The following is a 57,671-nucleotide window of genomic DNA, read 5'->3' as shown; positions in this document are numbered from 1 at the left end:
TCGTCCCGCCGGAGGTCGAGGACGAGCCGCCGGAGGTCGAGCCGCCGGAGGTGGAGGCCGACCCGCCGGAGGTCGTCCCGCCGGAGGTGCCGGTAGAGCCGCCGGACGACGACGTGCCGCCGCTCCCGCCCCCGCCGGTCGTGGTGGACGAGCCCCCGCCACCCCCGCCCGTGACGGCTCCGCCCCCGTCGGCGGGCGGCGGCGGTGGGGGCGCCCCGGGGGGCGTCGAGCCCGCCGGGGCCGAGGGCTTCGTGGCGGACGGCTTGGCGGAGGACGGCGACGGCTTCGCCCCGGGCGCGGCCGAGGACGGCGGTTGTACGGAGGGGGAGAGCACGGCCGTCGGGGAGGCGGAGGGGCGTCCTTCCGCGCCCGCGCGGCCGAGCTCGTACGGGCCCAGGGTCAGCGTCAGCGTCGTGCCGGTGGTGATCACGACGGGCACGGCCATCATGACGATCCGGTTCCGCCGCCGGTGGCCGGGCCTGTCTGTCGGCCTCCCGTCGATGGCGTACGCGGTGTCGGCGGGCGGGGGGACCGGCGGCTGCGGGGTCAGCGGGGCCGTGGCGACGTCCTTCGACGGGTCGGCGGCCTCCAGCTCGGCCAGCGCCTCGGCGGTCGGCGCCCCGGCCGCGAAGGCGGTCCGCGCGGCGATCCGCGCGGTCACCGGCTCCGGCCAGTCCACCCCGGCGGCCCGCGCGTCCGCGTGCCCGACGAGCTCGGTCGCCGTCGGCCGGTCCTCGGGGTCCTTGGCCAGGCAGGTGCGGACGAGGTCGGCGAGGTCGGGGTCCGTCTCGGCGAGCCGCCCGAAGTCGGGCTCGCCGTGCACCACCCGGTAGAGCAGGTCGTGCCCGGACCCGTCGCCGAACGGAGGCCGTCCGTTCGCCGCGTACAGGACCAGACTGCCGAGCGCGAAGACGTCCGCCGCCCCGGTCAACTGCTTGTCGGCGACGGCCTGTTCGGGTGCCATGTAGGCGGGCGTCCCGATGATCATCCCGGTCTTGGTGAGCCGGCTCTGGTCGGCCGCCCGGGCCACGCCGAAGTCGATGAGCGAGAGCCCGCTCCCGGTGAGCATCACGTTGGACGGCTTGAGGTCCCGGTGCACCATCTCGGCCGCGTGCACCGTCCGCAGCGCCGCCGCCGCCTCCCGCAGCAGCCGCCACAGCGCGTCGGCCGGCAGCGGCCCGTTGTTGAGCCGCAGCGCGTCGTTGAGCGTCACGCCCGGGATGAACTCGGTCGCGAACCACGGCGGCTTGGCGAGCCGGTCGCTCGCGAGGAGCTTCGTACTGGCCCCGGCGGGCAGCCGCGCCAGGTTGTCCAGCTCGTGCCCGAAGTGGCTCAGGAAGTCCTTGTCCTCGGCGAGCGTCGGCAGCACCCGCTTGACCGCCGCGTACGTCCCCGGCACGGCGCCCAGGTAGACCCGCCCCATCCCGCCGGACCCGAGCACGCCGAGCAGGCGGAAGGCGCCGATCCGGCGCGGGTCGTCCGCGTCGAGCGGCATCGCGCCGCTGCCGCGCAAACTAGAGTCGTTTTCCAGTTCCCCCTGCATGGGCCACAGAGTAGCCCAGTGCGATCAGCATCTGAATCGACGTCAAGACGTTGTTACGGGGCCGTGTTTGAAGTGGCCGAAACGAGCCGGGCCCGGACGGCTGGAGTTCTTCCCTCCGCCACCGCGGGGCCCGACCCTGGCCGTATGCGACCCGCACCCGGCGACATCGTGTACGCGTACCGCAAGACGAAACCGCCCTCCCGGCGCCTCCTCAGCCTCCGCCTCGGCCTCCAGCACCCCGTCCTGCGCCTCAACCCCATGTCCGTCGTGGACGAGCACGGCAACGACTGGATCGAGGTCCTTCCGGTCCCGCACGGCGTCCTGGACACCGTCCTCGACCCGGACGCGGTCGTCCTGATCCCCGTCGCGGACGTGGCCGGCCACAAGGAGTCCCTGCCGCCCGAGGTCCTGGACGTCCTCCTCGACGTCCTGGACGACGGAGAGCCCCCCTGGCCGACGCTCAGGGAGGCCCTCGGAAGGGGCGACGGCCCTACGCCTGCGTGGTGACCTCGACGAAGGTCGCCCAGGAGGCGGGGGAGAGGGCGAGCTGGGGGCCGTGGGGGACCTTGGAGCCACGGACATGGACGAGGGTGGGGTGAGCGGCGACCTCGACGCACTCGCCGTCCTCGGAGCTGCGCGGAGGGCGGCGGGGCCACTCTCGACGGCATGAAGCCGGACATCACCCCTCAAGGAAGCGAGCGCGCACCGGAGTGCGCGCTGCGTCCGAGCCCCACGCCCCGGGGCGCGCGTCTGGCGCGTCTGCTCGCGGCGCACCAGCTGCGGGAGTGGGGCGCGACGGGTGACGCGGCGGAGGCGGCGGAACTGGTGGTGGCCGAGCCGGCGAACAGCGCGCTCCAGCACGGCCGGGTCCCGGGCCGGGACTTCGAGCTCCGCATGGAGCGCACGGGCGACCACGTGACGGTCGAACTCTCCGACCCGCGCGGCGAGCGCCGGCCGTTACCGGCCCGGGAGCCCGACGAGGGCGGCTACGGACTCCTCCTCGTAGCCACCCTCACCACCACCTGGGACGTCAAGGACCGTCAGGTCGGCAAGACGGTCTGGGCGACCGTCCCGCTGACCTCGGTCGTGCCTCAGTAGTAGACGCCGTGGGGAAGGTAGTAGTCGTACATGTGCTGGCGAGCCGCCAGGGGCTTCCTCCAGTCGCCGGTGCCGCGGTAGAGGGACGGGTGGGTCTGCCCGTCCACCGCCATGAGGTCGCCGCGGCCGTCGCGGTTCTGGTCGCCGACGCCGATGATCTGGGTGAATCCGCCCCAGCCGCCGCCGATGCGGGTGCGGGCGGCGAAGGTGCCGTCGCCCTTGCCGAGGTAGAGCCACAGGGCGCCGTCGCGGTCGCGGGCGACGAGGTCGCCGGCGGGGGCGCCGGCGAGGTTCCCGACCGCCGCGATCTTGTCGTAGGTGTTCCAGCCGCCGCCGACGCGCGTGCGCGGTGCGAACGGCTTGGCGGCGTCGCCGGTGCCCTTGTACAGCCACAGGACGCCGGCCTTGTCGGTGGCGACCAGATCGGTGCGGCCGTCGCCGGTGAGGTCGGCGGCCGAGGTGAGCTGGTCGTAGATCTGCCAGCCGCCGCCGACCTTGACGCGGTGGGCCAGGCCCGTGCCGGTGCCCTGGTGGAGCCAGAGCACGCCGGCGCGGTCGCGGGTCAGGATGTCGGCGTGGGCGTTCCCGCCGACGTTCGCGGTGGGGACGATCCGGTCGTACACGTGCCAGCCGGTGCCCAGGACGTTCGACGGGTGGTAGAGGGCCGTCCAGGCGGTGGTGGGGCCGGCGCCGACGACGGTGTTCCGCGTGAACGTGCCGTTCTCGGAGAGGCTCAGGACGTCGGGGAGGCCGTTGTCGTCGAAGTCGTGCGGGACGGCGGCGCGCTGGACGCGGAAGGAGCCGGTCACGTCGAGGGTCGGGCCGATGCCGTTGTTCGGCTTGGCGGTCAGCCGCCAGGTCCAGGCACCGTTGTAGCCGGGCACACGGTCGGCGACCTCGCCTCCCCACGTCAACTCCGTGATGCCGTGGTCGGAGTAGAGCCGGTGCTGGACGCTCTGCCCGGTCGCCACATGGGTGAGGGTGACGGCCGCGGCGACGTCGATGTCGGCGAGGTGCCAGGACAGGAGCGCGGGGTTCTGCTTGTCGAAGTCCAGGACGGCCGGGACGTCGCTGCTCAGCAGCGTCACCGCGGTGGACCGGCCGGTGCTCGCCACCTGCTGCGCCACCGGTATGCCGTCCGGTCCCGGGGCGATCCGGTACATGCCCTCGCCCGCGGCGAGGGTGCCGCCCTGCACGAGCACGGTGCTGTCCGGGCCCGCCGTGGCCGCCGTGTAGGTGTCGAGGAGCTTGAGCGACGTTGCGCCGGTCAGGGACCGGGCGGTGACGCCGTACAGCGGATTCGGGGTCGCGTACGACAGGTCGTGGCCGCCCTGGCCGTACAGCACCCAGCCGTCGATCAGCTGGACCTTCACGCCCGACGCCTTCGTCAGGGGGATGCGCAGGGCGGTGGCCGGGGTGGCGCCCCGGTCCATGACGACCACGGTGGCCGTGGAGCTCGTCGGCTGCTCGACCCAGGCGAGGTGGGTCGGGGACACGGCGACGGAGCCGGTCGGGTGGGCGGGGGCCACGTCCACCACCCGCTCGGCCCGGGCGGTGTCGACGAGGGCGATGCGGGAGGTGGCGGTCGCTTCGGCGGGGTCCGCGTACCTCACCAGGACGGTCCCGGGGGAGGGCGCGGACAAGGAGGTGATGTCCGCCCCGGCGGGAAGCCCGGTGACCGGCTTCGCGCGCAGTCCCTCCGCCGTCGCGGTGACGAGGCGCACCTCCTCGCGGCCCGACGGGTCGGACCACAGCGTCACCAGGGCGGCGGGCCCGACCGGGTACCCCGCCTGGTAGCCCGGGCCGAGGGTCCCGAGGTCCATGACGACGGGTTCGGCGTCCGTGCCCATGTCCAGGAAGGTATGGACCAGCCCGTCGACCTTGACGACCACGTCGGTGCCCCGGAGGGGCCTGTGGGGGCCGGTGCCGTGCGGCAGGGCCGTGGTGGAGCCGTCTGCGTACCGGGTCCAGACGGACGAGCTGACGCCGTCGGTGGAGTGCCACGTCAGGAACCCCGACGTGCCGGAGCCGTACAGGGTGCCCCCGTCCTGGATCACCGGGACCTCCTGCTGCGTACCGGTGCTCTCACCCGAACCCGCCGCGGCGACCGGCAGTCCTGCCGCGACCGCCGGGGCGGTCAGGACTCCGGCGGTGACGGCGAGCGCGACGGCGGCGGCCGTGGCGAGGCGGCGCGGAGTGAATCTCATGGATGCTCCAGAAGATGGGGAGGTGGTCAGTAGACGTCGGTGGGGCGGGCGTAGGGGAGCAGGGTCTGCGAGCCGGCGTCCCGGGGGTAGGTGAAGGGCGCGCGCCAGTCCCCGGTGCCGCCGTACAGGCGCCAGGACTCGCTCGTGTACATGCCGGCCAGGTCGCCGATGCCGTCGCGCGGGAACGCGTCGCCGATGCCGATCAGCACCGGGAAGCTGTTCCAGCTGGGGCCGATCTTCGTCCGGGGTGCCGAAGGGCTTGGTGGCGCTGCCGGTGCCGGGGTAGAGCCAGAGGACGCCGGTCTTGTCGGTGGCGAGGAGGTCGTTGCGTCCGTCGCCGGTCAGGTCGGGGCCCGCCGCGAGCTGGTCGTACACCTGCCAGCCGCCGCCGATCCGGACGCGGGGCGCCAGGCCCTTGCCGTTGCCCTGGTGGAGCCAGAGGACGCCGGTCGTGTCGCGGCCGAGGAGGTCGCCGTGGCGGGCGCCGCCGAGGTCGCCGGTGGCGGTGATCCGGTCGTACGCGTTCCAGCCGGTGCCGAGCGGGGTCGGCGGCAGGGACGGCGGGTCGGTCTCCCGCCGGCTCGCGAGGTACTGGCGGCCCTCGTACAGCGCCAGGCGGCCCTGGGCGTCACGGACGAGCAGGTCGGGGCTGCCGTTGTCGTCGAAGTCGTGCGGGCGGACCGCCCGGGTGACGGTGAAGGAGCCGGTGCGGACGAGCGCCGGGCCGATGCCGTTGGCCGGCTTCGCCGTCATCGTCCACGTGTAGGCGCCGTTGAACGCCGGGTACTTGCCGTCGAAGGAGCCGTTCCAGGTGAAGGCGAACGGCTGGGCGGACGGCCGGGGCGCCAGGGCCGGGGAGTTCCACGAGCGGCCCGTCGCGGTGTGCCGGACGGTCAGCCGGACCTCGGCGTTGTGCCGGTTCAGCGTCCATGAGGGCTTCAGCGTGCCGCCCGCGCGGTCCAGGTCGACCGTGCCGGCGGGCGCGTTCTCGGTGGTGAGGGTCAGGGCGGTGGAGATGCCGGTGGTCGCCTGAAGGGTGACGGCGGGCGGGGCGTCGTCGGTCGCGCCGGGCGCGATCCGGTACACGCCCTCGCCCTGGGCGAGGGTCCCGCCGGAGGCGAGCAGGGCGCCGTCCGGGGCGGAGACCAGGGCCGAGGCGTGCGCGAGGAGCGGCACTGTCGCGCCGGTCGTCAGCGAACGGGCCGTCACCTCGTGCAGGGCCTCGGTGCGCGGGGCGGTGCCGCCGCCGAGCGCGGCGTACACGACCCAGTCGCCGACGACCCGTACGGTCAGTCGGCCGGTTGTCTCCGCGTCCCCCGGAAGCGGCAGGTCGGTGCGGCTGATCTGGGGCTCGCCGCGCCGTGCGGTGGCCAGGACCGTCGGGTACGGGGCGGTCGCCGGCTCCAGCCAGGCCAGGTGGGCGGCGGAGGCGGCGGCGGGCAGGACGGTGTCCCGCCCGTAGACGTGGTCGTACGTCTCCACGACCGACGCCGAGGCCACGTCCACGACGGACAGCCGCTGGCTCCGCACGCCGCCGGTGTTGGCGTAGTAGCGGACGAGGAGCGTGTCCGGTCCGGCGCTCTCGATGCCGACCAGCTCGTCGGCGGGGACACCCGGCACGGCCCGGTCGACGTTCCGGCCCTCGGCGTCCTTGCCGACGATGTGCAGCTCCGGTCCCGCGGTCGAGGTCGGAAACGTGCGGGTGACGAGCCGGGTGCCCTGGTGCAGCAGGACGGCGGGGGTGCCGGTGAAAGAGGTCGTCTCGTACGAGACGACCTCCGTGCCCGTGCCCTCCGACAGGTCGAGGTAGGTGTGCTTCGCGCCGTCGACGCGCACGACGAGGTCGGTGCCCTGGTTTCCGGCGTACCGACCCGCCGGGAGGCGGACCTGGGTGCCGTCCGTCCGGATCCACGTGTGGACGGTGGCCGTGCCCTCCGGGCGGGATGTCAGGAAGCCGCTCGGACCGGCGGCGAGCACGGTCGTGCCGGACGGTACGGGGAGAGGGGTCGCCGGCACGTCGGACGTCGAGGCGGCGGGCACCGCCGCGACGGCCGGGGAGACGAGGACCGGTGCGGTCGCGGCGGTCACGGCGGCCATGGCGAGGGCGGTGGCGACGGCGGCGGAGAGCCGTCGCCGGGTGGTGCGTCCCTGGGGGATCACGGGCGGGGTCTGCTTTCGGGGAATGAGGTGGGAGGCGACGGCGCGGTGACGGTCAGAAGACGTCGCCGGACCAGTACGCGTTGCGGGGGACAGTGGTCTCGGCGGCGGCGAAGGGGGCCTGCCACCGGCCGGTGCCGCGGTAGATGTGCAGCTGGGGATAGGTGCCGGTGGGCTCCTGGTGCGCGAGGAGGTCGATCCGGCCGTCGCCGTCCACGTCACCGGCGCCGACGAGGGTCTTGAACGCCCCCCAGCCGCTGCCGATCTTCGTCCGGGGTGCGAAGGTGCCGTCGCCCTTGCCGAGGTAGAGCCACAGGCGAAGGGCTTGGTGGCGCTGCCGGTGCCGGGGTAGAGCCAGAGGACGCCGGTCTTGTCGGTGGCGAGGAGGTCGTTGCGTCCGTCGCCGGTCAGGTCGGAGCCCCCGGCGAGCTTGTCGTACACCTGCCAGCCGGCGCCGACCCGGATCCGGGTACCGAAGGGGGTCTTGGGGGCGGCCTTGCCCTCGTAGAACCAGAGGACACCGGTCCTGTCACGGGCCACCAGGTCTCCGGCCGCGGTGCCGCCGAGGTTCCCGGTGGCGGCGATCCGGTCGTAGGTGTCCCAGCCCGCCCCGATCCGCGTCTCGGTCACGTCCTGCCACGAGCCGAGCGTCCGGGCCTGCCCCGCGTCGAACATGCTCAGCGAGCCGAAGGAGCGGACGAGCAGGTCGGGGCTGCCGTTGCCGTCGAAGTCGTGCGGGCGGGGAGCGCGCTTGAGGGTGAAGGTGCCCGTGCGTGTGACGGTCGGACCGATGCCGTTGGCGGGCGTGGCGGTCATCTTCCACGTGTAGGCGCCGTTGTACGCCGGAAGACCGTCGGCGAACCGGCCGTTCCAGGGGAACGGGGCGTAGGCCGCGTGGTCGACGCCGGGCACGTCGACGGACCTGCCGGACGCCGTGTGGGTCAGCGTCAGCTTCGACACCGCGTTGGACCGGCTGAACGTCCAGGACGGCCGCAGCTGCCCGCCCGCGCGGTCGAAGTCGATGGTGCCCGAGGGCGGCGGCTGCTCTTCCAGGACCGTGAGCGCGGTGGGCCGGCCGAGGCTGCGCAGGAGCGTGGCGGCGGGCCTGCCGGTCGCCGGGTCTAGGGCGATCCGGTACAACCCCTCGCCCTGGGCGAGGGTGCCGCCGAGCACGAGCAGGCCGCCGTCCGCGTCGTACGCGCTGGACGACATGTGGTCCAGGAGGGGGTAGGAGTCGCCGCCGGCCAGGGGACGTGCGGTGAGTGCGTGGAGGGGGTCGGGGTAGAGCGCGTCGCCGCCGCCGGGCCGGGAGTACAGCGCCCAGTCGCCGAGCGTCCGGATCGCCGTGTCGGTGTAGCCGTCGGCGGAGGCGTTGTTCAGGACCACGCGCTCCACGTCCTGCGTGCCCCGGACCACGGAGGTCAGCGTGGGGGGCCTGCTCTCGTCGATCCACGTCAGCCGGTCGCCCGTGAGGGCGACGTGCCTGACGCCGGAGGACAGGAGAGCCGACCTGTAGTCGTACGTCTCCGTGAGCGCGCCGGTCGCCACGTCCACGACGGCGAGGCGACTGGAAGAGCCGGGCTCCTGCGGGGAGTAGGCGGTGACGAGCAGCCCGGGTCCGGCGTCGTACGTGTCGTCGTAGGTGGTGTACGCGTTCAGCGGGGTGTCGATCCTGTGGTCGACGAGCCGGCCGTCCGCCAGGGAGACCAGGTGGTTCTCCAAGCGCCCGTTCACCCGCCTCAGCACGACGAGCGTGGTACCGACGATCCGCCGCACGCCTTCCGTGGTGCCGGACGCGTCGAGACCGGACAGGTCGATCACGACCGGTTCCCGCGTGCCGCTCATGTCCGTGAGCGTGTACACCGAACCGCTCAGGGAGCCGACGAGGTCGGTGCCCGGGCTGCCCCAGTGGGGCCCGGCGGGGAGCTGGGTGGTGACGCCGTCGGAGAGGCGCGTCCAGCGGTAGACGGTTTCGTCGTACCGGCCTGTGCTCGTCAGGATGCCGGTTCTGCCCGCGCTGACGAGCACCGAGTCGGCCGGGACGGTCAGCGGCGCGACCGTCTCCGCGGTTGCCTGTGCGGAGACGGTCGGGACCGCGGGCCCGGCCGCGAACGCCGGCACGGTCATACCGCCGGCCGTCACCGCGAGGATGGCGGCGACGGCGGTGGCGAGGCGGCGGGTGGTGCGGTGGTGCTGCTTCACGGGGTTCCCAGAGGTGGAGGAGGATCAGAAGACGACGGGGCCGGTGCCGTACGGGGAGGTGTACGGCACGGGGATGTTGAGCGTCGTGGGCCGGCCGAACGGGGCCCGCCAGTCCCCCGTGCCCTTGTAGACGGTGAGCAGCCTGGTGTCGCCGCCGCTCTCCGCGATGAGGTCGGCGCGACCGTCCCGGTCCGCGTCGCCGATGTTGACCACCTGGCCGTAGACGCCCCAGCCGCCGCCGACCCGGACGCGCGGCGCGAAGGTGCCGTCGCCCTTGCCGAGGTACAGCCACAGGACGCCGGAGCGGTCACGGGCGAGCAGGTCACCCGTCTTGGCGCCACCGAGGTCGCCGGGGGCGGTGAGGAGGTCGTACGTGTTCCACCCGCCGCCGATGCGGACGCGCGGCGCGAACGGCTTGGAGCCGACGCCGGTGGCCTTGTACAGCCACGCGACGCCGGTCCTGTCGGTGGCGACCAGGTCGGGGCGGCCGTCGCCGGTCACGTCGGAGCCGGCCGCCAGCTTGTCGTACGCGTTCCAGCCGCCGCCGACCCGGAGGGGCTTGGCGAGGGAGTGGCCCGTGCCCGGGTACAGCCACAGGTCGCCGGTGTCCTTGCGGCGGGCCAGGACGTCCGCGTACGGCGACGCGTCGAGGTTCCCGGCGGAGACCAGCCGGTCGTACACGTGCCAGCCGCCACCGCGGTCGGTGCGCTCCCAGTCGTCCTGCGGGGAGGTGGTGATCTGCCGTACGTCGTAGGAGACGAGGCGGCCCAGGCCGTCGCGCACGAGCAGGTCGGGGGTGCCGCTGTCCGAGTAGTCGTGCGGGGCGGTGCCGCTCGCGACGGTCAGGGTGCCGGTCCGCTCGGTCGTGACGGGGCCGTACGCCGTGGTGGTCAGCTTCCACTCGTAGGCGCCGTTGTAGGCGGCGATCCCGCCGCCGTAGGTCCCGCTCCCCAAGGTCCCGTCCCAGGTGAACAGGGCCTCGGTGTCCGTCCCCTGCAGGGGTTGGGAGGACGTCCAGGTCCTGCCCGTCGCCTTGTGCCGGACCACCAGGTCCACCGTCAGGTCGCTCCGGTCGAACCGCCAGCGCAGCGCGGCCTTGGCCCCGGCCGTGCCGAAGCCCGCGGTGGCGGGCGTCTGCTCGTCCACGACGACGGCGGGCGCGGTGGGTCCGCCGGCCGCCGCCCGGGTGGCGGCCGGCCGGCCGTCCGGGCCGAGGGCGATCCGGTACACGCCTCCGCCGTGCTCCGCCGTGTTGCCCTGTGCCAGCAGGTCGTCGCCGGCGCGGACCAGATCCGAGACGCTGTTCGTGAGGAGACCGCCCACGGTGGTGCCGTCGATGAGGGAGACGGCCGCGACCGCCTTCTCACCCTGGCCGTACACCAGCCAGTCCCCGAGCAGGGAGACCGGGACGAAGCCGCCGTCGGGCCGGAAGGAGGCGTGCCGCGTCGTCCCGGTCTCGCCCCGGCGGGCCGTCACCAGGGTCACGATGCCGTCGGGGCCCCACTCGGACCAGGCCAGGTGGTCGGCCGTGACCGCGATGCCGCTGTTGGGGTAGAAGCGGGGCGTCGGCCGGTCCTCGACGACCTTCCCCGTCGCCAGGTCCACGACGGCCAGGCGGTCGTCCTTCGTCCCGCCGACCGTTCCCCAGTACTGGACGGCGAGGATCCCCGGGGAGGAGTGCACGACCTGGTCGACGGACGCGTCGGCGGGCAGGCCCGTGATCCGGTGGTGCACCACGGTGCCGGCAGGCCGGGAGACGAGGTGCAGGGTGCTCACGCGGGTGTCGCGGTCGATCTGCTCCAGCACGAGCGTGTCGTCGGCGAGCAGCTCGAGGTGCGAGCCCCCGAGAAAGGCGGTGTCGATGTCGGTGGAGGTGCCGGCCGCCATGTCGAGGATCCGGTAGACGCTCGGCTGGGTCCGCACCGCGACCCGGTCGCTGCTCCCGCCCGCCTTGGGGTAGCTGTCGCCGTACGGCTGCGGCAGGGTGACCGGGGTCCCGTCCCCGGCCCGGTACCAGCGGAAGGGGCCGGTGGGGCCGCTGAGGGGGTTCACCCCGGTCAGGAATCCGGTCGGTCCGCCGCCGTCCAGCCACTCGGTGGTGCCGAGGGCGGGAAGGCCCGCCTGCTCCTCGGCGGCGGTGGGGGCGGTCGTGGCCGCCCGCGGCGCCGCGAGAGCAGGCGAGGCGGTCACGGCCGCGCCGGCCGTCAGGGCGAGGACGAGGGCGACGGCGCCGGTGAGGCGTCGCCGGCCGGCGGAGCTGGGGTGGTTCAAGGGGATTCCTCCCGAACGCGCTGTGGGCGTGGCGTCCCTACGCCACGCCCACAGGACTCGCGACAACCCTTCAAGGTTGTACGACCGTTCGGAGTTGATTCGTCAGTTCGTCAGTGCGTCAAGTCGACTTCCGGTCGAATCGCCGTAAACCCGCCCGGGCGGGACACCGGCTCACGACACGCTTGTGAACTTGCCGCCCTCGCCCGCGTACAGCGACGTCGTCTGTCGCGTGAACGCCCCGCTCGTCGTGCCGTTCGAGCGGTAGACGTACGTGCCGCCCGTTCCGTACGCGATCAGGTCCGGGCGCCCGTCGTTGGTGACGTCGCCCGCGCCGACGAGCTGGCTGAAACCGCCCCAGCCGCCGCCGATCCGGACGCGCGGGAGGAAGGAGAAGCCGTTGGACTGGTAGAGCCAGAGGACGCCGTCCTTGTCGCGGGCGACCAGTTCGCCGCCCACGTCGCCGACGATGTTCCCGACGGCCGTGATCTGGTTGTAGACGCCCCAGCCGCCGCCCACCCGGATCCGCGGGAAGTACGGCTTGGCCGGGTTGCCGGTGGCCCGGTAGTACCAGAGGACGCCGGAGGTGTCGGCGGCGAACAGGTCCGAGGAGCGGTCCGCCGTCTGCCAGTCCGAGCCCGCCGCCAGCTGGGTGTAGACGCCCCAGCCGCCGCCGACCCGCACCCGGGTGTGGAAGGTGCTGTCGCCCTTGCCGGTGTAGGACCAGAGCACGCCCGAGCCGTCGACGGCGATCAGGTCGGCGGTCGCGCCGCCGTCGATGGTCCCGGCGGCCTCGATCTTCTTGTACGTGTTCCAGCCGGTGCCGATCCTCGTCCGCTTGGCCGGCTTCACCTGGCCGCCCACCGGCCAGTCGTACAGGTCGTCCCGCCACAGCACGCCGGCGGCGTCCCGGGCGAGGACGTCCGTGGAGCCGTTGTCGTTGACGTCGTGCAGGTTGGCCGAGCGGGACACCGTGAGGGTCCCGGTGACCGGCGCCGCGCTGGTGCCGTCGGCGCCCTTGGCGGTGATCTGCCAGGTGTAGGCGCCGTTCGGGGCGCTGATCCCGTCGATGATCCCGTTCCAGGAGTACGCGAAGCGGGGCTCCCCGTGCACCGGCGGGATCATGTGGGTGGTGAGCTTCTTGCCGGTGCGGTTGTGGGTGAGCGTGAGCTGCACGTCCGCGTCGGCGCGGGACAGGTCGACCGACATCGGGACGCTCGTCCCGGCCTTCTCCAGGTTCGCCGTCGCGGGCACGGACGAGGCGACGACCTTCAGCGCCACGACCGCGCCGGTGTCGGCGACGAGTTCGGGCGTCAGGTCGCCGTTCCGGCCGATGCGGAACACGCCGTCGGTGGAGGCCGTCGCGCCGCGTACGACGAGGCTGCCGTCGCTGTGGCGGGCGACGGAGGAGAAGTTCTCCAGGACCTTGTACGGGGCTCCGCCCGTGGCGAGGTTCCGCGCGTACAGCGGCGTCAGGACGTCGCGTCCGGCGGACGGGTCGCGCCGGGCGGCGTAGAAGGCCGTGTCGCCGACGATCCCGGCGAGGACCGGCACGCCCTGGATGTCGGTGAGCGGGACGCGCTTGACGGTGGTGGTGCCGATGACCGTCGCGGTCAGGGTGTGCCCGCCGTCCGTCGCCCGCGTGACGGTCGCCTTGTACTTCGGGGTGAGGGCGCCCGTCACCGTCGCGGCGTCCCAGTCCCAGCCGGGGCCGTACCCGTAGGGCACCACCGAGCCGGTGGGCACGGGGATCACGACGCTCCAGGAGTGGGGCTCCCAGTGCCCGTTCACGTCGTGCTCGCCCTGGCCCATGATGAGGACGGTGGGCCGCCCGTCCGCGTCCCGGCCCGCCGCCACGACCTTGTGCGCGGTCTCGCGCTCGCCCTTGAAGAGGTTCGACAGCTTGAGCTTGCTGACGACGCCGTTGGTGTGCGTCAGCTGCCACAGCTCGCGGCCCAGGCCGTCGGCGGTCGGGCGGCTCTCGTAGGCGACGTCGTAGGCCACACCGGCCAGTTCGCCGCTCAGGGTGTGGTTGGCGTACGCCCCGGTGAGCGGGTTGTGGGCGGTGACGCCCCTCTCGTTCCGCGTCACGATCCAGTCGGAGCCGCTGTCGTACGCCTGCGTGTCGCCGTACGACGTGATCGTGCCGTCCGGCTTGTGCAGGCTCAGCCGCTGCTCGCCGTTCTCGTCGGTGCAGCTCGTGAGGTAGCCGTAGGCGCCCGCGGCCACGACCTCGGCGCCGACCGGCAGCAGCCCGGCCGCGGACGGCACGCACCGCTCGGCGGTCGCGCCGGCGGGGGCGGCCATCGCCGGGGCGGTGACGAGGGTGCCGGTCACCGCCGTGACCGTGGCCAGGGTGACGAGGGCGGCGGCGAGCCGGCGCCCGGTGATGCGGTGGTTCACTGTGCTCCCCTTCGTGAGGGACGTCATGGGGGCGGTGCGTGAGGGACGTGCGTGAGGGCCGGGGATCAGTAGCCGGCGGTCGGTAGAGGTCTTCGCCGAGGGGGCCCGGTGTGCGGCCGGCCGCTCGCGCGGCCGGCCGGGTAACTCGGTGGTGCCGGGTGTCGCCGGTGTGGCTAGGCGACGCTGGTGAACTTGGTGCCCTCACCCGCGTACAGATCGGTGTTGAGGCGGGTGAAGGTCCCGGTGACGGTCCCGTTCGCGTGGTAGACGTACGTGCCGCCCGCCCCGTACGCGATCAGGTCCGGCCGCCCGTCGCTGTCGACGTCCCCGGCGCCGACGAGCTGGCTGAAGGCACCCCAGCCGCCGCCGATCTTGGTACGGGTGAGGAAGTTGCCCGTGCCGTTGCCCTGGTAGAGCCAGAGGACACCGGACGTGTCGCGGGCGACGAGGTCACCGGCGGCGGTGCCGGCGATGTTCCCGACGGCCGTGAGCTGGTTGTAGATCCCCCAGCCGCCGCCGACGCGGACGCGGGTCGCGAACGGCTTGGCGAGGTCGCCGGTGCCCTTGTAGAACCACAGCACCCCGGAGGTGTCGGTGGCGAGCAGGTCGGACCGCCCGTCCCCGTCGAGGTCGGAGCCGCCGGTGAGCTTGTTGTAGACGCCCCAGCCGCCGCCGACCTGCACGCGGGTGGCGAAGGTGCCGTCGCCCTTCCCGGCGTACGACCAGAGCACGCCCGAGCCGTCGAGGGCGACGAGGTCGCCGGTCGCGCTGCCGCCGATGTTCCCGACGGCCTCGATCTGCTTGTACGTGTTCCACCCGGAGCCGATCCGGGCGGGGTCGGCCATCGTCTTGACCTGCCCGTTCACCGGTCGGTCGCGCAGGTCGTCGCGCCACAGCACGCCGGCGGCGTCCCGGACGAGGACGTCGGTGGAGCCGTTGTCGGTGAAGTCGTGCGGGTTGGCGGTGCGCTGGATGCTCGTCAGCCAGCCCTGGTAGACGGGCTCGCCGACCCCGTCGGCCCGCATCGCGTACGCCTCGACCGCGTACTCGCCGTTCGGCCCGTCCGTGCGGTCGTCGAGGACGCCGTCCCACGTGAAGGAGAAGCGGGTGCCGCTGGCGGGCGCCGGCACGTACCCGTGGAACTCCCGGCCGGTGGCGGTGTGGGTGAGCACGATGCTCATTTCGACGTCGGGCCGCGACAGCGTCCACGCCAGGGTGGCCTTGCCGCCGGTGCTGTCGAGATTCACGCTGTCGGGGATGTGGACCTGCTCGATCGCGAGTGGCTCCGGGTCCATCTCCGCCGTCTTGGTGACGGCCGGGGCCTCGCCGGTCCGCGGGTCGAGCCGGAACAGCCCGGAGCCGCCCGTGGCCGTGCGGCCGCTCAGCAGCGCGCTGCCGTCGCCGCGCGTGACGATGCCCGTGGCGGTTTCCGAGAGCTCGACGGTCCGGCCGTCCGTCAGGGACACGGCCAGGCCGGGCCGCCAGTCGTTGCCGTACACCAGCCAGTCACCGACCAGCACGGCGCGGTACTCGTCGTCGGGACCCATGACGGTCGTCTTGCGGACGCCCGTGGCGCGCTCGACGGACACGACGGTCTGGCCGGAGCCGCTCTGCCACTCCGTCCAGGCCACGTGGGAGCCGGAGAACATCAGCGCGCTGGGGCCGCCACCGAACACGCCGGACGTGCCGGACGCGTACGTCTCGACGGCGGTCCCCGCCGCGAGGTCGATCACGGCCCGGGCGCCGGTCCGCGCCTCCTCGGGGCCGGTCTCGTACCCGACGAGGATCCGGTCGCCCTGGACGGCGGCGTTGGTGACGAACCGGTCGGCGTCGGCGGGAAGACCGGAGATCTTGCGGGTGGACGGCGTGGCGCCGTCCTGGGTCACGACGATCAGCTCCGCCGTACCGTCGCTCTTCGTCGCCTGCGCGAGCACGCTCTTCGGGCCCAGCACGGCCACGAAGTTCGCGTCCAGCGCGCCGAGGTCGATGTCGAGGACGGGCGTCTCCGGGGCGGCCATGTCCCGCAAGGTGACGGCGGTCATCTGGGGGAAGCTGCCGTGGTTGCCGATGGCGACCACGTCGCTTCCGGTCGGCGCCCAGCCGCCGTTGTCGTACGCGGCGAGGTCGATGGGGGTCGCGGCGCCGCCGTCGTACGGCGTCCACGTCAGGCCGGCGTCTCCGTACGTGAGGAAGCCGGTCGGGCCGCCTCCCATGACGCTGGACCCGGCCGGGAAGACCGGAAGCGCGTCGGCCTGCGTGGCCGAGACGGCACCCGAGGTGGCCGCGAAGGCGGCCGGCGCCGTGGCGAGCGTGCCCGCGCCGAGCGCGGTGACGGCGAGGACGGCGGTGACGGCCGCGGCGAGACGCGGACGGGTGGTGCGGAACTGCAAGGAGACCCCCACGAGAAGACCCGGCACGGGGCGTGCCGTGCAGGGTCAGACTCGCGATCGGGTCGAGTGGTTGTACGGAAGATCGCCGATTCGTTCGATCGAGTGACCGTCAACCCGCGCCGGGGCCGGACAGGTTACCCACCCGCCACCACCCGCGCCCCTCACCCGCCCGTCCGCTCCACCACCCCCCGCACGTACCCCGCCTGCCCCGCGTGCTGCAGGTCCTCCGCGATCACCGACACCAGCCGGACGCCCAGCGTCACCGGCGGGTCCCAGGCCGTGTCCACCACCCGGTCCAGGTCCGCGTTCGTCACCGGCGCCAGCAGCGAGGCCGTCCGGTCGTGCACCGCGTCGTGATAGCCGAGCAGCAGCGCCGCCGGTGCCCGTACGGCCCCGACCTGCGTGGACGTGTGACCGTAACCGGTCGCCGCGGGCGGGAACGGCAGGCCGAAGCGGTCCCGCCAGCCGTCGGAGCGCCACAGCTGCTCCGTACCGAAGGCGCCCGCCAGGTGGTCGTCCTGGATGCGGGTGAGGTGCCAGACGAGCCAGGCGATCGAGTTGGCGTCCGGGTCGATCCGGGCGGCGAGCTCGTCCTCGCCGAGGCCCTTCACGGCCGCGTGGACGGCCTCCCGGATCCGGCCGAAGGAGTCGAGCAGCAGGCCGGCACTGTTCATCACGCCCCCTTGGGGTCGCGCGCCGCCCGCCACCGGGCCAGCTCCGCCTCGACGTCGAAGGGCGTCAGGTTCAGCGGCGGACCGGCCGGCGGGCGGCGCAGGGCTTCCGCGATCTTGGTGTTGATCTCGCCGAGGATCCGCCGGACCTGGCTCTCGGAGCGGGCCTCCGCGACCGCCGCGGCCGCGTCCTCGGCGTCCTTGCGCAGCTGGAGCGCGGGCGGCAGGACCGCCACGCCCTCCCGGTGCAGCTTCCGCTTGACCCACCACAGCTCGTCATAGGGCGCGGCGTCGTCCTGGAGGGGCTTCCCGAAGCCGGGGAGCTCGCGGAACTCCCCGCGCTCGGTCGCCTCCCGGATCTGCTTGTCGACGAAGGACTCGAAGCTGACGCCCGGCGGTTTCCGTTCGGTCATGTGTCCAGCGTACGTATCGGGGCCGCTCCGCATGTGGCGTACGCGGGCTACTCCGGCGCCGGGACTTCCGGCACCCTGTGGTCGGTCAACGCGCGTAAACCCCTGTCACCTCACGTCACGGAGGACACATGCGTCACCCGCGTACGACTCGGACCACAGCGCCGACCCCGGCCCGGAAGAGAGCCCGGAAGACCTCCCGCAGCTCCGCCCGCAGCTTCGCCCGCGTCCCCGCCCTCGGCGCCCTGCTCGCGCTCCTCGCCGGCCTCCTCACGGTCCTGGGCACGGCCGGCACCGCCCACGCCGCGCCGCTCTTCAAGGCCCCGTTCGCCTGCGGCCAGAAGTGGACCTACAGCCACCACTCCGCCGAGGTCCGCCAGGCCCTGGACTTCGTCCGCTCCGACGGCGGCGCCACCGCCGGCGCCCCGGTCCTGGCCTCGGCCTCCGGCACCGCCTACCGCTACTCGCAGCCGACCGGCGCCGGGAACTACATCGTGATCGACCACGGCGGCGGCTGGAAGACGTACTACTTCCACCTGAACGCCTACTCGGTCGCGAACGGCGCCGCCGTCTCCCAGGGCCAGCAGATCGGCACCACCGGCTCCACCGGCAACAGCTCCGGCGCCCACATCCACTACGAGCAGCTCTACAACGGCGTCGGCCAGACCATCGTGATCAACGGCGTCTCCCTCGCGCCCTACCCCGGCTCGTACGGCTCCAAGCACCTGACCAGCGACAACGGCTGCTCCGGCGGGGGCGGCGGAAAGTACTGGGTGGACACCTTCGCCAACGCCACCGGCTACGCGGCCGCCAACACCAACGACCCCCAGGGCGTCCTGAACGCGGGCACGAACTACGTCTACTGCAAGGTCTGGGGCCAGGAGATCCGCGACGCCTCCGGCAACTACAACCACTGGTGGCTCCGCACCGACCTCGACACCGTCTACGCCGGCAAGAACGGCTACGGCGCGTACGTCTCCGCCTACTACCTGTCCCGCTGGGGGAACGACGAGGCCCGCGACAACAACGGAACCGTCATCCCGAACTGCTGACAGCCCCGGAAGCCCGCCTCGGAAGCCCGCCCCGGGGGGGCCTGAAAACCCCGGAAGCCCCGGGGCCCGGAAGCCCCTGAAACCCCCGGGGGCCCGAAAACGGGCAGGAGCCCCGCTCGTGCCGGCAGGCGGCACGGAGCGGGGCTCCTTGGGTACTGCTCTAGAAGATCTCGATCGCCACTACGGCGTTCAGATCGCGGTGACGTTCTCCGCCTGCGGACCCTTCGGGCCCTGGGTGACGTCGAAGCTCACCGCCTGGTTCTCCTCCAGGGAACGGAAGCCGTTCGCGTTGATCGCGGAGTAGTGGACGAAGACATCCGGGCCGCCGCCTTCCTGGGCGATGAAGCCAAAGCCCTTTTCAGCGTTGAACCACTTGACGGTTCCGGTAGCCATGAGCCCTCCTATGGGCCAAAGGGTCGCCCTGCTCCAGAACCTGCAAAGAAGTCTGAAAACTACAAAAGCCTGCGGGTCACATGCTCCGCAGGCTCTGTACTGCAAGGGAAACCAAACTGCAACTTGCGTCGAGCGTAGCACGCAGCGTGTGCGACGCGATAGAGGGAAAGATCACGTCACCCGCATGTTTGACTCCGGCCCTAAGGCGCTGACGCGCCACGCCGGTGACGGGCCCGGATCTCCCCCGGCGATGTCCACCGTACGAGACGCGGCTAGCCTCGCGATGTGGACAATGCGAACGACGAGCACCAGCGCAGCCGGCCCCGCGTCGGGCACATCCAGTTCCTGAACTGCCTGCCCCTCTACTGGGGGCTCGCCAGGACCGGGACGCTCCTCGATCTGGAGCTGACCAAGGACACCCCGGAGAAGCTGAGCGAGCGGCTCGTCCGCGGCGACCTCGACATCGGCCCCATCACCCTCGTCGAGTACCTGCGGCACGCCGACCGGCTGGTCGCGCTCCCCGACATCGCCGTCGGCTGCGACGGCCCTGTCATGTCCTGCGTGATCGTCTCCCAGCGCCCCCTGGAGGAGCTGGACGGCGCCCGCGTCGCGCTCGGCTCCACCTCCCGGACCTCGGTGCGGCTCGCCCAGCTGCTGCTCGCGGAGCGGTACGGGGTCGAGCCCGCGTACTTCACCTGCCCGCCCGACCTGGGGCTGATGATGCAGGAGGCCGAGGCGGCGGTCCTCATCGGCGACGCCGCCCTGCGCGCCTCGCTGCACGACGCGCCCCGGCTCGGGCTCCAGGTCCACGACCTCGGCCTGATGTGGAAGGAGTGGACGGGACTGCCCTTCGTCTTCGCCGTCTGGGCCGCCCGCAAGGAGTACCTGGCGCGCGAACCGGAGACCGTCCACGACGTCCACCGGGCCTTCCTCGCCTCCCGCGACCTCTCCCTCGACGAGGTCGCCAAGGTCGCCGAACAGGCCGCCCGCTGGGAGTCATTCGACGCCCGGCTCCTGGAGCGCTACTTCCGCACGCTCGACTTCCGCTTCGGTCCCGAGCAACTCGCCGGAGTACGCGAGTTCGCCCGCCGCACCGGCCCGACGACCGGATTTCCGGCCGATGTGACGGTCGAACTGCTGCCGCCGGAATAGGCGCCTTGCCGCATACGCACCCGACCTGCGCCGCATACGCACCCGACCTGCGCCGCATAGCTACCCGACCTCGTCGCATAGCCACCCGCCCCCGCCGCATAGTCCGCCGCATAGGCACCCGGCCCGCCGCCGCCCGGCAATTCCCGCCCGCATTTCCCGGGGCCGGGGCGGCCGCGGCCCGTATCCGTGCCTTCCCATTCCACCCCGGGAATCGCGCGGGAGAACGTTCATCGGAAATTCACTCCGACCCGGACCCCGCCCCGGCGGCCCACCCCCGCTGGCGTACGCTGGTTCGGTCTGTCAGCAACCCTCCGAAAGGGACGAAACGGTGACCGAGAAGGCCGAGCTCCAGTCTGTTCTCGACCGTGCCGCCGCAGGCGGTCGCATCACCCCCGAGGAGGCGCTCGACCTGTACCGTTCGGCGCCCCTGCACGCCCTCGGCGCGGCCGCCGACGCCGTGCGCCGCCGCCGCTACGCCGGTACCGAGCACATCGCGACGTACATCATCGAGCGGAACATCAACTACACCAACGTCTGCGTCACGGCCTGCAAGTTCTGCGCCTTCTACGCCGCCCCCAAGGACACCAAGAAGGGCTGGACCCGGGACCTCGACGACATCCTGCGCCGCTGCGCGGAGACCGTCGAACTCGGCGGCACGCAGATCATGTTCCAGGGCGGCCACCACCCGGACTACGGCGTCGAGTACTACGAGAAGCACTTCGCCGCCATCAAGAAGGACTTCCCGCAGCTCGTCATCCACTCCCTCGGCGCCTCCGAGGTCGAGCACATGGCCCGCATCTCCGGCGTCTCCGTCGAGGAGGCCATCACCCGCATCCACGCCGCCGGCCTCGACTCCTTCGCCGGTGCCGGCGCCGAACTGCTCCCCGAGCGGCCGCGCAAGGCCATCGCACCGCTCAAGGAGTCCGGCGAGCGCTGGCTGGAGATCATGGAGATCGCCCACAAGCTGGGCGTCGAGTCCACCTCCACCATGCTGATGGGCACCGGCGAGACCAACGCCGAGCGGATCGAGCACCTGCGGATGATCCGCGAGGTGCAGGACCGGACGGGCGGCTTCCGGGCCTTCATCCCGTACACGTACCAGCCCGAGAACAACCACCTCAAGGGCCGCACGCAGGCCACCCTCTTCGAGTACCTGCGCATGATCGCCGTCGCGCGGCTCTTCCTCGACAACGTGGCCCACATCCAGGGCTCCTGGCTGACCACGGGCAAGGAGGTCGGCCAGCTCTCCCTGCACTACGGCGCCGACGACCTCGGCTCGATCATGCTGGAGGAGAACGTCGTCTCCTCCGCCGGTGCCAGGCACCGCTCCAACCGCCTGGAGATCATCGACCTGATCCGCAAGGCCGGCCGCGTCCCCGCCCAGCGCTCCACGACCTACGAGCACCTGGCCGTCCACGACGACCCGGCGAACGACCCGGTCGACGACCGCGTCGCCTCGCACATCTCGTCCGTCGCCATCGAGGGCGGCACGGCGCACCCGGAGCTCAAGCTCCTCGACGCCAACTGACCCGGGACACCCAGGTGCTCACCCTCCACGCCGCCGAAGCCTCCCCGGAGCTCGCCGTCCTCGTCGACGGCGCGACGATCGCCGCCGTCGGCCCGTACGAGGAACTGGCGGAGGCCCACCAGGACGCCCGCCTCCGCCGCTGGCCGGGCATCCTGCTGCCCGGCCTGCTCAACCCGTACGCCCCCGAGCTCCTGGAGCGCACCTACCACCCGGACCCGCGCGAGGCCGACGAGTTCGGCACCGCGCCTATCACGGGGGAGCGGGCCGCGGAGCTCTTCCGCGCCGACCCGGCCCGCCTCGGCGCCAGCGCCCGCCGGGGCGTCCAGCGGATGCTGGCCCACGGCACGGTCGCGGTGGCGGGCGAACTCCGCACCCGCGCCGCCGCCGACGCGGTCCGCCGCGCCGGCCTCGCGACCGGCCGCCGCCCCGACACCCTCCCGGGCCCCCCGTCCCTCTCCCCGGCCCCCCTGATCCTGCTGCCGCGCCCGGCCCCCGGCGGCCCGGCCCGCTTCGCCGTCTTCGACGTCCCCGACGCGACGGCCCTGGTCCGCCGGGGCGCGTCGACCTGCGTGGCGACGGTCATCGACGGGCGGCTGGTCTACCGGGCCCGCTGAAGGCCCACGACGGCGGAAGGTCCGTCGGGGCCCACCGGGGGCGGGCTGACCGGGTCGAGCGGCGGATCGTTCGCCTCCATCCGATACGCGTACGCCCACTCCACCATCGCCGGGAAGCGCCAGTGCTCGGTGACGGCGAACAGGTCGGTCGCCGTCACCGGCGCCTCCCCGTTCTTCCCGTCGTACACGACGAGGCTGACGTCGGCGTCCTTGTACGTGTATCCCACCAGCACCCTGCCGCCCAGGCTGCTGACCGGCCCGAGCCGCAGCGTCCCGATGTCACCCATGGCGTGCGGGCCCGGCTCGACCTCGCCGGTCCCGGGCCGCCGCACCGACACGACCATGCGGAAGCTCTCGCCGCCCGCCTCGATCAGGTACTCGCTCACCGGGTCGCCGCCGTCGCCCACGGGCCGGACGCGGGTGACCTTCCGCGGCAGCCGCTGCTGCAGCAGCTGGGCCATCTCCTCCTGGTACTTCTCGCGGCGGACCCAGTCGGCCCCGGTCAGCCGCGTCTCGCGGACGGCCGAGGCGGCCGGCGCCGGGACACCGGGACCGGACCCCGGCAGCAGCGTCAGGCCGACGGCTCCCGCCGTGACCACGGCGAAGGCGGCCGCACCGACCGCGAGCCGGGAGCGGGCCCGGCGCCGGCGCCCCTCGCGCACCGCGAGCGGTACGAGGTCGGGCAGCGGCGGCAGCCCGTCCGCCGTCCGGTCCAGGGCGTCGCGCAGCAGAACGCTGTCGTGGTTGTCCTCCACGGCGGACCTCAACTTCCTGTCAGGGAGAGCCCGGCGTCCGCCAGGCGCGTACGGAGTCGGGCGAGGGAGCGCGAGCACTGGCTCTTGACGGTGGCCTCGCTGCACCGCAGCAGCGTCGCGACGGAGGCCACGCTCTGGTCGTCCCAGTAGCGCAGCACGACCATCGCCCGCGCCCGGGGCGGCAGCTCGGCGAGCGCCGCGAGCAGCGTCACGCGCAGGTCGGCGTGGTCGGGGGCGGCCTCCGGCACGGTGCTGCCGCCGGCCCGGGTGAGCACGAGCAGATCCCGCAGCCGGCGCCGCCGCTCCGCCAGGAACGTCCGCGTCAGCACGGTCTTCGCGTACGCGTGCGGATGCTCGGCCGCGCCCGCCCGCCGCCAGTGCTGGTACAGCTTCGCGAGCGTGGTCTGGGTCAGGTCCCGCGCGCCCTCCGCGTCCCCGCAGAGCAGGTACGCCGTCCGGTACAGCCGCTGCTGCGCGGCGCGCGCGAACTCCTCGAACCCGGCGGCCGTCGCCACGTCCGCCCCCACAGCTCTCACCTCAACAGTCGACACTGCCACCGCACCCCTGCTCTCCTCGCTCCCGAACCGCGCTCCCGAAGAGCGCTCCCGACCGTCCTTGAGCACGCCCGGGCCCGAAAGGTTGAAGCGGTACGGGGAGAGATTCCGGCGGCTGCTTGAATGGGTTCCGTGACCCGAGCCAACCTGGACAAACAGCCGCACGAAGTCGCCTCCATGTTCGACGACGTGGCGGCCAACTACGACCTCACCAACGACGTGCTCTCGCTCGGCCAGGACCGCCGCTGGCGCAAGGAGGTCGCGAAGGCGGTCGACGCGCGCCCCGCGCAGAAGATCCTCGACCTCGCCGCCGGCACCGCCACCTCCTCGCAGCCCTTCGCGCGGGCGGGCGCGTACGTCGTCCCGTGCGACTTCTCGCTCGGCATGCTGCGCGTCGGCAAGCAGCGGCACCCGTGGATGCCGTTCACGGCGGGCGACGGCACGAAGCTGCCCTTCCGGGACGACGTCTTCGACGCGGTCACCATCTCCTTCGGCCTCCGGAACATCCAGGACACCGAACAGGCGCTGCGCGAGCTCTACCGGGTGACGAAGCCCGGCGGCCGGGTCGTGATCTGCGAGTTCTCCCACCCGACGTGGGGCCCGTTCCGCACGGTGTACGAGGAGTACCTGATGCGCGCGCTGCCGCCGGTGGCGCGGGCGGTCTCCTCCAACCCCGACGCGTACGTCTACCTCGCCGAGTCCATCCAGTCCTGGCCGGACCAGCCCACGCTGGCGGCCCTCCTCCAGAAGGCGGGCTGGTCCAAGGTCGCCTACCGCAACCTGACCGGCGGCATCGTCGCCCTCCACCGAGGCTACAAACACCCCTGACCCGGCGCGGTGCCCCCGGAGGCCGTGGCACCCCGATACGGTCGGCCGCCGCCGTCCCGTCGTTCGTTCCAGCGAGGCGCCCGCCCACCCCCGCGCCGGGCGCCATGGCGCCCGCTGCGGGCGGCCGCCGCCGCTCCGTTGTGGGCAGGCGTTCCGCTGGGGCGATGGGGGTCCCCCCTGCTCGAGCGAAGCCGAGAGCTTGGGGGAGGGTGGGCACAACGGAACGGCACCCTCAGCGGTGCCTCCGCGCCCCGGGCCTGGACCCGCACCCGTACGGCGCCGTACCAGGGGTGCGGGTTCAGGCGCAGAAAGCCTGGGCGCGGCCGGGCGCGCCGTTCCGTGTGCCCACCCTCCCCCAAGGACTTCGTCCAGGGGGTACCCCCAGCCCTGCGGAACGCCTGCCCACACGGAGGGTCCGCGGCGGGACGCCTGCCCATACGGAGGGCCCGCGGTGGGACGCCTGCCCATACGGAGGGCCCGCGGGCGCCGCCCCGCACGGGAGGTGCGGCGAAGGGACGCACCCCGCGCCCCGCGACGGTCCGTCACGGGCCCCCCGGCCTAGACTTCCCTACGACCCTCTTCGCCGACCTTTCGGGAGATTCGCCGTGACCGAGAAGCCCCTCTCCGAGCACAGCGCAGATGTGATCGTCGTCGGGGCGGGCCCGGCCGGCTCCACCACCGCGTACTACCTGGCCAAGGCCGGCCTCGACGTGCTGCTCCTGGAGAAGACGGCGTTCCCGCGGGAGAAGGTCTGCGGCGACGGCCTCACCCCGCGCGCCACCAAGCAGCTCGTCTCGATGGGCATCGACATCTCCGAAGAGGCCGGCTGGCTCCGCAACAAGGGCCTGCGGATCATCGGCGGCGGCGTCCGGCTCCAGCTGGACTGGCCGGACCTCGCCTCGTACCCGGACTACGGACTCGTCCGCAAGCGCGACGACTTCGACGAGATGCTGGCGCGGCAGGCGCAGAAGGCCGGCGCCCGTCTCTACGAGCGCTGCAACGTCGGCGCCCCGGTCGTCGACGACCGCACCGGCCGCATCACCGGCGTCCACGCCAGGCTCGGCGAGGAGAAGACCGAGGTCACCTTCCACGCGCCGCTGGTCGTCGCCGCCGACGGCAACTCGACCCGCCTCTCCCTCGCGATGGGCCTGCACCGGCGCGAGGACCGCCCGATGGGCGTCGCCGTCCGCACGTACTTCACCACCCCGCGGCACGACGACGACTACCTGGAGTCGTGGCTGGAGCTGTGGGACAAGCGCGGCGCCGAGGACCGTCTCCTCCCCGGCTACGGCTGGATCTTCGGCATGGGCGACGGCACGTCCAACGTCGGCCTCGGCATCCTCAACTCCTCCTCCGCCTTCCGCGAGCTGGACTGGCGCGAGGTGCTGAAGGCGTGGTGCGCGTCGATGCCGGAGGACTGGGGCTTCACCCCCGACAACATGACGACGCCGATCCGCGGCGCGGCCCTCCCGATGGCGTTCAACCGCCAGCCGCACTACACGAAGGGCCTGCTGCTCGTCGGCGACGCGGGCGGCCTGGTCAACCCGTTCAACGGCGAGGGCATCGCCTACGCGATGGAGTCCGGCCAGATCGCCGCCGACGTCATCGTCCAGGCCCACGCCCGCGCGACCCCCGCCCAGCGCGAACTGGCCCTCCAGAGCTACCCCCGCATCCTCAAGGACACCTACGGCGGCTACTACGCCCTGGGCCGCGCCTTCGTGAAGCTCATCGGCAACCCGAAGGTCATGAAGATCGCGACCCAGCGCGGCCTGACCCACCCCGTCCTGATGAAGTTCACGCTCAAGATGCTGGCGAACCTCACCGACCCGACCGGCGGCGACGCGATGGACCGCATCATCAACGGCCTCTCGAAGGTCGCCCCGAAGGCCTGACCGGCCGCGGAACGCCGAAGGGCCGTCGCTCCCCCGAGGAGTGACGGCCCTTTCGTACGGCTCCGATCGCGGGGATCAGAGGATGCGGACGGCGCCCGACGGCGTGTCCCAGTCCAGGGAGCGCTCGACGACGCCCGTGGACGGGTTCTGCGCGCCGACGTACTTGCCGCCGCCGACGTAGATGGCGACGTGGTACGAGCCGCTGCGGCTGCCCCAGTAGAGGATGTCGCCCGGCTGGAGGTTGCTCAGCGAGACGGACGTGCCCATGCTCGACTGGTCGTACGAGATGCGGGGCAGGTCGATGCCGGCCGCGCGGTAGGCGGCCTGGACGAGGCCGGAGCAGTCCCAGGAGTTGGGGCCGGTGCCGCCGGAGACGTACGCGTCGCCGACCTGCGCCTTGGCGAAGGCGACGATCGCGGCGGCGGAGCCGGACGTGACCTGGGTCGACTCGGAGGTGGAGGAGGACGAGGAGTCCGAGTCCGAGGACGAGGAGGAGTCCGAGCCCGAGTCCGACGCCGAGGTGGTGGACAGCTGGGTGCGGGCGGCGTCGCGGGAGGCGCGGGCCTGAGCCTCGGCGCGGGCCTCGGCCTCGGCGCGCTCGCGCTCGGCCTTCGCCTCGGCCTCCTGGCGGGCCTTCTCGGCGCGCTCGGCCTCGGCCTTGCGGTCGGCCTCGGCCTTGGCCTTCTTGGCCTCCTTGGCGGCCTTCTCCAGGGCGGCGGCCTCCTGGGCCTCCAGGCTCTGGTCGAGGGCCTCCTGCTGGGACGCCTCGGCGGAGGCGGCCACGGCGCTGGAGAGGTCAGTGCCGAGCGATCCCAGCGTGGGCATCTCAATGGTCTCGGTCACCGGCTCGGCGTTCGCCGGGCCGGCAGCACCGGCCACCGCGATGGTGCTGAGGACGCCACCGGCAACTCCGGCGCGGAGCGCGAGCTTCGAGGCGCTGCGGCGGGGCTTCCGGTGGCTGGGTATGTGAGCGGTGTGGGACATGGGTACAACCGCTATCAGGGCTTCACGGTTCCCTTCAAGAAACGTGGGTTGCGCCACAGTTACGACCGGAACCGTCTAATCCGCTTCCTTGGCGCCCTTATTGACGCCGTAACGGGCAAAACGGGCACGGCTCATTGCGCCCTTGATCACGTGTTTTCGATGAGATGCCCGAATTGCCCTTCGCTTACCACCTCTTGAAGCCGATGGCCAAGCCCCGTTCTTTTTCGACTCCGGCAGCGTGACGCAGGTCACATCGCCGTCTCGTGAACGCGTGCACACGGAGCCGAGGCGTCCACTTCGGTCCCTCCGGCCCCTCGGACGGGCGACGCCGATGCCTATATCACCCGGACGCGTCCACTGCCAATTTGCTTGCACGCTCCATCTCTTGATAGAGCGCCACCCGTTCCGACCAGCGATTTCCGGTCCGAATGTCACACCTGGTGATCACCTGGGCGCTTCACGCGACATGATCACCGCTCATCCGACTTCATGATCCTTCGTCAGGTGGTGGAGATCACAAATCCGTTGGTGACCCCCGTGTCGCAGATCACAGAGGGGCGGGCTTAAGATACGCGGACGTCGGGCTTGTGAACTGCCTCACATGTGGGCGATCTTCCCGGAGGTCGCCGCGGGGCTCCGCGAGCCGACAGTGCGGTCCAACGGTCAAGGACGACTGGAAGGAGCGAGGAGCGTGAATGCGTACGCGCCCATCCTCGTGCTCGGTGCCCTGGGAGCGGGGTTTGCGATCTTCTCCGTGGTCATGGCCACGCTAATCGGGCCAAAGCGGTACAACAGGGCGAAACTTGAGGCGTACGAGTGCGGCATCGAGCCGACGCCCACTCCCGCCGGGGGAGGCCGCTTCCCCATCAAGTACTACCTGACGGCGATGCTCTTCATCGTCTTCGACATCGAGATCGTCTTCCTCTACCCCTGGGCCGTCACCTTCGACGCCCTGGGGCTTTTCGGGCTCGTGGAGATGCTGCTCTTCGTGCTCACCGTCTTCGTCGCCTACGCCTACGTGTGGCGGCGCGGCGGCCTGGAATGGGACTGAGGGGCTGAGGAGCACCCATGGGACTCGAAGAGAAGCTGCCCAGCGGTTTCCTGCTGACCACCGTCGAGCAGGCCGCGGGCTGGGTCCGGAAGGCATCCGTCTTCCCCGCGACCTTCGGCCTCGCCTGCTGCGCCATCGAGATGATGACGACCGGCGCCGGCCGCTACGACCTCGCCCGCTTCGGCATGGAGGTCTTCCGCGGCTCCCCGCGCCAGGCCGACCTGATGATCGTCGCCGGCCGGGTCAGCCAGAAGATGGCGCCCGTCCTGCGGCAGGTCTACGACCAGATGCCCAACCCCAAGTGGGTCATCTCCATGGGCGTCTGCGCCTCCTCGGGCGGCATGTTCAACAACTACGCCATCGTGCAGGGCGTCGACCACATCGTGCCGGTCGACATCTACCTGCCGGGCTGCCCGCCGCGCCCGGAGATGCTGATGGACGCGATCCTCAAGCTCCACCAGAAGATCCAGACGTCCAAGCTCGGCGTGAACGCCGAGGAGGCGGCCCGCGAGGCGGAGGAGGCGGCGCTCAAGGCGCTGCCGACCATCGAGATGAAGGGTCTGCTCCGTTGAGCGACGAAACCCCGAACCCCGAGAAGGAGCTGTCCGAGCAGAACCTGCCCGGCCAGCGCGGTGAGCACGGGGAGGAGGTACGGCTCCAGCGCGGCATGTTCGGCGCGAACAACGGCGGCGACACCTCCGGCTACGGCGGCCTCGTCCGCTCCATCCGCCTCCCCGGCGCGGCCGCCCGCCCCTACGGCGGCTGGTTCGACGAGGTCGCGGACGAGCTCGAAGGCGCCCTGGAGGAGCAGGGGCTCGTCCCCGAGAACGCCATCGAGAAGACGGTCGTCGACCGCGGCGAGCTCACCTTCCACATCGAGCGCGAGCACCTCGTCCGGGTCGCCCGCACGCTCCGCGACGACCCGGCGCTCCGCTTCGAGCTGTGCACCGGCGTCTCCGGCGTCCACTACCCGGGCGACAAGGGCCGCGAGCTGCACGCCGTCTACCACCTGCGGTCGCTCACCCACGGGCGGCTGATCCGGCTGGAGGTCTCGGCCCCCGACGAGGACCCGCGGATCCCGTCGCTGACCGCCGTCTACCCGACGAACGACTGGCACGAGCGCGAGACGTACGACTTCTTCGGAATCGTCTTCGAAGGCCACCAGGCCCTCACCCGGATCATGATGCCGGACGACTGGCAGGGCCACCCGCAGCGCAAGGACTATCCGCTCGGCGGCATCGCCGTCGAGTACAAGGGCGCCCAGATCCCGGCTCCGGACCAGCGGAGGTCGTACTCGTGAACAGCACCGCATCCAGCCCCCGCGAAACGACCGAGGGGGCGGTCTACACGGTCACCGGCGGCGACTGGGACGAGGTCGTCCAGTCCGCGGCGAAGGCCGACGACGAGCGGATCGTCGTCAACATGGGCCCCCAGCACCCGTCCACCCACGGCGTGCTCCGGCTCATCCTGGAGATCGACGGCGAGACCGTCACCGAGGCCCGCTGCGGCATCGGCTACCTCCACACCGGCATCGAGAAGAACCTCGAGTACCGGACCTGGACGCAGGGCACCACCTTCGTCACGCGCATGGACTACCTCACCTCGTTCTACAACGAGACGGCGTACTGCCTCGGCGTGGAGAAGCTGCTCGGCATCACCGACCAGATCCCGGACCGGGCCAGCGTCATCCGGGTCCTCCTCATGGAGCTCAACCGGCTCTCCTCGCACCTGGTGTGCATCGCCACCGGCGGCATGGAGCTCGGCGCCACCACGATCATGATCTACGGCTTCCGGGACCGCGAGATGATCCTGGACCTGTACGAGCTGATCACCGGCCTGCGCATGAACCACGCCTACATCCGGCCCGGCGGCCTCGCCCAGGACCTCCCGCCCGGCGGCGTCGACGCCGTGCGCGAGTTCGTGAAGACCATGAAGAAGAACCTGCCGGAGTACGACAAGCTCGCCACCGGCAACCCCATCTTCAAGGCCCGCATGCAGGACGTCGGCTACCTCGACCTCACCGGCTGCCTGGCCCTCGGCGCCACCGGACCGATCCTCCGGTCGGCGGGCCTCCCGCACGACCTGCGGAAGACCGACCCGTACTGCGGCTACGAGAACTACGACTTCGAGGTCCCCACCGCCGACACCTGCGACGCCTACGGCCGCTTCCTCGTCCGCCTGGAGGAGATGCGCCAGTCGCTGCGGATCGTCGAGCAGTGCCTCGACCGGCTGGAGCCCGGCCCGGTCATGGTGGGCGACAAGAAGATCGCCTGGCCCGCCCAGCTCGCCCTCGGCCCCGACGGCCTCGGCAACTCCCTCGACCACATCAAGAAGATCATGGGCACCTCCATGGAGGCCCTGATCCACCACTTCAAGCTGGTCACCGAGGGCTTCCGGGTCCCGGCCGGCCAGGCGTACACGGCCGTCGAGTCCCCCAAGGGCGAGCTCGGCGTGCACGTGGTCTCCGACGGCGGCACCCGCCCCTTCCGGGTCCACTTCCGCGACCCGTCCTTCACCAACCTCCAGGCCATGGCCGCGATGTGCGAGGGCGGCCAGGTCGCCGACGTCATCGTCGCCGTCGCCTCCATCGACCCCGTGATGGGAGGCGTCGACCGATGACACAGACCCCGACGAGCGGGAACGTCAGCCTCGGGATGCCCCAGCTTCCCGCCCCCGCCTACCCGGACGACGTCCGGGCCCGGCTGGAGGAGGACGCGAAGGCGATCATCGACCGCTACCCCGGCTCCCGCTCCGCGCTCCTGCCGATGCTGCACCTCGTGCAGTCGGAGGAGGGCCACGTCACCCGTACCGGCATGGCCTTCTGCGCCGACATGCTCGGCCTGACCACCGCCGAGGTCACCGCCGTCGCCACCTTCTACACGATGTACCGCCGCAAGCCGTCCGGCGACTACCAGGTCGGCGTCTGCACCAACACCCTCTGCGCGGTCATGGGCGGCGACGCCATCTTCGAGGAGCTCAAGGAGCACCTCGGCGTCGGCAACGACGAGACCACCGAGGACGGGAAGATCACGCTCGAGCACATCGAGTGCAACGCGGCCTGCGACTTCGCGCCCGTCGTGATGGTCAACTGGGAGTTCTTCGACAACCAGACCCCCGAGTCGGCCAAGAAGATGGTCGACGACCTCCGCGCGGGCCGCACCGTCGAACCCACCCGCGGCGCCCCCCTCTGCACCTTCAAGGAGACCGCCCGGATCCTCGCCGGCTTCCCCGACGAGCGCCCCGGCGCCGTCGCGGCCACCGGCGGCGCCGGCCCCGCCTCCCTCGTCGGCCTCCGCCTGGCCAAGGGCGAGACCCCCCAGCACACCCGAATCGTCCATCCGCGCGGCGAGTCAGCCGGTCAGGAGGGAGAGTGATGACGTTGGCCGCCGAGATCAACTCCAGCAGCCCCGAGAAGCTCCTCTCCCCGGTGCTCTCCGCCTTCTGGGACCAGCCCGACTCCTGGACCCTGGAGACGTACGAACGCCACGACGGCTACCGCGGCCTGCGCAAGGCCCTCGCCATGAGCCCCGACGACCTCATCGCCTACGTGAAGGACTCCGGGCTCCGCGGACGCGGCGGCGCCGGCTTCCCCACCGGCATGAAGTGGCAGTTCATCCCGCAGGGCGACGGCAAGCCGCACTACCTCGTCGTCAACGCCGACGAGTCCGAGCCCGGCACCTGCAAGGACATCCCCCTCCTCTTCGCCAACCCGCACTCCCTCATCGAGGGCATCGTGATCGCCTGCTACGCGATCCGCTCCAGCCACGCCTTCATCTACCTGCGCGGCGAGGTCGTCCCCGTCCTCCGCCGCCTCCACGAGGCGGTCCGCGAGGCGTACCGGGCCGGCTACCTCGGCACGAACATCCTCGGCAGCGGACTCGACGTCGAACTCACCGTGCACGCCGGCGCCGGCGCGTACATCTGCGGCGAGGAGACCGCCCTCCTCGACTCCCTCGAAGGCCGCCGCGGCCAGCCCCGGCTGCGGCCCCCCTTCCCCGCGGTCGCCGGCCTCTACGCCTGCCCCACCGTGGTGAACAACGTCGAGTCCATCGCCTCCGTTCCCGCGATCCTCCACCGCGGCAAGGACTGGTTCACCTCGATGGGCAGCGAGAAGTCCCCCGGCTTCACGCTCTACTCGCTGAGCGGGCACGTCGCCTCGCCCGGCCAGTACGAGGCCCCCCTCGGCATCACCCTGCGCCAGCTCCTCGACATGAGCGGCGGCATGCGCCCCGGACACCGGCTCAAGTTCTGGACCCCCGGCGGCTCCTCCACGCCCATGTTCACCGAGGAGCACCTCGACGTGCCCCTCGACTACGAGGGCGTCGGCGCCGCCGGCTCCATGCTCGGCACCAAGGCCCTCCAGTGCTTCGACGAGACCACCTGCGTCGTCCGGGCCGTCACCCGCTGGACCGAGTTCTACGCCCACGAGTCCTGCGGCAAGTGCACCCCCTGCCGCGAGGGCACCTACTGGCTCGTCCAGCTCCTCCGCGACATCGAGGCAGGCAAGGGCGTCATGTCCGACCTCGACAAGCTGAACGACATCGCCGACAACATCAACGGCAAGTCGTTCTGCGCCCTCGGCGACGGCGCCGCCTCGCCGATCTTCTCCTCGCTGAAGTACTTCCGCGAGGAGTACGAGCAGCACATCACGGGCAAGGGCTGCCCCTTCGACCCGGCCAAGTCGACCGCCTGGGCGGACAACCACAAGGAGGTGACCGCATGACCGTCACCACGCCCGGTGCCGCGGGCGGCGGCAGCCCGGCCGTACCCCCGGAGGACCTCGTCACGCTGACCATCGACGGCGCCGAGATCTCCGTCCCCAAGGGGACCCTGGTCATCCGCGCCGCCGAACAGCTCGGCATCGAGATCCCCCGCTTCTGCGACCACCCCCTCCTCGACCCCGCCGGCGCCTGCCGCCAGTGCATCGTCGAGGTCGAGGGCCAGCGCAAGCCGATGGCCTCCTGCACCATCACCTGCACCGACGGCATGGTGGTGAAGTCGCAGCTGACCTCGCCGGTCGCCGAGAAGGCCCAGCACGGCGTGATGGAGCTGCTGCTCATCAACCACCCGCTGGACTGCCCGGTCTGCGACAAGGGCGGCGAGTGCCCCCTGCAGAACCAGGCCATGTCCCACGGCCAGGCCGACTCCCGCTTCGAGGGCGTCAAGCGGACCTACGAGAAGCCGGTCCCGATTTCCACCCAGGTGCTGCTCGACCGCGAGCGGTGCGTGCTCTGCGCCCGCTGCACCCGCTTCTCCAACCAGGTCGCCGGCGACCCGATGATCGAACTGATCGAGCGCGGCGCGCTCCAGCAGGTCGGCACCGGCGAGGGCGACCCCTTCGAGTCGTACTTCTCCGGCAACACCATCCAGATCTGCCCGGTGGGCGCGCTGACCTCGGCGGCGTACCGCTTCCGCTCCCGCCCCTTCGACCTGGTCTCCTCGCCCTCGGTGTGCGAGCACTGCGCCGGCGGCTGCGCCACCCGCACCGACCACCGGCGCGGCAAGGTCATGCGCCGGCTCGCGCAGGACGACCCCGAGGTCAACGAGGAGTGGATCTGCGACAAGGGCCGGTTCGGCTTCCGGTACGCGCAGCAGCGCGACCGGCTGACCACCCCCCTCGTGCGGAACGCGCGGGGCGTCCTCGAACCGGCCTCCTGGCCGGAGGCGCTGGAGGCCGCCGCCCGCGGGCTCGTCCGCGGCCGCACCGGCGTCCTCGCCGGCGGCAGGCTCACCGTCGAGGACGCCTACGCCTACGCCAAGTTCGCCCGGGTCGCCCTCGACACCAACGACGTCGACTTCCGGGCCCGGATCCACTCCGGCGAGGAGGCCGACTTCCTGGCCGCTCACGTCGCCGGACGCGGACGCGACCTGGACGGCAGCGGGGTCACGTACACCTCGCTCGAAGCCGCGCCGACGGTGCTGCTCGTCGGCCTGGAGTCCGAGGAGGAGGCCCCCGGCGTCTTCCTGCGGCTCCGCAAGGCATGGCGCAAGCACGGGCAGAAGACGTACGCCGTCGCCACCCACGCCACCCGCGGCCTGGAGAAGGCCGGCGGCACCCTGCTGCCCGCCGCCCCCGGCACCGAGGCCGAATGGCTCGACGCCCTCACCTCCCGGGTCGGCCTCGACTCCACCGGCTGGGCCGCCTCCGAGGCCCTGCGCCAGGAGGGCGCCGTCATCGCCGTCGGCGAGCGGCTCGCCGGGGTGCCCGGCGCGCTCACCGCCGCGCTGCGGGCCTCCGCCGCCACCGGCGCGCGGCTCGTGTGGATCCCGCGCCGGGCCGGCGAGCGCGGCGCGATCGAGGCCGGCGCGCTGCCGAGCCTGCTGCCCGGCGGCCGCCCCGCGACCGACCCCCGCGCGCGTGAGGAGGTCGCCGCCGCCTGGGGCGTCCGCGAACTCCCGCACGGGTACGGCCGCGACACCGGCCAGATCCTGGAGGCCGCCGCCGGCGGCGAACTCGCCGGGCTGCTGGTCGGCGGCGTCGACGTCGACGACCTGCCCGACCCGGCACGCGCGCGTGAGGCCCTCGACGCGGCCTTCGTCGTCTCCCTCGAACTGCGCCCCGGCGCCGTCACCGAGCGCGCCGACGTCGTCCTGCCGGTCGCCGCCGTCGCCGAGAAGCCCGGCACCTTCCTCAACTGGGAAGGCCGCGTCCGGATGTTCGAGGCCGCGCTCAAGCCCGAGCAGATGACGAGGACGCTCGCTCCCACCGACGCGCGCGTGCTCCACATGCTCGCCGACGCCATGGACGCCCACCTCGCCCTGCCCGACCTGAAGGCGGCCCGGCGCGAACTGGACCGGCTCGGCCGCTGGACCGAGGAGCGGGCCTCCGAGCCCAGCGCGCACGCGGTCCCGGCGCCCCGGCCCGGCGACGGCGAGGCCGTCCTCGCGGGCCACCGGCTCCTGCTCGACCTCGGCAGGCTCCAGGAGGGCGACGAGGCCCTCGCCGGCACCCGCCACGCGGCCGTCGCCCGGCTCTCCGCCGGCACCGCGGCCGACACCGGCGTCAAGGACGGCGACCTCCTCGAAGTCACCGGCCCCGCCGGCGCGGTCGCCTTCCCCCTCCAGGTCACCGAGATGCCCGACCGGGTCGTCTGGCTCCCGCTGAACTCGGCCGGCCACGGCGTCCTCGCCGGCACCGGCGCCCGCCCCGGCGACCTGGTCCGCATCGGCCCGGCCACCCCTTCGACGGAGGTGCAGGCGTGAACACCCTCCTCGCCGCCGAGGACCTGTCCATGTTCGGGACGGACCCCTGGTGGCTCGTCGCGATCAAGGCCGTCTTCTGCTTCGCGTTCCTGATGGTGACCGTGCTCTTCTCCATCGTCTGGGAGCGCAAGGTCGTCGCCTGGATGCAGCTGCGCATCGGCCCCAACCGGCACGGCCCCTGGGGCCTCCTCCAGTCCCTCGCGGACGGCATCAAGCTGATGCTCAAGGAGGACGTGATCGTCAAGCGGGCCGACAAGGTCGTCTACGTCCTGGCCCCGATCGTCGCCGCCATCCCCGCCTTCATGGCCATCGCCGTGATCCCCTTCGGCCCGGCCGGCAACGAGGTGTCGATCTTCGGCCAGCGCACCACGATGCAGCTCACCGACCTGCCGATCGCGATGCTGTACATCCTCGCGGTCGCCTCCGTCGGCATCTACGGCATCGTGCTCGCCGGCTGGTCGTCCGGCTCCACGTACCCGCTCCTCGGCGGTCTGCGCTCCTGCGCGCAGATGATCTCGTACGAGATCGCCATGGGCGCGGCCTTCGCCTCCGTCTTCCTCTACTCGGGGTCGATGTCCACCTCGGCGATCGTCGAGGCCCAGCAGGACCGCTGGTTCATCATCCTGCTGCCGGTGTCCTTCCTCATCTACATCGTGACGATGGTCGGCGAGACGAACCGCGCCCCCTTCGACATGCCGGAGTCCGAGGGCGACCTCGTCGGCGGCTTCAACACCGAGTACTCGTCCATCAAGTTCGCGATGTTCATGCTCGCCGAGTACGTGAACATGGTGACGGTCTCCGCCGTGTCGGTGACCCTCTTCCTGGGCGGCTGGCGGGCCCCGTACCCGGTCTCCACCTTCTGGGAGGGCGCCAACCACGGCTGGTGGCCGATGCTGTGGTTCGTCCTCAAGGTGCAGCTGCTGCTGTTCTTCTTCATCTGGCTCCGCGGCACCCTGCCCCGCGTCCGCTACGACCAGCTGATGAAGCTCGGCTGGAAGGTGCTCATCCCGGTCTCCGTGGTCTGGCTGATGCTGGTCGCCACCGTCCGGGCGCTGCGCAACGAGAACATCGCCTTCACCAACATCGTGCTGTACGTGGCCGGTGCCGTCCTCGTCGTGCTGCTGCTCTCCTTCGTCGCCGACCTGTTCCGCGACAAGAAGGCGAAGGCCACCGCCGCCGGGCCCGCCGCCGAGCCGGCCTTCGACCCGATGGCCGGCGGCTTCCCCGTACCGCCCAAGCCCGGACAGACCCTGCCGCCCGTGCCCCGGCGCAGGCCCCGACACCAGCGGGACCTCGTTGTCAGTGGTGGCCCCGATACTGCTACCGAGAGTGACGAAAGGGGGACGGATCGTGTCTGACTTCCAGAATCCGGTGGCCGGCTTCGGCGTGACCTTCAAGGCCATGTTCAAGAAGCGGCTGACCGAGCAGTACCCGGAGCAGCAGAAGACGACGGCACCCCGCTTCCACGGCCGGCACCAGCTCAACCGCCACCCGGACGGCCTGGAGAAGTGCGTCGGCTGCGAGCTGTGCGCCTGGGCCTGTCCCGCCGACGCCATCTACGTGGAGGGCGCGGACAACACGGACGAGGAGCGCTACTCGCCCGGCGAGCGGTACGGCCGCGTCTACCAGATCAACTACGCCCGCTGCATCCTGTGCGGGCTGTGCATCGAGGCGTGCCCCACCCGCGCGCTGACGATGACCAACGAGTTCGAGCTGGCCGACTCCTCCCGCGAGAACCTGATCTACACCAAGGAGCAGCTGCTCGCGGGCCTCGACGACCGCATGGTCGACACCCCGCACGCGATCTTCCCCGGCATGACCGAGCAGGACTACTACCGGGGCCTCGTCACCGAGGCCGCGCCCGGTACCGAGCGCCAGGTCGCCGTGTCCAAGGGGGAGGGCCCGCAGGAGGGCGAGTCGACCTTCGGCGACAACGAGCCCGCGTCGGGGAAGGTGGTCGGCCGATGAGCGCGCTCGCGGCCTACGCCACCTCCACCGGCGAGGCGTTCCAGTTCTGGGTGCTCGGTACCGTCGCCGTCGTCGGCGCGCTGTGCACCGTCCTCATGAGGAAGGCCGTGCACTCGGCCCTGTGCCTGGCCGGCACGATGATCGTCCTCGCGGTCTTCTACCTGGCCAACGGCGCGTACTTCCTCGGCATCGTGCAGATCGTCGTCTACACGGGCGCGATCATGATGCTCTTCCTCTTCGTCGTCATGCTGGTCGGTGTCACGGCCGCGGACTCGCTGAAGGAGACCATCAAGGGCCAGCGCTGGTGGGCCGCCGCCTGCGGCCTCGGCTTCGGCGTCCTGCTCGTCGCCGGGATCGGGAACGCGGCACTGACCGAGTTCACCGGCCTCGGCGCGGCGAACGCCGCCCACGGGGGGAACGTGGAGGGCCTGGCGGCCCTCATCTTCACCAAGTACGTCTTCGCCTTCGAGATCACCGGCGCCCTGCTGATCACCGCCTCCGTCGGCGCGATGCTCCTCACCCACCGGGAGCGCACCGAGCGGGCCCGGACCCAGCGCGAGCTGGCCGAGCAGCGCGTCCGCGAGGGCAAGCACCTGCCGCCGCTGCCCGCCCCCGGCGTCTACGCCCGGCACAACGCGGTGGACATCGCGGGCCTGCTGCCCGACGGCACCCCGTCCGAGCTCACCGTCATCTCCACCCTGCGCAAGCGGGGCCAGGTGCGGGACGTGTCGACGGAGGCGCTCGCCGATCTCAAGGCCCTGGAGCAGCGCTCCGCGGAGCGGCTCGGACGCGACCGGGAAGAAGAGGAGGCCGGCCGGTGAATCCCGTCAACTACCTGTACCTCGCCGCCCTGTTGTTCACCATCGGTGCGGTCGGGGTGCTGATCCGGCGGAACGCGATCGTGGTCTTCATGTGCGTGGAGCTGATGCTCAACGCCTGCAACCTCGCGTTCGTCGCCTTCTCCCGGATGCACGGCAACCTCGACGGCCAGATCATCGCCTTCTTCACGATGGTCGTGGCCGCCGCGGAGGTCGTCGTCGGGCTCGCGATCATCGTGTCCGTCTTCCGATCCCGCCACTCGGCCTCGGTCGACGACGCCAGCCTGATGAAGCTGTGAGGGGCTGAACCGTGGACAACCTGATTGCGCTGCTCATCGCGGCGCCCCTGCTCGGAGCGGCCGTCCTGCTGTGCGGCGGCCGCCGGCTCGACAAGACCGGGCACTGGCTCGGCACGCTCCTCGCGGCCGTCTCCTTCGTCATCGGTCTCGCGCTCTTCGCCGACATGCTCGGCAAGGGCGCCGAGGACCGGGCGATGCACCAGCACCTGTACACCTGGATCCCCGTCGAGGGCTTCCAGGCGGACATCGCCTTCCAGCTCGACCAGCTGTCGATGACCTTCGTGCTGCTGATCACCGGCGTGGGCACGCTCATCCACGTCTACTCGATCGGGTACATGGAGCACGACGAGCGGCGCCGCCGCTTCTTCGGCTACCTGAACCTGTTCGTCGCGGCGATGCTGCTGCTGGTCCTCGCCGACAACTACCTGCTGCTGTACTTCGGCTGGGAGGGCGTCGGCCTCGCCTCGTACCTGCTCATCGGCTTCTGGCAGCACAAGCCCAGCGCGGCGACCGCCGCGAAGAAGGCGTTCCTGGTCAACCGGGTCGGCGACATGGGCCTGTCGATCGCGATCATGCTGATGTTCACCACCTTCGGCACCTTCGCCTTCGGCCCCGTGCTCGCCTCGGCCGGGGAGACCTCGGAGGGCAAGCTGACGGCGATCGGCCTGATGCTGCTGCTCGCGGCGTGCGGCAAGTCGGCCCAGGTGCCGCTGCAGTCCTGGCTCGGGGACGCGATGGAGGGCCCGACCCCGGTCTCGGCCCTCATCCACGCGGCCACCATGGTCACCGCCGGTGTGTACCTGATCGTCCGCTCCGCCGACATCTTCAACGCGGCGCCGGACGCGCAGCTCGTCGTCACCATCGTCGGCGCGGTCACGCTGCTCTTCGGTGCGATCGTCGGTTGCGCGAAGGACGACATCAAGAAGGCCCTCGCCGGGTCGACGATGTCGCAGATCGGCTACATGATCCTGGCGGCCGGCCTCGGCCCGATCGGCTACGTCTTCGCGATCATGCACCTGGTGACCCACGGCTTCTTCAAGGCCGGGCTGTTCCTCGGCGCCGGTTCGGTCATGCACGGCATGAACGACGAGGTCGACATGCGGAAGTACGGCGGCCTGCGGAAGTACATGCCGGTCACCTTCGTCACCTTCGGTCTCGGCTACCTCGCCATCATCGGCTTCCCCGGCCTGTCCGGCTTCTTCTCCAAGGACAAGATCATCGAGGCGGCCTTCGCCAAGGGCGGCACCGAGGGCTGGATCCTCGGCGCGGTCACCCTGCTCGGCGCCGCCATCACCGCGTACTACATGACCCGCGTGATGCTGATGACCTTCTTCGGCGAGAAGCGCTGGCAGGACGACGCCGACGGCAACCCGCCGCACCCGCACGAGTCGCCCAGGTCCATGGTCATCCCCATGGTCCTGCTGGCCGTCGGGTCGGTCGCCGCGGGTGCCTTCTTCGAGTTCGCCGGCTTCGTCGAGTGGCTGGAGCCGGTCACCGGGTACGCGCACGGCCACCCGCCGATCAGCGCGGCGACCGTCACCGCCGCGACCGTCGCCGTCATGGTGATCGGCGTCGGCCTCGCCTACCTCCAGTACGGGCGCCGGCCCGTCCCGGTGGTCGCCCCGCGCGGCTCGCTGCTCACCCGGGCCGCCCGCCGCGACCTGCTCCAGGACGACTTCAACCACGCCGTCTTCGTCACCGGCGGCACCCACCTGACCCGCTCGCTGGTCTACGTCGACCACACGCTCGTGGACGGCGTGGTCAACGGCACGGCGGCCGGCGTCGGCGGGCTCTCCGGCCGGCTGCGCAAGCTCCAGAACGGCTATGTCCGCTCGTACGCGGTCTCCATGTTCGGCGGTACGGCGATCCTCATCGCCGCGACCCTGCTGATGAGGGCGGTGTGACGCCGATGTCCTTTCCCCTTCTGACGGCGACGGCAGCGGTGCCGGCGGTCGGTGCGATCCTCACCGCCGCCGTGCCCGCCGCCCGCCGCACCGCCGCCAAATGGCTGGCGCTGACCGTCTCGCTGGTCACGCTGGTGCTGGCCGGGGTCGTCTTCGCCCGCTTCGAACCGGGCGGCGACCGCTACCAGCTCACCGAATCCCACTCCTGGATCAAGGACTTCGGGGTGCGGTACGAGCTCGGTGTCGACGGCATCGGGGTGGCGCTGATCGCGCTGACCGCGCTGCTGATCCCGTTCATCGTCCTGGCCGGCTGGCACGACGCCGACCCCCTGGAGACCCACTCCAAGCGGTGGCGGCCGACGCAGGGCTTCTTCGCCCTGATCCTCATGGTCGAGGCGATGGTGATCCTCTCCTTCGAGGCCACCGACGTCTTCCTCTTCTACATCCTGTTCGAAGCCATGCTCATCCCGATGTACTTCCTCATCGGCGGCTTCGGCGACCGCGCGCACAGCGGCACCGACGAGAACGCGGCGGCGCAGCGCTCGTACGCGGCGGTCAAGTTCCTGCTCTACAACCTGGTCGGCGGCCTCATCATGCTGGCCGCGGTCATCGGGCTCTACGTGGTCGCGGGGAACTTCTCGCTCACCGAGATCGCGGAGGCGCGGGCGAACGGCTCGCTGGAGATGGCGACCAACACGGAGCGGCTGCTCTTCCTCGGCTTCTTCTTCGCCTTCGCGGTGAAGGCGCCGCTGTGGCCGCTGCACACCTGGCTGCCGAACGCGATGGGGGAGGCGACCGCGCCGGTCGCCGTCCTCATCACCGCGGTGGTCGACAAGGTCGGCACGTTCGCGATGCTCCGCTTCTGCCTCGGGCTCTTCCCGGAGGCGTCGAAGTGGGCCACGCCCGCGATCATCGTCCTCGCCCTGATCAGCATCGTGTACGGGGCGCTGCTCGCGGTCGGCCAGCGGGACATCAAGCGCCTGGTGGCCTACGCGTCGATCTCCCACTTCGGCTTCATCATCCTGGGCATCTTCGCGATGACCAGCCAGGGCCAGTCGGGCGCCACGCTCTACATGGTCAACCACGGCATCTCCACCGCCGCGCTGATGCTGGTCGCCGGCTTCCTGATCTCCCGGCGCGGCTCGCGGCTCATCGCCGACTACGGCGGTGTGCAGAAGGTCGCCCCGGTCCTCGCCGGGACCTTCCTGATCGGCGGTCTCGCGACCCTGTCGCTGCCCGGACTCGCGCCGTTCGTCAGCGAGTTCCTGGTCCTGGTGGGCACCTTCGCCCGCTACCCGGTGGCCGGGATCGTCGCCACCACCGGCATCGTCCTCGCCGCGCTGTACGTCCTCGTCCTCTACCAGCGGACGATGACGGGCCCGGTGAAGGAGGAGGTGCGCGCGATGCCGGACCTGCGGCCGCGCGAGCTGGCGGTGGTCGCCCCGCTCATCGCCGTCCTGCTCTTCCTCGGCGTCTTCCCGAAGCCGCTGACGGACGTGGTCAACCCGGCGGTCCGGCACACGATGTCGGACGTGCAGCGGACGGACCCCCAGCCCGAAGTTCCCGTCCAGAACGTGGAGGCGGCCAAGTGAACGCCCTCGCTGTCCACAGCCTGTGGACGACGGCTGCCGAGCCGCTGAACAAGATCCCGGCGCCGAAGATCGAGTACACCCAGCTCGCCCCGGTGCTGATCGTGGTCGGCGCGGCGGTCGTCAGCGTCCTCGTCGAGGCGTTCGTGCCCCGCAAGGGCCGCTACCTCGGCCAGCTCTTCCTCTCCGTGCTCGCCCTCGTGGCCGCGTTCGCCGCCGTCGTCGGGCTCGCGGCCGGCGGCTACGGCACCACCAAGGCCCGCATCGCGGCCATGGGCGCCATCGCGGTCGACGGCCCGGCCCTCTTCCTCCAGGGCACGATCCTGCTCGCCTCGATCGTCGCCGTCTTCACCTTCGCCGAGCGCAGGCTCGACCCGGCCGACCACGGCCACAGGGTCGACTCCTTCGCCGCCGAGGCCGCCGCCGTCCCCGGCAGCGACCACGAGAAGGCGGCCGTCAAGGCCGGCTTCACCACCACCGAGGTCTTCCCGCTCGCGCTCTTCGCGATCGCCGGCATGCTGGTCTTCCCGGCCGCCAACGACCTCCTGACCCTGTTCATCGCGCTGGAGGTCTTCTCCCTCCCGCTCTACCTGCTGTGCGCCCTCGCCCGCCGCAAGCGGCTGATGTCGCAGGAGGCGGCCGTCAAGTACTTCCTGCTCGGCGCCTTCTCCTCGGCCTTCCTGCTCTTCGGGATCGCCCTGCTGTACGGCTACGCGGGCTCCGTCTCGTACGCCGCCATCGCCGACGTCGTCGACGGCGCGGTCGCCTCCGTGAACCCGGCGCTCGCCCAGACGATGGGCAACGACGTGCTGCTGCTCATCGGCTTCGCCCTGGTCCTCATGGGCCTGCTCTTCAAGGTCGGCGCCGTCCCGTTCCACATGTGGACCCCGGACGTCTACCAGGGCGCCCCGACCCCGGTGACCGGCTTCATGGCCGCCGCCACCAAGGTCGCCGCCTTCGGCGCGCTGCTCCGCCTGCTGTACGTGGTGCTGCCCGGGCTCACCTGGGACTGGCGGCCGGTCATGTGGGGCGTCGCGATCGTCACGATGCTCGGCGGTGCGGTCGTCGCCATCACCCAGACCGACATCAAGCGGCTGCTCGCCTACTCGTCGATCGCGCACGCGGGCTTCCTGCTCGCGGGTGTCATCGCGGCGACGCCGAGCGGCATCTCGTCGGTCCTGTTCTACCTGGGCGCCTACTCCTTCGTGACGATCGGCGCGTTCGCCGTCGTCACGCTGGTGCGGGACGCGGGCGGCGAGGCCACCCACCTGTCCAAGTGGGCCGGGCTCGGCCGGCGTTCGCCGCTGGTCGCGGCGGTCTTCGCGGTCTTCCTGCTGGCCTTCGCCGGCATCCCGCTGACCTCCGGCTTCTCCGGCAAGTTCGCGGTGTTCAAGGCGGCGGCGGAGGGCGGCGCGGGCGCGCTCGTGGTGGTCGGCGTCATCGCCTCGGCGGTGGCGGCGTTCTTCTACATCCGGGTGATCGTGCTGATGTTCTTCAGCGAGCCGAAGGCGGACGGCCCCACGGTCGCCGTGCCGTCGGTCCTGACGACGCTCACCATCACGGCGGGCGTGGTCGTCACCCTGGTCCTCGGCCTCGCGCCGCAGTACTTCCTGGACCTGGCGAGCCAGGCGAGCGTCTTCGTCCGCTGAACCCCCGTGGACAGGGCCCGGCTCGGGGGCGAGCCGGGCCCTTCCGCGTGCCTACGCCATGGGCGCGTCCTCCGGGCAGACGCAGTGCACCCGCGGGTTGTACGGGGTGAAGAGGCCGGCCGGGTTCTTCTTGTGGATCCAGGCGTGCAGCGTGTAGACGTCGCCGACGCCCTCGATCACGGCGGGTCCGTCGAAGGGCCGGTCGAAGATCCGCGGGGCCACCGGCTGCCCGGTGTTCGGGATCACCCACTCGACGGCGACCAGCTCGCGCTTCCCGGTCTCGTGGTTCTTCTCGTACAGCACGGCCGCCGGCCGGGTGGGGTCGTTCGAGCCGACGTTGGCCGGGTTGACGTAGTGGTACCCCATCCCGCCGAGCTTCTCGGGGCTGGTGTCCTCGACGCACATGTCCGTGCGCAGGAAGCCGTCGGCGATGGCCTGCTGCTCGTCCTCGTACTTCTTGGTGGCCTCGTACGTCTTCGCCAGGTCCGGATGGGGCCAGCCGTGGTCGCCGCCGGCGACGGGAGCGACCGGGGCGGCCGAGACGGCCGGGGCGGCGGCGCCCAGGGCCAGCGCGACGGAGGCGGCCAGCGCGAACGCGGCCATCAGGGGACGGGGTCGTGCGGACATCGGGGTGTACTCCTCGCATGGGGGAAGCGCCCACCAGGCGCCGGTTCGGGGGCGCCTCCTCCCCAGAGCCGCCGTGAGGAGCATCGAACGCCCACCCCCCACCCGCACCCGGGACTGGCCCAGAGGGGTGGCTACGCGCGGTGACGCCCGGGCCTCCTGACAGGGCCCGGGCGGCATGGGATCGTGGGACCGGGAAATGGTCTGTACCAGTCGGTCCGTACGGTCGGGAGGGGTGGATGCGCGGGACCACGGTCCTCCCCGGTGCGCCCTGTGCCGCGCCGCGGGCGGGGGAGCCGCCGGTGCACCGGCTGGAGGTGCGGCTGCCCGATCAAGTGCCCTTCGCCGCCGGAGGGTTCGACGCGATGGGGCCCATGTCCCGGGCCGACTACCCGCACCGGCACACCTTCTACGAGATCGTGCACGTCGTCGCGGGCACGGGGGTCCACGTGCTCGACACCGAGCGGTACGCCGTGCGGCCGCCGCAGCTCGGGGTGATCCTTCCCGGGCAGGTGCACCGGTGGGAGGGGGTGCGCGGCCTCGACGGGTCGCTCGTGCTCTTCACGCCGGAGTTCCTGGTCGGCGGGGCGGGCGACGAGGAGCTGCTGCGGCGGCTCGGGGAGCGGCCCTGGGTGGACCTCGACCCGGCGGCGCACGCCCGGACCTCCCTGCTCATGGACGAGCTGGCCGACGAGTACCGGCGCGGCGACGACGGCTTCGCCGGGGTGCTGCGGTCGCTGCTGCACGTGCTGCTCGTGCGGGCCGCCCGGATGCCCGGCGGGCGGGCCGTGGCACCGCCGCGGGGGCTCGCCGGGGAGTTCCTGGAGCTCGCCGGCCGGGCAGCGGCCGAAGGGCTGTCCGTACGGGAGTGCGCGGGGCGGCTCGGCGTGTCCGCCGGGTACCTGAACGAGACCGTACGCGCCGCCACCGGCCGCACGCCCGCCGCGCTGCTGCGGGAGGCCCGGGTGCGGGAGGCCCAACGGCTGCTGGTGGCCACCTCGTTGTCGGTGCGGCAGGTGGCCGCGCGGGTGGGGTTCGGCGATCCCGCGTACTTCTGCCGCTTCTTCCGGCGGGAGGTGGGCTGCACTCCGGGGGGCTTCCGAAAACACCACGACCGGCCCGTTCCGTCCATCGAGGACGACGGCCGGGGCTCGTAGGTTCGTGCCGACCCCAGCCCCCCACCCGAGGAGCCAGGCACATGGACAGCGAGACCAGCACCGGGCACGTCACCCGCAAGGCCGTGCTGCGGGCCGCGCTCGCGGCCGGCATGGCCGCGCCCGCCGTGCTCATGGGCGTCCCCGCCCTCGCCCGCACCCTGACCGGCGACGAGGCCCCCGCGCTCACCCCGGCCTGCGACGACGGCGACGACCCCACCCCGCCGCAGACGGAAGGCCCCTACTTCAAGCCCGCCTCGCCGCTGCGCAGCGCGATGCAGGACGGTCCCGGGACGCGGCTCACCGTCAGCGGTTACGTGTTCGGGCGGGCCTGCCGGCCGATCTCCGGGGTCCTGCTGGACTTCTGGCAGGCGGACGTCAACGGGGCGTACGACAACACCGGATACAGGTTCCGCGGGCACCAGTTCACCGCCGCCGACGGGTCGTTCCGGCTGACCACGATCGTCCCCGGCCTGTACCCCGGACGCACCCGCCACCTCCACGTGAAGGTGCAGGCGCCGGGGCGGCCGGTGCTCACCACCCAGCTGTACTTCCCGAACGAGCCCCGGAACACCACGGACACGATCTTCGACCCGCGGCTGCTGATGACCGTCCGGGACGCGGGCGGGGGACGCGAGGCCGCGTTCGACTTCGTCCTCGACGTGCCGCAGGACCCGGGGCCGACGTCGACGGCCACGGCGACCACCGCCCCGCCCGGCGGCACGTGGACCGCCGGACGGACGTACGCGGCGGGGGACCGCGTCACCTACGGCGGCCTGGGCTATGCGTGCCTCCAGGCGCACACCGCCCAGGCCGGCTGGGAGCCGCCGAACGTCCCCGCCCTGTGGAGGGTCGGCTAGACCGCCGGGGCGATCCGGCCCCGCACCTCGCCCAGGCCCACCCGGGTGCCGTCCGGGCCGGGCGCCCACGCGGTCAGCACGACCTCGTCGCCGTCCTCCAGGAACGTCCGCTTGCCGCCCGCGAGTTCGAGGGCGTCCCGGCCGTTCCAGGTCAGCTCCAGGAGCGAGCCGCGCTGACCCACCTCGGGGCCGGAGACCGTACCGGAGCCGTACAGGTCACCGGTGCGGAGGGAGGCGCCGTTCACCGTCATGTGGGCGAGCTGCTGCGCGGCCGTCCAGTACATGGTGGAGAACGGCGGCTCCGCCACCACCTCGCCGTTGATCTCCACGGAGATCCGCACGTCGAAGCCGCCCGGCTCCTCCTCCGCCGCGTCGTCCAGGTAGGGGAGGAGCGGGAAGTCCCGGGCCGGCGGCGCGGTACGGGCCGCGTCCAGCGCCTCCAGGGGCGTCACCCACGCCGACACCGAGGTCTGGAACGACTTGCCGAGGAACGGGCCGAGCGGCACGTACTCCCACGCCTGCACGTCCCGCGCCGACCAGTCGTTCAGCAGCGTCAGACCGAAGACGTGGTCCCGGAAGGCACCGAGCGGCACCGGCCGGCCCAGCTCCGACGGGGTGCCGACGAGGAAGCCGACCTCCGCCTCGATGTCCAGCTTCACCGACGGGCCGAAGACCGGCGCCGCGTCGGCGGGCGTCTTCCGCTGGCCCGACGGCCGCACCACGTCCGTGCCGGAGACCACGACCGTGCCCGCCCGGCCGTGGTAACCGATCGGCAGGTGCTTCCAGTTGGGCGTCAGCGGCTCGCCGTCCGGGCGGAACATGCGGCCCACGTTGGTGGCGTGGTGCTCGCTCGCGTAGAAGTCCACGTAGTCCGCGACCGTGTACGGCAGGTGCAGCGTCACCGCGTCCAGCGGGTGCAGCAGCGGCTCGATCTCGGGGCGGTGCGCCGGGACCGTCACCCAGGCCGTCAGCGCGCGGCGGACGTCCCGCCAGGCGGTCCGCCCGGCGGCCAGCAGCGCGTCGAGGCTCGGCTGCGCGAGGAGGGAGGCGTACGGGGAGCCGAGCGCGAGCGCCGCGGCCCCCGCGTCCAGCACGTACCCGCCGATCCGGACGCCGAGCCGGCGGCGGCCCGGCTCGTCGGCGGTGGTGAAGACGCCGTACGGGAGGTTGTGCGCGCCGAAGGGGTCGCCCTCGGCCAGGTCGAGCGGGCTGTGCTCGGGCATCGGTGCGTGCCTCGCTTTCGATGATGGGTGAGGGACACGTTACGGGGCGGGCCGCCGGGCGAGGATGACATGGATCACAGAGAAACCGGGGGCTCCGTGGGCAACTGCGCCGGTTGGCTGGATATGTCCGCCCGGTGGCGGCGACGGTCCGTCCGAGCTGGGAAAACGTCTCTGTCGGCGGGCCTGTCGCGGCCATACGATCAGCACGGCGTCGCCCCCGCGTGAAGTGCCCGCGGGCGCGCGTCGCCGCTCTCTTTCTTCCCTGACCAGGAAAAGGTCCCCACGTGAAGATCCGCCGCATTCTCGCGACCGCCGTGGCAGCAGCCGTCACGACGCCGGTCGTGTTCCTCTCCGCCGGCCCGGCCGTCGCGGACACCCCGAAGCCGACCCAGAAGCAGACGGCCGGCACCGCCGACGCCGAGGACGACGACGCTCCGACCCTCGAGGAGCTGGAGGCGGCCGTCGAGGCCGCCCAGGCCAAGGTCGACGACCTCGAGGAGCGGCGCGCGAAGCTGCTGCAGGACCTCGAAGACGACAAGATCGACCCGGCCGTGCAGGCCGAGTACGACGACGCGAAGAAGGCGTACGACGACGCCAAGGCCGCCACGGCCACGGCCGTCACGGCGCTGACCGCGGCCGAGGCCGAGCTCACCAGGGTGAACGCGGACCCGAACGCCACCGAGCAGCAGAAGACCGACGCCGCGAAGGCCGTCGAGGACGCGGGGAAGGCGCGGGACGCGGCCAAGGCCGCCGAGCAGACCGCCAAGGAGCGCTTCGACGCCGCCGACACGGCCTGGGACGACGCCCGGGTGGCGATGGTCCGGGAGTACTCGCGGCTCGGCACGGAGCTGGAGACCGCCGAGGACGAGCTCGCCCAGGCCGAGGAGGAGCTGGAGTTCTGGAAGTCGATCCAGGAGGGGTGCAAGGAGGACGCCTCGCTCTCCTTCTCCCTGACCGGTCCGGAGAAGATCGAGGCCGGCGGCAGCGGGATCTTCACGCTGTCCCTGTCCAACGTCTCGGACCGCGACCTGGACGACGTCCAGGCGTTCCCGGGCGCCGCGCTCTTCGACGGCCTGGACGAGGACGGGAAGCCGCGCGACCGCGAGGACCTGCACGACCCGGTCGACCGGCCCACGATCGAGTGGTCCTCCAAGGACGTCCTGGAGTGGACCGAGATCACCGAGGAGTTCGACGCCGCCGAGTTCGGCGCGATCGACAAGGGCCACACCTCCGAGGTCAAGCTGCGGGTCACCGTCGACGGCGACACCCCGGCGAACCTGGGCACGCTGAACTCCCCGGCGATGTACTGGAACGAGGACGGCTCCTGCGGCATCAGCGACGAGGTCGTCGTCACCTGGTTCGACGTCACCGGCGGCGAGGAGGCCGAGCCGACGCCGACGCAGGAGCCGACGGACGAGCCCACCCCGGCGCCGTCCCCGTCGACGTCCACCCCGGCCCCGGCCGCCACCTCGAACACCACCCAGCAGGGCGGTTCCTCGAACACGCCGGTGACCACCGGCGGGCAGCTCGCCGCGACCGGTGCGAACGACACGCTGCCGCAGCTCGGCGCCGCCGCCGGTGCGGCCGTGGTGCTCGGCGCGGGTGCGCTGTTCGTCGCCCGCCGCCGCAGGGTCAACGGCTAGGCGGTACGCCAAGGTCCCCCGTACGGCCCCGGGTTCAGCCCGCCGTGCGGGGGATCCGCTTTTCCCAGGTGCGGTGGAAGACGACCTCGCCGCCCTCCTTGCACACCACCTCGTCGGAGGTGTGGAAGGCGTCCGCGTCGCAGCTGATCTCCGAGCGGGTGTCGATCGTGACGTCCCAGGCGAGTTCCGGCCGGTGGAGCCGGATGTGCCACTCCGAGCCGGCGCGGGCGGAGAGCGGGTCGTCCTCGGCGATCGTGTACGTGTCCACGGCGTCCTCCGTGTACTCCAGGCCGTCCGGGTACACGCGCGTGCCGCCGTACTTCGGGTCCACCTGCAGCGTCCACTCGCCCTTGGCGACGTCCCGGAGCACCAGCCGTTCGGGGCGCGACTCGTCCAGGGTGCCGGGGGACGACACGCCGAGCGGCGGGGACTGTTCGGGCTCCTCGAAGGTGACCGTGTCCTCCGTACGGGCGCGGACCGGAAGGGTGAGGGAGGAGCCGGCGGGGTCGAGGGTGAAGCCGGCCGCGTCGGGCTGCGGCCAGATCCACGGCCAGTACGCGGACGACAGCGCGAGCCGGACCCGGTGGCCGGGCGGGAAGGCGTGCCCGATGCCGTTCAGCTCGAAGCGGCACGTCTCCCACGCGCCGGGCTGCGCGTCCACGGCCCGGTCGCGGCCGTAGCGGGCGGAGAGGTTGAGCGCGCCGCGGGTGACGAGGGTGGAGGAGCCGTCGGGGGCGATGTCGCAGAGCCGGGCGACGACCTGCCCGGTCGCCGCCGCGGCCGCCAGGCGGACCTCGACGGAGGGGCGGCCGAGGATCTCGATGGGGGCGCCGTCCTGTGGCACGGGGAAGTCGAAGCAGGCCGAGTGGGCGTCCTCGTCGCGCTGGTCGGGCGGCAGGTCGGCGTCGTTGCCGAAGGGGAAGAAGCGGCCCGCGTCGATGCCGGTCTGCTGCGGCGAGGAGACGACGACGGGCTCGCCGCCGAAGCCGTACGTGACGGGGGTGACGTTCGGGGACGGCCAGGACGGGTCGGCGGCCCAGCGGCCGGGCAGCTCCTCGTAGACCGTGGCCGGCGGGTGGGAGTCGCTGATCCAGGCGCGGAGCAGCGGTTCGGCCATGACGTCGTTCGGCGCGTCCTTGAGGTGGTGGTCCCACCAGCGGAGGGTCTCCTGGAGGAAGCCGATGGCGGGGCCGGGCGGCAGGCCGCGGTCGGGGTACTGGTGCGACCAGGGGCCGATGATGCCGCGGACCCGGTCCTGGGGGAGGTGCTCGACCAGCCGGAGGACGGTGTCGCGGTACGGGTCGTGCCAGCCGCCGACGGCGAGGACGGCGGCCCGGATCGCCGGGTAGTCCTCGCAGACGCTGCCGTGCTTCCAGTAGTCGTCCCGGGTCTGGTGGGAGAGCCAGGTGTGGACGAACGGCTCGACGGCCTCCAGGCGGCGCAGCCACAGCTCCCGCCACTCCTCGCCCGCGTACCGGGGGTCGGGCGGGCGGCAGACGAAGGCGAGCATGGTGGCGGCCCAGGCGTGCATGTCGACGCCGAGGACGGAGCCGCCCATGTAGTGGACGTCGTTGTCGTAGCGGTCGTCGGTGGAGCAGACGGTGACGACCGCCTTCAGGGGCTCGGGGGCGAGCGCGGCGATCTGGAGGCTGTTGAAGCCGCCCCAGGAGATGCCGAACATGCCGACCCGGCCGGTGCACCACTCCTGCTCGGCGAGCCAGTTCACGACGGCGACGCCGTCGGCGAGCTCGACGGCGTCGTACTCGTCGCCGGGCAGGCCCTCGCTGTTGCCGTGGCCGCGGACGTCGACCCGTACGGAGGCGTAGCCGTGGCCCGCGTACCAGGGGTGGCGCTGCCAGTCGCGGGGCGCGGTCCAGTCGGTGAGCCGGTAGGGGAGGTACTCCAGGAGGGCGGGGACGGGCTCGTCGGTGAGCGGGCGCCACACGCGCGCGTACAGCCGGGTGCCGTCGGGCAGCGGGATGCGGATGTCCTCGTGGCGGGTCTCGTACGGGAAGTCGGTACGGATCTTCGTCATCAGGTCACCTCAGTGGACGGGGTGCGTGGTGCGGCGCGTCCGGGGCGCCGGGGCCATGAGGAGGAAGGGCGGGCGGCAGGTGCCGGTGCCGGCGCTGACCGGGCCGGGGCGGGACGGGGTCACGGCGGTGGTCGGCACCGCCATGGAGTAGGCGGTGGTCGGTACCGCCATGGAGTAACGGCCGCGGGCGATCCCGCGGGCGACCGGGACCCTGCGGGCGGTGCGGGATCCCGCCCCGCGGGACCGTCCGGTACGGGCCGGGGTGCGGTCGGCGAGCCGCGGGGAGGCCCGGGAAGGCCCGGGCGTCCCGTGGGGCGGCCGCTCCCCGCTGTCCCTGTCGATCGCCGCTCTGGACAATTCGTACACTCCATGTCGTATCAGCTGATCACGAACATACCGGGGGTGACGGGAAGGCGCCCACGGTGATCTAAACGTGACCGGATACGCTGGCTTGAGTGAATCCCAGCGACACATCGACAATCCGTGTGACCACGAACACCGTGTGATCACCCCCGCAACCATGTGATCGTCGCCATGTGATCGTCAGCAGGCGTCAGCAGACAGGAGACCCCCTCGTGACCGTCGTCGGGCCGTTCGGTCTTAGCGTGCGGGACCAGGCTCTTGAGGCCGATGTCCAGACCGGGTTGGCGGCCGTCGAGGCCGGCCTCCTCGACGCCACCAAGAGCGATGTCCCCTTCATCACCGAGGCCGCGCAGCACCTGGTGCTCGCCGGCGGCAAGCGGTTCCGGCCGCTGCTCGTGATGCTCGCCGCCCAGTTCGGCGACCCCTACGCGCCCGGCGTCGTACCCGCCGCCGTCGTCGTGGAGCTCACCCACCTGGCCACGCTCTACCACGACGACGTCATGGACGAGGCCGCCGTCCGCAGGGGCGTGCCCAGCGCGAACAGCCGCTGGGGCAACTCGCTCGCCGTCCTCACCGGTGACTTCCTCTTCGCCCGCGCCTCGCACACCCTCGCGGACCTCGGCCCCGACGCCGTCCGGATCCAGGCCGAGGCGTTCGAGCGGCTCGTCACCGGCCAGATCCTGGAGACCGCCGGGCCCGTCGACGGCCGCGACCCCGTCGACCACTACCTCGACGTCCTCGGCGGCAAGACCGGCTCCCTCGTCGCCGTCTCCTGCCGCTTCGGCGCCATGATGTCCGGCGCCGACGAGTCCGTCGTCGACATCCTCACGCAGTACGGCGAGCGGCTCGGCGTCGCCTTCCAGCTCGCCGACGACGTCCTCGACATCGCCTCCGAGGGCCACGAGTCCGGCAAGACCCCCGGCACCGACCTCCGCGAGGGCGTCCCCACCCTCCCGGTCCTCCGCCTGCGGGCCGCCGCGGCCGCCCACGGCCGCCCCGAGGACCTGGAGCTCGTCGCCCTGATCGACGGCGACCTCAGCGACGACGCCCGGCACGCCGAGGCGCTCCGCCGGCTCCGCGTCCACCCCGCCCTGGAGCAGGCCCGCCGGGACACCGTGCGGTACGCGGAGGAGGCCAGGGCCATGCTGGCGCCGCTGCCCGACGGCTACGCGAAGGCCGCCCTCCAGGAGCTGTGCGACGCGGTGGTCCACCGCGCCGGCTGACCCTCCCTAGGGGATGTCATCCCGGAGGGGTACACGAGGTTGCTCCCCCGGGCTGACGATTCCCGGCGCCCGTCCTGGTGAGATGGAGACATCGAGACAAGCAGTCCGCCAGGGCACGGAGGGATCAGAGACCATGGCAGCACAGCGAAAGACGAGCCGGTACGTCGTCCCGGTCGCGGTGGCCGGAATCGCCGCCGCGACCATCGGACTGGTCCCGGCGCTCGCCGCGTCCGGGGACCCGGACCTGCCGGAGATCACCGCCCAGCAGCTCATCGAGAAGATCGCGGCCTCGGACACCCAGACCCTGTCCGGCACCTTCAAGGTCTCCACGGACCTCGGCCTGCCGGCCTTCGACGGACTGCTCGGCGGGATCGCGGGCGGCGCCGCCGGCGGTGAGGGCTCGGCCGACCCGTCCGCGCAGCTCACCAAGCTCGTCTCCGGCACCCACACGCTGAAGATCGCCGCCGACGGCCCGGACCGCCAGAAGCTGACGCTGCTCGACGGCAAGGAGCAGTACAGCATCGTCCACAACGGCGACGAGGTGTGGGCGTACGACTCCCGCTCCGGCGAGGTCTTCCACGAGAAGGGCGTCGAGGAGGCCGGCGAGGCCCCCGGGCAGGAGCTCCCGGCCAGCCCCAAGCAGCTCGCCGACGAGGTCCTGAAGGCCGCCGGCGACACCACCTCCGTCACGGTCGGCGGCACCGCGAAGGTGGCCGGACGGGACGCGTACCGGCTGGTGATCGAGCCGAAGCAGCAGGGCTCGACCGTCGACTCGGTCACGATCGCGGTCGACGCGGCCACCGGCACCCCGCTGAAGTTCACCCTGGACTCCACGAGCGGCGGCAAGCCGGTCGTCGACGCGGGCTTCACCAAGGTCGACTTCGGCAAGCCGGCGGCCTCGGAGTTCGACTTCACCGTCCCGGAGGGCGCGAAGGTCACCGAGGGCGACGACATCGAGAAGTCGCACCGGGACGCCGGCAAGGACCTGGAGGAGGAGTTCGGGGACTTCGGCCTCGGCGGCGCTCTCGGCGAGGGCCTCGGCGGCGGTCTCGCGGGCGGCGACAAGGGCGAGATGAACGTCATCGGGGAGGGCTGGACGACCATCGCCCGCTTCGACTCCGGCGCGCCGGCCCCGAAGACGGACGAGGCGCCGAAGGAGGTCCAGGGCTTCCTGGACTCGCTCGGCGACAAGGTCAGCGGGAAGTTCGGCTCCGGCACGGTCTTCAAGACCAAGATCGTCAACGCGCTGATGACGGACGACGGCAAGGTCTACGTCGGAGCGGTGACGCCGCAGGCGCTGGTGGACGCGGCGAACGCGGCGAAGTAGCGGGAAGCGTGGTGGCCCGGGTGGGTCGGGGTCTCTGATCACCGACCCACCCGGGTGGTTCTTGTGCCCCGGGGGGCTGACGGGCTTACGGGAACGTCAGCTTGAAGCTGTTGACGTACCCGGTGTCGACGGACGCCTTGTCCTGGACGCGGAGCTTCCAGGTGCCGTTGGCGACCTCGGACGAGGCGTTCACGGTGTAGGTCTGGTTGATGTTGTCGGCGCTGCCGCCGGAGCGGTTGTGCAGGTTGTAGACCGAGCCGTCGGGGGCGACGAGGTCGACGACCAGGTCACCGACGTAGGTGTGGACGATGTTCACGCCGACGGCGAGGTTGCTGGGCGCGTTGCCCGTGCGGCCGGTGACGTCGACCGAGGAGGTCACCGCGGCGCCGTTGTCCGGGATCGAGACGTCGGCGGTGTTCTCGAAGACCGTGCCGGTGGGCGGGGTCGTGGTGGTGCCGGACAGGGTCCACAGCGCGTGGGCGACGGCGTCGCTGTTGCGGTCCAGGGCCGTGTCGTTGATGTTCGCGGTGGTGTCGCAGGAGGAGTGGTAGCAGCGGTCGAAGGCCGTCGCCGTACCGCCCCACTTCGACACCTGGGCGCTGGTCTTGACCCGGCTCGCGCCGGTGAAGAGACCGCCGACCGGGATGCCGACGTTCTTGAACGAGGCGTGGTCGGAGCGGCCGTCGCCCTCGGTCTCGATCTCGGTCGGGACCCCGATGCCGGCGAAGTAGTCCTTGAAGGTCTGCTCGATCACCGGGTCGTCGTCGTAGACGAAGTAGCCCGGGTTCGGCGAGCCGATCATGTCGAAGTTGAGGTAGCCCTTCAGCTTCGAGCGTTCGGTCGTGGGCAGGTTGTTCACGTAGTACTTCGACCCGACCAGGCCCAGCTCCTCCGCGCCCCACCAGCCGAACCGCAGGTGCTTGGTGGGCTGGTAGCCGGTGCGGGCCACGGTGAGCGCGGCCTCCAGGACGGCGGCCGAGCCGGAGCCGTTGTCGTTGATGCCCGGCCCCGAGGACACCGAGTCGAGGTGCGAGCCGGCCATGACGACCTGGTTCGGGTCGCCGCCGGGCCAGTCGGCGATCAGGTTGTAGCCGGTGGTGCCGTTGTACGTGAACTGCTGGACGGTCGTGGTGAATCCGACCGCGTCCAGCTTGGCCTTCACGAAGTCGATGGACGCCTTGTAGCCGGGCCGGCCGTGCGCGCGGTTGCCGCCGTTGGCGGTGGCGATGGACTGCAGGTCGGCCAGGTGCTGCTTCACGCTGGCGACCGGGATGTCGGGCGCGGCGGTGGCACCGGCGGGCGCCGCGGTGGCCGGCGCGGCACCGGCGAGGGCGCCGAGGACGAGCGCCGACGAACCTGCCAGCGCGGCGATTCTCGCGGAGAGTCTCATGTGGGGGCTCCGGATTCCGAACGGGGATGGGACGGAACGTGCGAGCGCCCCGCGGCGTGGGTGACGCGAGGCGTTGGAGCTGTGCGAGTGGTGCGGCGGTACGGTGCATCGCAGGGGAGTGATGGGGATCCCTGCGGTGGGTGTGCGCGTGCTGAATGCTCAGTGACATGATGATGTCCAGTCAAGACCTGAATCCGGTCAAGGGAGTTCGCTGAGCGGACACCACCCCGTGCGGCCCGCTTCCCCGGCCCCCTCCGGCCCGCGTCTCCCGACTGGCCGCGGCCCGCCCACGCCCGGCCGGCTGGTGCGCACCCGCGCCGTGCTCACTCCTCCGTGAGCAGCGCCACGGTCGTACGCACGGAGGGATCCGGATCGTCCGCCAGCAGCGCCAGCACGGCCTCCGTCTCGGGCGTTCCCCAGGCGACCAGACCTTCGACGGCGGCGTCGCGGACGGCGGGGGACGGGTCGCGGCCGAGACCGGCGATGAGGGCCGCGGCGGCTTCGGTACGCCGGTGGGCGACCGCCTCGGCGACGGTCTGCCGTACGTCGGTCACGGCGTCGCCCGCCAGCTCCCGCAGCAGCTCGTCCGTCCCGGGAGTGGTCCAGCGGGCCACCGCCCGCGCGAGTCCCTGCCGGACCCCGGTGTCCGGGTGCCCCGCGAGCGACGCCAGCCGCTCCACCGGCCCGCGCCGGCGCAGCCGGAACCAGCGCAGGGCCTCGCGCAGCGCGGCCGTGTCCCCCCGGGCCTCGGCGCCGGCGATCCGCGCGAGCAGCACGCGGGAGGCCGGGGCGGGGCCGTCCTCCGGGTGGGGCCGCCGTTCGCGCAGCCGCCGGGAGCCGTACTCGCCCGGCACCACGCACCCCGCGCAGACGCAGGGCGTGACGCCGTGCGCCCCGGGGAAGTACCGCCACCCGGCGACCTGCCGTACCGCCCGCACCTGCCGGACCTCGGCCCGCGCGACCGCCCGCGGCAGAAACACCTCCCACCCGAGCGCCCCGTCCCCCAACTCCCGGATGCGGCGCACCGCTTCGGCGGCGGTCGTCTCCGCCGGCTCCCGCTGGGCGTACCGGCCCACGGTCACCGGCTCCCCGTCCGGCAGCCGCACGTGGACGGCGACGAGTCCGCGCGGCCCGGGGCGGCGGGCCAGCTCCCGCAGCCACTGGTGGGTGAGGGTGTACGAGGACAGGACGGGGAACAGGTACACGCCCCGCCCGTCCCCGAGCCCGCTGCCGCGCCCCCTGCCGAGGGCCTTGATCCCGCTCCGCCGTATCCGCGCCCCGTGGGCGGCCGGCGCGAGGTGTACGAACGTCGCCATGCGGGTGATGCTAGGTGGCCGCGCCCTCACCGCCAGGTCGCGGTGGCCGGGTCCAGGCCGTGGGTGCGGGCGTCGGCGTCGATGGCGTGGTGGAACCAGGTGGCGAGGCCGGGGCGGACGCCGTCGTAGTGGGCGGCGAACTGCGGGTCGGTCGCGAAGCGGCGGCCCAGGCAGACCTGCGGTCGACCTGTCCGAGCACGCCGGCGGAGCTGTAGCCCATGGCCGGCGGCTCGTCGGGGACGCTCTCCGCCACGACGAGCAGCACGTCCGGGAAGGCCCACCGGCGCAGGTGCACGAGGACGCCGGGGATGCCGAACAGCTCGAAGAAGCCGAGCCCCCGGGTCCAGAAGTCCACGGACTCCGCGAGATCGGTGGTGGGGACGGTGACGAAGGACGGCATGCCGTAGATGCCGTGGAACGGCTCCGGCGGCACGGCGTCCGGCCCGGGCGTGGGGACCGGGCTCATCTCGAAGGCGTCGTAGTGGTTCCTGTCGCTCATGCGGCCCACCCTTCAGCCTCACGCCGCGTGAGGGTCAAGCCGAGCCTCCTCCTGACACTCCCGGCACCGCCCGGGTGCCGTCACCGACGCCGGGAAGGGCCGTTCGCAGTCCTCGCAGACGACGCGGGGCGCCGGGACGGCGGGCGGTGGCGGCCCGGCCGGGAGCGGCGGCGGCAGGAGGACCTTCAGACGATGGGCGAGCAGCCCCGCCGGACTGGCGAGGTCGCGCGGAAGCCCCGTGCCGAGCGTGCGGCTCACGGCCGCCGGGTCCGCCCCGCGCTCCAGCCAGACCGTCACGTCGGGCGCCAGCCGCCGCACGTCCCGCTCGGAGAGCAGCAGCCGGGGCTCCCGCACCCGAAGCCCGGCCAGCAGCTCGGCGCCCGCCTGGTGCACGTCGGCGAGCGGGGGAGGGGCGGAGGGGGTGTGCGGGGC

45 protein-coding genes and 2 pseudogenes (1 of these 47 running past the window's edge) are annotated in these 57,671 nt (G+C 72.3%); 27 read left to right on the top strand and 20 right to left on the bottom strand.

Annotated elements, in window-relative coordinates; all coding sequences use genetic code 11:
• A protein-coding gene (locus tag IF73_RS0126860; protein ID WP_037880560.1) for a serine/threonine-protein kinase crosses the window boundary here: on the bottom strand, positions 1-1,543 show its 5' portion. 488 nt of this gene lie to the left of the window's left edge; only the first 1,543 of its 2,031 coding nucleotides appear in the window; the start codon lies at positions 1,541-1,543; its stop codon lies beyond the left edge, outside the window.
• A gap of 144 nt (positions 1,544-1,687) precedes the next feature.
• Here IF73_RS0126860 and IF73_RS0126855 point away from each other — a divergent pair, with 144 nt between their 5' ends.
• Entirely contained in the window at positions 1,688-2,050 is a 363-nt protein-coding gene (locus IF73_RS0126855; RefSeq protein ID WP_031012527.1) for a hypothetical protein, read from the top strand.
• On the opposite strand, the pseudogene IF73_RS39825 reads toward IF73_RS0126855, so the two are convergent.
• A pseudogene (locus IF73_RS39825) lies at positions 2,034-2,180 on the bottom strand (DUF397 domain-containing protein); the annotation flags it as partial. The gene IF73_RS0126855 and the pseudogene IF73_RS39825 overlap by 17 nt on opposite strands.
• Positions 2,181-2,209: 29 nt before the next feature.
• Between IF73_RS39825 and IF73_RS0126850 the strand changes: the two are divergent.
• Positions 2,210-2,641: an ATP-binding protein gene (locus IF73_RS0126850; protein WP_031012525.1), complete on the top strand. Its 432-nt coding sequence runs from the start codon at positions 2,210-2,212 to the stop codon at positions 2,639-2,641.
• 4,419 nt (positions 2,642-7,060) lie between these two features.
• Here the strand turns inward: IF73_RS0126850 and IF73_RS42870 are convergent.
• The 6 genes from IF73_RS42870 to IF73_RS0126820 form a co-directional block, all read right to left on the bottom strand.
• The gene (locus IF73_RS42870) at positions 7,061-7,270 is read right to left on the bottom strand and encodes a hypothetical protein (RefSeq protein WP_420706586.1); all 210 of its coding nucleotides are present in this window, start codon (positions 7,268-7,270) and stop codon (positions 7,061-7,063) included.
• A gap of 1,961 nt (positions 7,271-9,231) precedes the next feature.
• Complete coding sequence (locus tag IF73_RS0126840; protein WP_031012521.1) at positions 9,232-11,478, bottom strand: FG-GAP repeat domain-containing protein; 2,247 nt, start codon at positions 11,476-11,478, stop codon at positions 9,232-9,234.
• Between the two features lie 171 nt (positions 11,479-11,649).
• The gene (locus IF73_RS0126835) at positions 11,650-13,878 is read right to left on the bottom strand and encodes an FG-GAP-like repeat-containing protein (protein ID WP_037880558.1); all 2,229 of its coding nucleotides are present in this window, start codon (positions 13,876-13,878) and stop codon (positions 11,650-11,652) included.
• Between the two features lie 173 nt (positions 13,879-14,051).
• Positions 14,052-16,268 (bottom strand): FG-GAP repeat domain-containing protein, encoded by a 2,217-nt coding sequence (locus IF73_RS0126830; RefSeq protein ID WP_031012515.1) that lies wholly within the window; start codon positions 16,266-16,268, stop codon positions 14,052-14,054.
• Positions 16,269-16,429: 161 nt separating this feature from the next.
• Entirely contained in the window at positions 16,430-16,942 is a 513-nt protein-coding gene (locus IF73_RS0126825; protein WP_031012513.1) for a mycothiol transferase, read from the bottom strand.
• Complete coding sequence (locus tag IF73_RS0126820) at positions 16,942-17,352, bottom strand: DUF1992 domain-containing protein (RefSeq protein WP_031012511.1); 411 nt, start codon at positions 17,350-17,352, stop codon at positions 16,942-16,944. Before IF73_RS0126820 ends, IF73_RS0126825 begins: the two co-directional genes overlap by 1 nt.
• Positions 17,353-17,480: 128 nt before the next feature.
• On the opposite strand from IF73_RS0126820, the gene IF73_RS0126815 reads away from it, so the two are divergent.
• Positions 17,481-18,401 (top strand): M23 family metallopeptidase, encoded by a 921-nt coding sequence (locus IF73_RS0126815; protein ID WP_234338352.1) that lies wholly within the window; start codon positions 17,481-17,483, stop codon positions 18,399-18,401.
• Between the two features lie 189 nt (positions 18,402-18,590).
• On the opposite strand, the gene IF73_RS0126810 is transcribed toward IF73_RS0126815, so the two are convergent.
• The gene (locus IF73_RS0126810) at positions 18,591-18,794 is read right to left on the bottom strand and encodes a cold-shock protein (RefSeq protein ID WP_030235313.1); all 204 of its coding nucleotides are present in this window, start codon (positions 18,792-18,794) and stop codon (positions 18,591-18,593) included.
• Positions 18,795-19,079: 285 nt separating this feature from the next.
• Between IF73_RS0126810 and IF73_RS0126805 the strand changes: the two genes are divergently transcribed.
• From IF73_RS0126805 to IF73_RS0126795, 3 genes are all read left to right on the top strand, one after another.
• The gene (locus tag IF73_RS0126805) at positions 19,080-19,946 is read left to right on the top strand and encodes a menaquinone biosynthetic enzyme MqnA/MqnD family protein (RefSeq protein ID WP_031012503.1); all 867 of its coding nucleotides are present in this window, start codon (positions 19,080-19,082) and stop codon (positions 19,944-19,946) included.
• Positions 19,947-20,274: 328 nt separating this feature from the next.
• Positions 20,275-21,474 carry a cyclic dehypoxanthinyl futalosine synthase gene (mqnC, locus tag IF73_RS0126800; protein ID WP_031012501.1) on the top strand — a complete coding sequence of 400 codons (1,200 nt, stop codon included), beginning with the start codon at positions 20,275-20,277 and terminating at the stop codon, positions 21,472-21,474.
• A gap of 14 nt (positions 21,475-21,488) precedes the next feature.
• Entirely contained in the window at positions 21,489-22,088 is a 600-nt protein-coding gene (locus IF73_RS0126795; RefSeq protein WP_031012500.1) for an imidazolonepropionase-like domain-containing protein, read from the top strand.
• Here the strand turns inward: IF73_RS0126795 and IF73_RS0126790 are convergent.
• The gene (locus IF73_RS0126790) at positions 22,073-22,843 is read right to left on the bottom strand and encodes a hypothetical protein (protein ID WP_031012498.1); all 771 of its coding nucleotides are present in this window, start codon (positions 22,841-22,843) and stop codon (positions 22,073-22,075) included. The two genes, IF73_RS0126795 and IF73_RS0126790, sit on opposite strands and share 16 nt — an antisense overlap.
• 8 nt (positions 22,844-22,851) lie before the next feature.
• Complete coding sequence (locus tag IF73_RS0126785) at positions 22,852-23,379, bottom strand: SigE family RNA polymerase sigma factor (RefSeq protein WP_234338351.1); 528 nt, start codon at positions 23,377-23,379, stop codon at positions 22,852-22,854.
• A gap of 150 nt (positions 23,380-23,529) precedes the next feature.
• Here IF73_RS0126785 and IF73_RS0126780 point away from each other — a divergent pair, with 150 nt between their 5' ends.
• Both IF73_RS0126780 and IF73_RS0126775 read left to right on the top strand, forming a co-directional pair.
• On the top strand, positions 23,530-24,225 hold the full coding sequence (locus IF73_RS0126780) for a demethylmenaquinone methyltransferase (protein WP_031012494.1): 696 nt from the start codon (positions 23,530-23,532) through the stop codon (positions 24,223-24,225).
• 605 nt (positions 24,226-24,830) lie between these two features.
• Positions 24,831-26,117 carry a geranylgeranyl reductase family protein gene (locus IF73_RS0126775; RefSeq protein WP_031012492.1) on the top strand — a complete coding sequence of 429 codons (1,287 nt, stop codon included), beginning with the start codon at positions 24,831-24,833 and terminating at the stop codon, positions 26,115-26,117.
• Positions 26,118-26,192: 75 nt separating this feature from the next.
• Here IF73_RS0126775 and IF73_RS0126770 read toward each other — a convergent pair whose 3' ends face one another.
• Complete coding sequence (locus tag IF73_RS0126770) at positions 26,193-27,101, bottom strand: C40 family peptidase (RefSeq protein ID WP_031012490.1); 909 nt, start codon at positions 27,099-27,101, stop codon at positions 26,193-26,195.
• Between the two features lie 691 nt (positions 27,102-27,792).
• Here IF73_RS0126770 and IF73_RS0126765 point away from each other — a divergent pair.
• The 14 genes from IF73_RS0126765 to nuoN are packed head-to-tail and all read left to right on the top strand — an operon-like array spanning position 27,793 to position 43,582.
• Positions 27,793-28,152: an NADH-quinone oxidoreductase subunit A gene (locus IF73_RS0126765; RefSeq protein ID WP_030494815.1), complete on the top strand. Its 360-nt coding sequence runs from the start codon at positions 27,793-27,795 to the stop codon at positions 28,150-28,152.
• A gap of 17 nt (positions 28,153-28,169) precedes the next feature.
• Positions 28,170-28,724: a NuoB/complex I 20 kDa subunit family protein gene (locus tag IF73_RS0126760; RefSeq protein ID WP_003998928.1), complete on the top strand. Its 555-nt coding sequence runs from the start codon at positions 28,170-28,172 to the stop codon at positions 28,722-28,724.
• A complete protein-coding gene (locus IF73_RS0126755) occupies positions 28,721-29,452 on the top strand; it encodes an NADH-quinone oxidoreductase subunit C (RefSeq protein ID WP_031012487.1) in 732 nt (243 codons plus the stop codon). Before IF73_RS0126760 ends, IF73_RS0126755 begins: the two co-directional genes overlap by 4 nt.
• Complete coding sequence (locus tag IF73_RS0126750) at positions 29,449-30,771, top strand: NADH-quinone oxidoreductase subunit D (RefSeq protein ID WP_031012473.1); 1,323 nt, start codon at positions 29,449-29,451, stop codon at positions 30,769-30,771. The genes IF73_RS0126755 and IF73_RS0126750 overlap by 4 nt, the downstream gene beginning before the upstream one ends.
• Positions 30,768-31,526 carry an NADH-quinone oxidoreductase subunit NuoE gene (nuoE, locus tag IF73_RS0126745; RefSeq protein ID WP_031012471.1) on the top strand — a complete coding sequence of 253 codons (759 nt, stop codon included), beginning with the start codon at positions 30,768-30,770 and terminating at the stop codon, positions 31,524-31,526. The genes IF73_RS0126750 and nuoE overlap by 4 nt, the downstream gene beginning before the upstream one ends.
• On the top strand, positions 31,526-32,875 hold the full coding sequence (nuoF, locus tag IF73_RS0126740; RefSeq protein WP_031012469.1) for an NADH-quinone oxidoreductase subunit NuoF: 1,350 nt from the start codon (positions 31,526-31,528) through the stop codon (positions 32,873-32,875). Before nuoE ends, nuoF begins: the two co-directional genes overlap by 1 nt.
• Entirely contained in the window at positions 32,872-35,355 is a 2,484-nt protein-coding gene (locus IF73_RS0126735; RefSeq protein ID WP_031012467.1) for an NADH-quinone oxidoreductase subunit G, read from the top strand. Before nuoF ends, IF73_RS0126735 begins: the two co-directional genes overlap by 4 nt.
• A 29-nt stretch (positions 35,356-35,384) precedes the next feature.
• A complete protein-coding gene (gene nuoH / locus IF73_RS0126730) occupies positions 35,385-36,713 on the top strand; it encodes an NADH-quinone oxidoreductase subunit NuoH (RefSeq protein WP_234338356.1) in 1,329 nt (442 codons plus the stop codon).
• Positions 36,673-37,323 carry an NADH-quinone oxidoreductase subunit NuoI gene (nuoI, locus tag IF73_RS0126725; protein WP_402311015.1) on the top strand — a complete coding sequence of 217 codons (651 nt, stop codon included), beginning with the start codon at positions 36,673-36,675 and terminating at the stop codon, positions 37,321-37,323. The genes nuoH and nuoI overlap by 41 nt, the downstream gene beginning before the upstream one ends.
• The gene (locus IF73_RS0126720) at positions 37,320-38,144 is read left to right on the top strand and encodes an NADH-quinone oxidoreductase subunit J (RefSeq protein ID WP_031012461.1); all 825 of its coding nucleotides are present in this window, start codon (positions 37,320-37,322) and stop codon (positions 38,142-38,144) included. Before nuoI ends, IF73_RS0126720 begins: the two co-directional genes overlap by 4 nt.
• On the top strand, positions 38,141-38,440 hold the full coding sequence (gene nuoK / locus IF73_RS0126715) for an NADH-quinone oxidoreductase subunit NuoK (RefSeq protein ID WP_031012459.1): 300 nt from the start codon (positions 38,141-38,143) through the stop codon (positions 38,438-38,440). Before IF73_RS0126720 ends, nuoK begins: the two co-directional genes overlap by 4 nt.
• An 11-nt stretch (positions 38,441-38,451) precedes the next feature.
• Complete coding sequence (gene nuoL, locus IF73_RS0126710; RefSeq protein ID WP_031012457.1) at positions 38,452-40,344, top strand: NADH-quinone oxidoreductase subunit L; 1,893 nt, start codon at positions 38,452-38,454, stop codon at positions 40,342-40,344.
• Positions 40,345-40,349: 5 nt separating this feature from the next.
• Positions 40,350-41,936 carry an NADH-quinone oxidoreductase subunit M gene (locus IF73_RS0126705; RefSeq protein WP_031012455.1) on the top strand — a complete coding sequence of 529 codons (1,587 nt, stop codon included), beginning with the start codon at positions 40,350-40,352 and terminating at the stop codon, positions 41,934-41,936.
• The gene (gene nuoN, locus IF73_RS0126700) at positions 41,933-43,582 is read left to right on the top strand and encodes an NADH-quinone oxidoreductase subunit NuoN (protein WP_031012454.1); all 1,650 of its coding nucleotides are present in this window, start codon (positions 41,933-41,935) and stop codon (positions 43,580-43,582) included. The genes IF73_RS0126705 and nuoN overlap by 4 nt, the downstream gene beginning before the upstream one ends.
• A 51-nt stretch (positions 43,583-43,633) precedes the next feature.
• Here the strand turns inward: nuoN and IF73_RS0126695 are convergent, their stop codons facing one another.
• Positions 43,634-44,209 (bottom strand): hypothetical protein, encoded by a 576-nt coding sequence (locus IF73_RS0126695; RefSeq protein ID WP_031012453.1) that lies wholly within the window; start codon positions 44,207-44,209, stop codon positions 43,634-43,636.
• Between the two features lie 236 nt (positions 44,210-44,445).
• Here IF73_RS0126695 and IF73_RS0126690 point away from each other — a divergent pair, with 236 nt between their 5' ends.
• Positions 44,446-45,363, top strand: a complete 918-nt coding sequence (locus IF73_RS0126690) for a helix-turn-helix domain-containing protein (RefSeq protein ID WP_031012451.1) — start codon at positions 44,446-44,448, stop codon at positions 45,361-45,363.
• Between the two features lie 41 nt (positions 45,364-45,404).
• Complete coding sequence (locus IF73_RS0126685; protein WP_031012449.1) at positions 45,405-46,220, top strand: carbohydrate-binding protein; 816 nt, start codon at positions 45,405-45,407, stop codon at positions 46,218-46,220.
• Here the strand turns inward: IF73_RS0126685 and fahA are convergent.
• On the bottom strand, positions 46,217-47,443 hold the full coding sequence (fahA, locus tag IF73_RS0126680; protein WP_031012447.1) for a fumarylacetoacetase: 1,227 nt from the start codon (positions 47,441-47,443) through the stop codon (positions 46,217-46,219). The genes IF73_RS0126685 and fahA overlap by 4 nt on opposite strands.
• Before the next feature lie 284 nt (positions 47,444-47,727).
• On the opposite strand from fahA, the gene IF73_RS0126675 reads away from it, so the two are divergent.
• Positions 47,728-49,086: a hypothetical protein gene (locus IF73_RS0126675; protein ID WP_031012445.1), complete on the top strand. Its 1,359-nt coding sequence runs from the start codon at positions 47,728-47,730 to the stop codon at positions 49,084-49,086.
• Positions 49,087-49,120: 34 nt separating this feature from the next.
• Here IF73_RS0126675 and IF73_RS0126670 read toward each other — a convergent pair whose 3' ends face one another.
• A complete protein-coding gene (locus IF73_RS0126670) occupies positions 49,121-51,121 on the bottom strand; it encodes a CocE/NonD family hydrolase (RefSeq protein WP_031012443.1) in 2,001 nt (666 codons plus the stop codon).
• A 9-nt stretch (positions 51,122-51,130) separates the two neighbouring features.
• Positions 51,131-51,292, bottom strand: a complete 162-nt coding sequence (locus IF73_RS41210; protein ID WP_158822154.1) for a hypothetical protein — start codon at positions 51,290-51,292, stop codon at positions 51,131-51,133.
• A gap of 404 nt (positions 51,293-51,696) precedes the next feature.
• Between IF73_RS41210 and IF73_RS0126660 the strand changes: the two genes are divergently transcribed.
• Together IF73_RS0126660 and IF73_RS0126655 are read left to right on the top strand one after the other, a co-directional pair.
• Positions 51,697-52,707 carry a polyprenyl synthetase family protein gene (locus IF73_RS0126660; protein ID WP_031012439.1) on the top strand — a complete coding sequence of 337 codons (1,011 nt, stop codon included), beginning with the start codon at positions 51,697-51,699 and terminating at the stop codon, positions 52,705-52,707.
• Between the two features lie 133 nt (positions 52,708-52,840).
• Entirely contained in the window at positions 52,841-54,034 is a 1,194-nt protein-coding gene (locus tag IF73_RS0126655) for a LolA family protein (protein ID WP_107049339.1), read from the top strand.
• Positions 54,035-54,119: 85 nt separating this feature from the next.
• Here the strand turns inward: IF73_RS0126655 and IF73_RS0126650 are convergent, their stop codons facing one another.
• The 4 genes and pseudogenes from IF73_RS0126650 to IF73_RS0126635 form a co-directional block, all read right to left on the bottom strand.
• The gene (locus IF73_RS0126650) at positions 54,120-55,424 is read right to left on the bottom strand and encodes a M28 family metallopeptidase (protein WP_031012435.1); all 1,305 of its coding nucleotides are present in this window, start codon (positions 55,422-55,424) and stop codon (positions 54,120-54,122) included.
• 323 nt (positions 55,425-55,747) lie between these two features.
• Positions 55,748-56,740 carry a HEAT repeat domain-containing protein gene (locus IF73_RS42625; protein WP_063833485.1) on the bottom strand — a complete coding sequence of 331 codons (993 nt, stop codon included), beginning with the start codon at positions 56,738-56,740 and terminating at the stop codon, positions 55,748-55,750.
• A 10-nt stretch (positions 56,741-56,750) separates the two neighbouring features.
• Complete coding sequence (locus tag IF73_RS0126640; protein WP_234338350.1) at positions 56,751-57,239, bottom strand: VOC family protein; 489 nt, start codon at positions 57,237-57,239, stop codon at positions 56,751-56,753.
• Positions 57,240-57,257: 18 nt separating this feature from the next.
• Positions 57,258-57,671, bottom strand: a pseudogene (locus IF73_RS0126635) (helix-turn-helix domain-containing protein); the annotation flags it as partial.

It is taken from the genome of Streptomyces sp. NRRL F-5727, from assembly GCF_000719555.1.
In the GTDB taxonomy this organism is placed as follows: domain Bacteria; phylum Actinomycetota; class Actinomycetes; order Streptomycetales; family Streptomycetaceae; genus Streptomyces.
The sequence above is the reverse complement of the archived record's forward strand: the minus strand, read 5'-3'. Positions and strand labels throughout refer to the sequence as shown.

Coding starts and splice junctions, on each gene's coding strand:
- IF73_RS0126850 (WP_031012525.1), top strand. CDS start 2,210: ATGAAGCCGGACATCACCCCTCAAGGAAGCGAGCGCGCACCGGAGTGC.
- nuoF (WP_031012469.1), top strand. CDS start 31,526: ATGACGTTGGCCGCCGAGATCAACTCCAGCAGCCCCGAGAAGCTCCTC.
- IF73_RS0126655 (WP_107049339.1), top strand. CDS start 52,841: ATGGCAGCACAGCGAAAGACGAGCCGGTACGTCGTCCCGGTCGCGGTG.
- IF73_RS0126810 (WP_030235313.1), bottom strand. CDS start 18,794: ATGGCTACCGGAACCGTCAAGTGGTTCAACGCTGAAAAGGGCTTTGGC.
- IF73_RS41210 (WP_158822154.1), bottom strand. CDS start 51,292: ATGGCGGTACCGACCACCGCCTACTCCATGGCGGTGCCGACCACCGCC.
- IF73_RS0126705 (WP_031012455.1), top strand. CDS start 40,350: ATGTCCTTTCCCCTTCTGACGGCGACGGCAGCGGTGCCGGCGGTCGGT.
- IF73_RS0126820 (WP_031012511.1), bottom strand. CDS start 17,352: ATGACCGAACGGAAACCGCCGGGCGTCAGCTTCGAGTCCTTCGTCGAC.
- IF73_RS0126855 (WP_031012527.1), top strand. CDS start 1,688: ATGCGACCCGCACCCGGCGACATCGTGTACGCGTACCGCAAGACGAAA.
- IF73_RS0126695 (WP_031012453.1), bottom strand. CDS start 44,209: ATGTCCGCACGACCCCGTCCCCTGATGGCCGCGTTCGCGCTGGCCGCC.
- IF73_RS0126685 (WP_031012449.1), top strand. CDS start 45,405: ATGGACAGCGAGACCAGCACCGGGCACGTCACCCGCAAGGCCGTGCTG.
- IF73_RS0126815 (WP_234338352.1), top strand. CDS start 17,481: ATGCGTCACCCGCGTACGACTCGGACCACAGCGCCGACCCCGGCCCGG.
- IF73_RS0126825 (WP_031012513.1), bottom strand. CDS start 16,942: ATGAACAGTGCCGGCCTGCTGCTCGACTCCTTCGGCCGGATCCGGGAG.
- IF73_RS0126735 (WP_031012467.1), top strand. CDS start 32,872: ATGACCGTCACCACGCCCGGTGCCGCGGGCGGCGGCAGCCCGGCCGTA.
- nuoE (WP_031012471.1), top strand. CDS start 30,768: ATGACACAGACCCCGACGAGCGGGAACGTCAGCCTCGGGATGCCCCAG.
- IF73_RS0126640 (WP_234338350.1), bottom strand. CDS start 57,239: ATGAGCGACAGGAACCACTACGACGCCTTCGAGATGAGCCCGGTCCCC.
- IF73_RS0126650 (WP_031012435.1), bottom strand. CDS start 55,424: ATGAGACTCTCCGCGAGAATCGCCGCGCTGGCAGGTTCGTCGGCGCTC.
- IF73_RS0126760 (WP_003998928.1), top strand. CDS start 28,170: ATGGGACTCGAAGAGAAGCTGCCCAGCGGTTTCCTGCTGACCACCGTC.
- IF73_RS0126720 (WP_031012461.1), top strand. CDS start 37,320: ATGAGCGCGCTCGCGGCCTACGCCACCTCCACCGGCGAGGCGTTCCAG.
- fahA (WP_031012447.1), bottom strand. CDS start 47,443: ATGCCCGAGCACAGCCCGCTCGACCTGGCCGAGGGCGACCCCTTCGGC.
- IF73_RS0126670 (WP_031012443.1), bottom strand. CDS start 51,121: ATGACGAAGATCCGTACCGACTTCCCGTACGAGACCCGCCACGAGGAC.
- IF73_RS42625 (WP_063833485.1), bottom strand. CDS start 56,740: ATGGCGACGTTCGTACACCTCGCGCCGGCCGCCCACGGGGCGCGGATA.
- IF73_RS0126690 (WP_031012451.1), top strand. CDS start 44,446: ATGCGCGGGACCACGGTCCTCCCCGGTGCGCCCTGTGCCGCGCCGCGG.
- nuoH (WP_234338356.1), top strand. CDS start 35,385: ATGTTCGGGACGGACCCCTGGTGGCTCGTCGCGATCAAGGCCGTCTTC.
- IF73_RS0126770 (WP_031012490.1), bottom strand. CDS start 27,101: ATGTCCCACACCGCTCACATACCCAGCCACCGGAAGCCCCGCCGCAGC.